The sequence below is a fragment of the Tenggerimyces flavus genome (genome assembly GCF_016907715.1).
Lineage (GTDB): Bacteria > Actinomycetota > Actinomycetes > Propionibacteriales > Actinopolymorphaceae > Tenggerimyces > Tenggerimyces flavus.
The window spans coordinates 2,156,922-2,214,592 of the sequence record NZ_JAFBCM010000001.1 but is presented as its reverse complement, the minus strand read 5'-3'; the positions used below and the strand labels follow the sequence as shown (position 1 = coordinate 2,214,592).

The following is a 57,671-nucleotide window of genomic DNA, read 5'->3' as shown; positions in this document are numbered from 1 at the left end:
CGCTTCCGATCTCGATGGGATCGCACCAGACGGGACCACGCTTCCCATCACGATCTGCCTGCAACCACAGGTGCAGATGTGTCCACGTGCCGGCATCGTCTTCGTCCGTAGCGCCTTCGCCGACGATGAGGTTGACGTAGTGAGCGGCATCCCCGTCCTCGGTGCGATCCGGACGACCTTCGACCTCATACGGAGAGCTCCTGACCTGTCAGAAGCAGTCGCCGCCGTTGACGCGATGCTGCGGCAGACCTTGGTGGGTCGCGACGACGTTGTTGACTACATCGCCGAGCACACTGGATGGCGCGGCGTACGTCGAGCCCGCCGTGCGGTTGCTCTTGCCGACTCGCGTTCCCGATCATGCGCGGAAAGCCGGTTCCGTGTTGCGTGGGCAGTCGACGCCGGCATACCGTTGCCGGAGGTCAACGTGCCGGTCTACGGCTCGAGCGACGGCGTCCTGCTCGGTATACCCGACCTCCTCGACATCGAGTCCGGACTCGTCGGCGAGTACGACGGAGCACAGCACCGAACGCTTGAGCATCACACTGCGGACAACGCTCGCGAGGAGGTCCTCGAGCAGCACGGCCTCACAGTCGTACGAGTCACCGCACCCGACCTCGCACAGTTCCGGCGCCGTACCGTCTATCGCCTCAAGCAGGCTCGCGAACGCGGGTTGGCACGAGATCGTCGACTCGACCGCTGGACTCTCGAGCGTGACCATGTCATCTAGCCACCTTGCCCACCACGCTCGCACCCACGCCCCTACCCGCCCGGGGCCTCACAAACTGTGGGGTTCTGGTAGCGACACGCTGGCGTGTCGCTACCAGAACCCCACAGTTTGTGAGGGAGTAGGGGCTGGGGGCGACCACGGTCTAGGTGGTCTAGGTGTTGGGGAGGATCAGGACCTTGCTGGCGGTGAGGTCGCCCTTGGCGAGCGCGTCGAGGGCGGCGGGCGCTTCGTCAAGGGAGACGCGGCCCTCGATGAGGCGGTCCAGCATGGCCGCGGGCGCGGTGCCGACCCACTCGGCGGTGGCGCGGAACTCGGCGTCGGTGTAGCAGAAACTGCCGACGACCGTACGTTCCTCCACGCTCACCGCATAGGCGGGCACGGTGAGCTGCGGCGTGTGCATGCCGACCAGCACGACACGGCCGCCGAGGTCGGTGGCGGTCAGGGCGTCGGCCAGCGAACGGGAGGAGCCGACGGCGTCGATGACCAGCGTGGGGAGATCCCCGAGGACGGCCTGGAGTACGTCCGGCCACGCGCCGTCGGTGGGGTCGAACGAAGCGATGCCCACCGCGTCGAGCAGCGCGCGGCGGGCGGCAACGGGCTCGGACACGGCCAGCCGCCCCACGCCGGCGCGCGACGCGGCGAGCGCGCAGGCCTGCCCGATCGGCCCGCCGCCCACGACGAGCACGACGTCGTCAGGCGTCGCCTCACCGCGCGCGACCGCGTGGGAGCCGACGGCGAGGGGCTCGACGAGCGCTCCGAGCTCGAGGGGCAGGTCGGGTCGCAACGGGACCAGGTTGGCGGCGGGAGCCACCAGAAGCTCCGCAAAGGCAGCGGAGATGGCCGGATCCACACCAATGACGCGTTTCGTACGGCACCTGGGCTGCTGACCTTCCTTGCAGGCAGCGCATTCGCCGCATGCCAACACCGGGTTGACAGTGACCAGCGCCCCGGCCGCGTAGTCGCCGCTCACGACCCGGCAGACGGTCTCGTGGCCCATCACCTGCTCGGGAAAGCGCCTGCCGTTCTCGCCGGTGAAACCGTGCAGATCCGAGCCACAGATGCCGGTGGCCAGTACCTCGAGCAGGACCTCGCCCGCGCCCGGCACCGGATCCGGGCGCGTCTCCACGCCGATGTCCCACGGCCCCCGATAGACCAGTGCGCGCAACGTCCCGCTCCTCTCACCGACCGCGCGCACCATAGCCCGGCGTTTCTCGGATAGCGAAGAAGCCGTCAGCCGGCCGAACAACCCTTGCCCACGGCAACTGCGTCCGTCCGCGCCCGGCGTTCACATACGAGAACGCGCCAGCACGCCGCCACCGGCCCACGGTTACGTTCCTCTCACTGAAATCGGGGATGCGCTGACGACTCTTATCAACGTTGTACAAGCGCGCCCTCACATCCAACGGGAGGGAACTCATGAGAAAACTGGCATGGGCACCCGTCATTGCTCTGGTCGCAGGACTTCTGACTTTCCTGACACCGACCGCGGCTTCGGCGGACGCCATCGAAGTTCGCAACACCGGCTCCTACGACATTGGCGCGATCCGCTGGTACGACGGCGTTTACAACGTTCCCGGAAAGTACGACGCACTGATTCCAGCCGGGCGTTTCTCGGGCTGGCCGACGACGGCGGGCATCTATGTGGGACCGGGATACTGCGTGAGATTCCGTATCTGGCTCAGGGGAACCGAGCAGAACCCTCCGGGCGCGGGAGACCTCGGGGAGGTCAACTTCTTCCGGGCCGACGCGTTCAACTTCCCCAACGGAAGGCACCTTCTTTTCGGCAACAGCAGCTGGGACGTGAAGGCATTGCCACTCAGCAACAGCGGTTGCTGGAATCCCTGATCGACAACCACTAAGCGCCTTTCCTGTGCGGAGATCCCCGCACAGGAAAGGCGCTTCACCTCAGGTGCGGGTCGCGAGCCAGCCGGCCATCGCGCGGACGCCGTGGCCGATCGCGCGCTCGTCCGGGTCGAACGTCGCGAGATGCGGATAGCTGGTCTCGACTCCAGCGCCGGGTGCCCGGACGCCGAGGTAGGAGTAGGTACCCGGGAGCCGGTCGAAGAACAGCGCGAAGTCCTCGCCGCGGAACGGGATCGAGGCGTACATCGTGCTCACCCGCCCGCGGCCGAGCCGGCCGCGCAGGTAGCGCCGCACGGCCCGACCGTCGCGCTCCGGGACCTTCAAGGCGGGGAACGGGTCATCGGTGAAGGGCGCGGAGGCGCCCGCCGACGCCGCGAGCCGGCGGATGGTGCCGCGGATCCGGACGTACCGTTCCTCCGGCCAGCAGCGGTACGAAACCCGTACCTCGGCCCGGTCGGCGGTGGCGGTGTCGGACACGCCGGCCTGCAGGAAGATGAACTCCGACAGCGGCCCGTTCGGCGTCCCCGCGTCCACCAGGAACTGTTCGAGATCCTCCGGCGTGATGGGCGGCGACACCGTGCCGAGCGCGCTGAGGTCGGCGGCGAGCTGCCGCGCCCGCGGGATCGCGTCGGCGCCGGTGACGGTGATGACGCCGTGGTCCTGGCCCGGATAGCCGTATCCGGGCATGACGGCGAAGTGCCCGACCGGCAACGGCCCGCAGTGCAACGCGTGGATCTCGGCTGGCCGGGCGCCTCGGAACACGCCGTCTCCGAGCATCGCGGCGGCGCCGGTCAGGTTCTCCTCGGCGGGTTGGAAGACGAACACGACCTTGCCACTGAGCCGGCGGCGCAGGCTCGCCAGCACCTCGGCGATGCCCACGCCGATCGTGGTGTGCAGGTCGTGTCCGCACAGGTGGGCAGGTGCGGCGCCGTCGCCTCCGAGCTGGTCGGCCGGCGGGACCGCGTCCATGTCCGCGCGGTACGCGACGGTCCGGCCGGGGCGTACGCCGGTGAGAACGCCAACGACGCCGTGCCCTCCGACGCCCGTGCGTACGTCGAGCCCCGCGGCCCGGAGTCGGCTAGCCACCAGCGCAGCCGTTCGCCGTTCCTGTCCGGCGGTCTCGGGGTGCTCGTGGATATCACGGCGCAGCGCGATCAGGCCACGCTCCCGCTTGCCCACCAGGGCATCGATCGACTCCTCGATCGGATCCATTGGACGGCCAGCGTACGCCGCCCCACCGTGCACGATTCCGGCTCCCGCGACCACGGCCGCGGCGCCACCAAGCAGTACGCGCCGACCGACGGCGCGAGGTTTCGAGTTCGACATGTGTCCTCCCAGGCTCGTTCGGCAAGCCTGTCCCGGGCGGAGGTGAGGGCGCATCGGGGAAAGGCCCCTGCGGGCCTGGGGAATCGCCGTTAGCTGTCTCTGGGTGTATACCGCCGCAGCTCCTGCGTCCTCCGCACGAACTCCCGTCCCTGTTGACGGCTCTCGACGACTCCCGCCGCACGGGCCTGGACCAGGAGGTTGCCCAGCGCCGTCGCCTCCACCGGGCCGGCCAGGACGGGGAGACCGCTCGCGTCGGCCGTGAGCTGGCAGAGCAACGCGTTCTGCGACCCGCCACCCACGATGTGCACCGCGTCGACCGGCTGCCCCGACAGCCGCGACGCCGCTCGCACGTTCCGCGCATGGGCGACAGCCAGGCTGTCCAGGATGCAGCGGGTGATCTCGGCCGCCGTCCGCGGGACCGGCTGGCCCGTCCGCGCGCAGTACGCCTGGATCCGCTCCGGCATGTTCCCCGGCGCGAGGAACTCCTCCGACTCCGCGTCCACCACGAACCGCCCGCCCGGCTCGCGCGCCGCCTGCTCAAGCAGCCACTCCAACGGCGGCGCCCACCAGCGCATGCACTCCTGCAGCAGCCACAGCCCCATCACGTTGCGCAGAAAGCGAATCGTCCCGTCGACGCCCACCTCGTTGGTGAAGTTCGCCGCCAGGCTCTCGGCCGTGAGTACGGGCGACGCCAGCTCCACGCCGACCAACGACCAGGTCCCACAGGAGATGTAGGCGAACCGCTCGCCCTCCGCCGGCACCGCCACCACGGCCGACGCCGTGTCGTGCGACGCCACGGCCGTCACCCTTGCGCCCTGCCACGTTCCGAGTACGTCGCCCGGCTCCCGCAGCGGCGGCAGGATCCCCGTCGGAATCCCCAAGCTGGACGCGAGATCTGTCGCCCAGCTGCGCGTCCCCTGGTCGTAGAGCTGCGTGGTGGACACGTTCGTACGTTCCGCGCCGATCGACCCTGTCAGCTTGTGCCCGATCAGGTCGGGGATCAGGAGCATCGTCCGCGCCCGCTCGAGCAGCTCTGGGTCCTCGGCGAGCAGCTGGTAGATCGTGTTGAACTGCATGAACTGCAGGCCGGTCTGCTCGTACAGCGCCGCGTCCCCGAGCGACGCACGTACACGTTCCATCACGCCGTCGGTCCGGTTGTCCCGGTAGTGCACGGGCGGCGCGATCAAGGCGCCACGCTCGTCGAGCAGGCCGTAGTCCACGCCCCACGAGTCCACGCCGATCGACTGGACCGCGCCGGCCGCCTGGAGACCTTCCTGGATGCCGCCCCAGAGACCGTCCAGATCCCAGGTCAGCCGCGGACCCTCGACCGGCTCGTTCGGGAATCGATGAACGACCTTGGCCGCAAGGACATCCGGCCCGATCTCACCGCGCAGCACCCGCCCGCTCGACGCTCCGAGGTCGACGGCCGCAGCGACGAACGGGCTCACCGGAGGAACGCCGCCGCGACGCCGGAGTCGACCGGAACGTGCAGCCCGGTCGTCTGCGCGAGATCACCCGCCACCAGCGCGAACACCGCTGCCGCCACGTGCGAAGGCAGCACTTCCTTCTTCAGCAACGTGCGTTGCGCGTAGTACTCGCCGAGCTTCTCCTCCGGAACGCCATACACAGCTGCACGTTGCGCGCCCCATCCGCTCGCGAAGATGCCCGAGCCCTTCACCACGCCGTCCGGGTTGATGCCGTTCACCCGTACGCCGAACTGCCCGAGCTCCGCGGCGAGCAGCCGCACCTGGTGCGCCTGGTCCGCCTTCGCCGCGCTGTAGGCGACGTTGTTCGGCCCGGCGAAGACGCTGTTCTTCGACGAGATGTAGACGATGTCGCCGCCGAGCTCCTGCTCGATCAGCACCCGCGCGGCCGCACGCGAGACGAGGAACGAGCCCCGCGCCATCACGTCGTGCTGCAGGTCCCAGTCGGCGAGAGTCGTTTCCAGCAAGGGCTTCGAGATTGACAGCCCGGCGTTGTTGACGATCAGGTCGACGCCGCCGAACGCAACCACGGCTTGACGCAGCGCCTCGTCGATCTGCTCCTCGTTCGTCACGTCGACCGTCACCGGTACGGCGACGTCGGCGTTGCCGATCTCCGCGGCGACCGTCGCCGCCGCCTCCGCGTTCAGGTCCGCGACAACCACACACGCGCCCTCGGCGGCCAGTCGTTCGGCGATCGCGCGGCCGATGCCCGACCCGGCGCCGGTGACGAACGCGATCCGCGTCGCCAGCGGCTTGGGCTTGGGCATCCGCTGCAGCTTGGCCTCTTCGAGCTGCCAGTACTCGATGCGGAACTTCTCGCGTTCCTCGATCGGCTGGTACGTCGAGATCGCCTCGGCGCCGCGCATCACATTGATCGCGTTGGTGTAGAACTCGGCGGCCACGCGGGCGGTCTGCTTGTCCTTGCCGAAGCTGAACATGCCGACGCCGGGCACGAGCACGATCGCCGGATCCGCGCCCCGCATGGCCGGTGAGCTCTCGTCTGCGTAACGCTCGTAGTAGGCGCGGTAGTCGTCGCGGTACGCGGCGTGCAGCTCGCGGAGACGTTCGTACGTCTGGTCCAGCGGCACATCCGGCGGAAGGTCGAGGACGAGCGGGCGAACCTTCGTCCGCAGGAAGTGGTCCGGGCAGGAGGTACCGAGCGCGGCGAGCTCCGGATGCCGTTCCCTGGCGAGGAAATCGAGCACCGGATGGGAGTCGGTGAAGTGCCCGACCTGCGGCTTGTCCGTCGACGCGAGCCCGCGCAGCAACGGGAACAGCGCTGCCGCGCGGCGCCGGCGTTCGACTTCTTCCAACGGCTCATGGACAACCGCGCCGAACGGATCGGGCCGGCCACGTTCGTCAATGTAGGTTTGACACCACCGGATGATCTCCAGCGAGTGCGCCTCGCACTCCTCCGACGTCGCACCCCACGCGGTGATGCCGTGCCCGCCGAGGATCACCCCGATCGCCTCGGGGTGCTCGCGCCGGATCCGCGCGATGTCCAAGCCCAATTGGAATCCTGGCCGCCGCCACGGCACCCAGGCGACCCGTTCCCCGAAGCACTCCTTGGTCAATGCCTCGCCGTCGGCTGCCGTAGCGAACGCGATGCCGGCGTCCGGGTGCAGATGGTCGACATGCGCGGCGTCGACGAGCCCGTGCATCGCGGTGTCGATCGACGGAGCCGCTCCGCCCTTGCCATGCAGGCAGAAGTCGAACGCAGCGACCATGTCGTCCTCGGTGTCGACGCCTTGGTAGACGTCGACGAGGGCCCGCATGCGGTCGAGCCGGAGCGCGGCGAGGCCGCTCTCCTTCAGTGTCCCGAGGTCGCCGCCGGAGCCCTTGACCCAGAGCAGCTCGACGTCGCCGTTCGTCACCGGGTCGGTCGCGGTCGCCTTGCAGGAGGTGTTTCCGCCGGCATAGTTGGTGTTCCGCGGATCGGCGCCGAGCCGATTGCTGCGGTCGAGCAGGTGCTGGACTTCGGGGTGGGTCATGCTCCCCATCCTGCCGCCTGACCGTCCTTGCGTTCCTCGCGGACCCGTTCGGCATGGCCGGAACGCTTGTACGCGGCGAGCGGGTCGGGGTCGAGGCCCAGCTCTTCGCGGACTTCTCGCAGGAGCGGGCGGACGTCGGTGTTGAACGCGTCCATCACCGCGGCGTTCCCGCCCAGGACATCGCCGTCGCGCTGCGCCTCCTCGAGCGCGTCGGCGTCGACGAGCAGCGCCTTCGCGGTGGCCTCCTGCACGTTCATCACCGAACGGATCATCGCGGGGACCTTGGGCTCGAGGTTGTGGCACTGGTCGAGCATGAACGCGACGTTCGCGGCCTTGTCCAGCGCGCCGGCCCGCACGATCTCGTGCATGATCCGGAACAGCTGGAACGGGTCCGCCGCGCCGACCATGAGGTCGTCGTCGGCGTAGAAGCGGCTGTTGAAGTGGAAGCCGCCGAGCTTTCCCTGCCGGAGCAGGAACGCGACGATGAACTCGATGTTGGTGCCGGGCGCGTGATGTCCCGTATCGACGAGTACCTGCGCCTTGTCCCCGAGCGTCGCGCAATGGGCGTACGACGTTCCCCAGTCCGGAATGTCGGTGGCGTAGAACGCGGGCTCGAAGAACTTGTACTCGACCAGCATGCGCTGCTCGTCGCTCAGCCGGTCGTACGCGGCCTGCAGTGCTTCGGCGAGCCGATCTTGCCTTGCCCTGAGGGAATCCTGCCCCGGGTAGTTGATGCCGTCGGCGAACCAGAGGCTGAGGATCTCCGACCCGGTGGCGTCCATGATGTCGACGCACTCTTTGAGGTGGTCGATGGCTTTCGCGCGGATCGCGGGGTCGGGGTTGCAGACGCTGCCGAGCTTGTAGTCGTCCTCCTGGAAGACGTTCGGGTTGATCGCGCCGAGCGTGATGCCCTTGTCGTTCGCGTGCTTGGACAGGTCGGCGTAGTCGTCGACCTTGTCCCAGGGGATGTGCAGCGCGATGCTCGGCGCGACGCCGGTGACCTCGTTGACCAGCGCGGCGTCGTCGACCTTCTCGTATGCGTTGCGCGGGATGCCCTCCTGCGCGAACACCTTGAACCGCGTGCCGGAGTTGCCGTAGGCCCACGACGGCGTCTCGATGTGCTGCGCCTTGAGCGCTGCTTTCACCGCGTCGGTCGATGCCATGGGCCTTCAGCTCCTCTTTGTGCTCGTGGGCCTAGTCGAGGTGGAAGACCTCGTCGAGGGGGCGGATGTCACCGTCGGCGGCGCCGGAATCGAGCTCGACGAAGAACTCCGCCATCTCCGCCTGCCACCTGGCGTTGACGTCCCTGGCCGCCATGCCGGCGAGGGCCTGGTCGAAGTCGTCGGTCTCGAGGTAGCCGACCAGCAGGCCGTCGTCCTTGAGGAACAGCGTGTAGTTGCCCCAGCCCGTCTCGCGGAGCGCCTGACGCATCTCCGGCCAGACGTGGCGGTGCCGTTCGCGGTACTCCTCGAGCCGGTCCGGCTTGACGCGGAGCAGGAAGCAGACCCGTCGCATCGGCTCGTACCCCTCCGCCCCACACCCGGTCGCCCGTCCATGCCCCCTGACAAGGTCATGAATCGTTTCACGAGCATGCGGCACGTCCGCCCACCGGTCAACCGGCTCGTCCAGCCCTGGCAGACCGGTTCCGGAAGCGTCGTTCCACCCGTCGAAACAGCGCGAGACGCCTCCGGCCCGTCGTCCGTGATCGTCAGCGCTTGACCGACCCGTGTCGGTGCGCGGCCCTACGCTCTCGCCATGTCGCACGACGCCTGGGCAGACGAGTCCTTCGCGGAATCAGACCGCGAAGGCGTGTATGTCGTGTCCGCGGCCGTGTTCGACGGTGAGGTCGACGACGCTCGCACCGCGATGCTCGCCCTGCGAGGTCCGCGCATCGGCAAGCTCCATTGGAGCCAGATGGAGTCCGGCGAGCGCCGGAAAGCCGCCGATGTCGTAGCCGGGCTGGGTGGTCTTCACATCGTGACCATCGCGGCACCCGTTCCCCACCGTCGGCAGGAACGAGCCAGAGTGGCCTGTCTGACGCGCCTGGTGCATGAGCTGTCCAACCTTCAGGTCACCTGTCTGCGCGCAGAGTCCCGAGGCCCGCAATTGGACAAGCGCGACGTGCGGACAGTTCAGGGAGCCCGGTACAACCTGCCGAAAGGCGTGGGGTTCCGGATCGAGCACCTGAGGGGCGAGACCGAACCGCTGCTCTGGGTGGCGGACATCGTCGCCGGCGCCTGCCGCGCGCACCGGCTCGGCGTCGAAAGATACGGGCGTGAAGCCCTGGGCGAGGTTGTCTACGACATCGAGATCGATTCGGGTTGCTGACCTCAAGAAACGCGCCGGGCCCGCCTCCCGGTCATGCCCCAGGTCGGTCGGGCCCTACGTCTTGTGAACGCCCACGACGTCCACCTGCGTTCAGAATAGCGCAGAACCCGTGTCCCTGTGTGTCGCCGGGCCTCGCTTGACGCGAGCTGCCCGGCGACATACAGGGACGGGACTGCTACTTCTCGATGGCTGCCGTCTGCGTCTGGGCGGCCCGGATCCGGGCCAGGTCGAACTTGTCCGAACGGTCGAAGCGGTAGACCCCGTTCTGCTCCTGATAGACGTCCGTCAGCTGCGTGTAGCAGTACCCGAACATCTGCGGGTCCTCCAGCAGCACCGCGACCAGGCCTTCGAAGCGGGCGTAGAACTCCTCCAGCGTCCGCGGCCGCTCTCCATAGCCCCACGAGTCCTCGTCCGGGCGCGCGTCCGGGTTCCACCAGATGCCGCCGAACTCCGAGCAGAAGTACGGCTGGCCCGCGTACGGCTGGGAGAACGGCACGTTCGGCCCCGCGTTCGCGTACGGTGCGCCCGCGGCAAGGCCCGACATCGCCTCGGCGAACTTCTCGACGTTCTGCTCGTAGTTGTGCGAGTCGTACACGTCCGTCTCGAGCACCCGGTGCGAGTAGCCCGAGGTGTCCAGCACCGGCCGCGACTGGTCGGCGGCCTTCGTGGCGAGGAACATCGCCCGCGTCACGTCGTCCAGCTGGGTGATCCGGTCGTGCAGGTGCTGGTGCGTCTCGTTCAACGGGCACCAGCCGACGATCGACGGGTGCGAGTAGTCGCGCTCGACCGCCTCCAGCCACTGGGTGACGTACGACGCGGTCGGCTGCTGGTTGTCGCCGGTCTTGCCGACGTTCGAACCCCAGTCGCCGAACTCGCCCCACACCAGGTAGCCGAGCCGGTCGGCGTGGTACAGGAACCGCTCCTCGAACACCTTCTGGTGCAGCCGCGCGCCGTTGAACCCGGCCGCCACCGACAGCTCGATGTCGCGCACCAGAGCCTCGTCCGACGGCGCGGTCAGGATGCCGTCGGGGTAGTAGCCCTGGTCGAGCACCAGCCGCTGGAACACCGGCTGGCCGTTGAGCAGGATCGCCTTGCCCTCGATCGTCACCGACCGCAGGCCGGCGTACGAGGTCACCGAGTCGACCACCGAGCCGTCCGCCGCCACCAGGGAGAGCGTGAGGTCGTACAGGAACGGGTCGTCGATCGACCACTGCCGGCGCCGGTCCTCGGGGATCGCGAGCCGCAGCCGCGGCGCGAGGTCGAGGTCCGCGCGCACCTGCGCTGTCGTGATCTCGCCAGCCTGGTCGGAGAGCGTCGCGCGGACGGAGAGCCCGGCCCGCGGCCCGGACAGCGGCAGGTCGAGCAGGAACTCGCCGTTCGCCAGGTCGGGCGTGACGCGCGGCCGCTTGAGCCGGCTCTTCGGTACGGGCTCCAGCCACACGGTCTGCCAGATGCCGGTCGTCCGCGTGTAGAGGCAGGCGTAGTTGCCGTACTGGTCGGACTGCTTGCCGCGCGCCTGCGATCCCGACTTCGGGTCGCGCGCCCGGACGACAATCGTGACGTCCTCACCGGCCGAGGCGACCCCGGTCAGGTCGGCGGTGAACGGCGTCCAGCCGCCGCGGTGCCGGACGATCTCCTTGCCGTTCGCCCAGATCGTCGCGTCGTGGTCGACCGCCTGGAAGTGCAGCAGGACGTCGCGGCCCGCCCAGTCCGCGGGGATCGTCACCGTACGGCGGTACCAAACGGCTTCCATCCAGTCGACGTCGCCGATTCCGGACAGCTCGGACTCGGGGCAGAACGGGACGAGGATCTCGCCCTTCAGCTCCGCCTCGACGAGTCCGCGCTCGAACCCGGAGTCGGCTCGGTCGATCTCGAACTGCCACTGGCCGTTGAGATTCAGCCAGTCCGGCCGGACGAACTGAGGACGCGGGTATTCGGGCCGTGGCGCGTCGGCGTGGGTCACGTGCAGCTCCTCGAGAGCGTGATGTACATCGATGTAAACCTATCCTGCACACAATCTGGCCAGGATCGAAAGAGGGAGATCTAGCCCACGTCAGCGCCGTCGGTGACACGGACCAGAGTACGGAATGCGCTTTCAGCCCACCCGTTCGACCGTACGCCCGTGCCGGGCTCGCTCCGAAGCGAACACCGCGAGGTGCGTCTCCAGCGACTCGGCCGGTCCGGACAGGATGTGCCGGCGGTCGCCGGTGGCGAGTGCCCTGGTGAAAGCGTCCATCAGCCCGGCGTCGCCGCCGCCGTGCCCGGACGCCGCGTCCATGCCGGACGACTCGACGGTCAGCGTGTCGAGCTCCTCGGTCCGGAAGTCGTGGACGGTCACAGTCTCGCCGTCGCAGTCGACCCGGCCGTGGGTGCCGAAGATCTGCGTCTGCCGGTGTCCGGCCTGCGTGAACGCGGTCATCGTGAACGTCGCGGCGACGTCGCCGCCGAACCGCAGCGCGACGACCTGGTGGTCGACGACGTCGTTGTCGCAGCGGTAGACGCAGCGTCCGTACGGCCCCTCGCGGAGCGCCTTGGTGACGCCCGCCTCGGTGAGGTCGTCGGTGACCACGTGCAGCGGCCAGCCGGTGTAGCCGCTCTGGACGGCGCGCAGGTAGAGGCGTTTGGCCGAGTACGGGCAGTCCGGCTCGACGGCGCAGTCGAGGCAGCGGTCGGCGGAGTTCGCCGGCGCGTTCTCCGCCTTGAAGTGCTTGAGAGAGCCGAAGCTGCTGACCTCCTCGATCGGTGCGCCGACGACGTAGCGCAGCCAGTCGATGTCGTGGCAGGACTTGGCGAGCAGGGCCGGGGAGGACTGGTCCTCGCGCCGCCAGTTGCCGCGGACGTAGGAGTGCGCCTGGTGCCAGTAGCCGACGGGCTCGAGGTGCTGCACGTTGACGATCTCGCCGATGCGGCCCTCGTCGAGCACGCGCTTGAGGAGCTGGGTGTACGGCGTGGAGCGGAGTACGTGGCAGACGGCGAGCATGACACCGGCTCGTTCGACCGCTTCGATGATCGTTCGACAGTCCTGCTCGCTCGGGGCGAGCGGCTTCTCGATCATCAGGTGGTAGCCCAGGTCGGCCAGCGCGAGGGCGGGCGCGACGTGTTCCTTGTCCTGGGTCGCGACGATGACGGCGTCGGCGACCTTGGGTCCGGCGACGAGGTCCTTCCAGTGGCTGAACGTCCGCTCCGGCGGGATGCCGTGCGCCTCGGCGAGCCGCGTGCGCTGGTACTCGCGCGGCTCCGCGACGGCGACGACCTTGGCCCGGTCCGGGTGGGCCTTCGCCCAGCTGGCGTAGACACTGCCTCGGTTGCCGGCTCCAACGACCGCGAGCGTGACCGGCTGCGTGCTCTGCATGCTGCTCCCTGCGTGGGTGGTTCGGCTCGCCGACCAGACTAATCCGGACGGAGCTGGTCGCCGGATGCCACGTGAACGTGCAGGTGCTTGGAGTCCTGGTAGGTGCCGAGGTTGGTCAGGACGCGGCAGGCGCCGTGTTCGGCCTCCACCTGAGCGGCGACCTGGCGTACGACGGCGAGCAGCGCGTGCAGGAGCACCTCGTCCGCGTCGCCGAGGTTCGTCAAGGAGGGCACGTGCCGCTTCGGCACGACCACGATGTGCACCGGCCAGAACGGGCGGGTGTGGTGGAACGCGAGCACCTCGTCGGTCTCGGCCACCACCTCGACCGGTGTCCGCCCGTTCAACGCCTCGTCACAGTAGAAGTCACTCACGGTCCCTGAGGCTAGACGGTGACCAGGTGCGGACGACCGGCTGCCAGGCCCAGCGAGCTGGGTACGTTGAACGGGTGATCGAGTTCCTCGCCCGTGCCGTCGACTCGTACGCCCCGTACCTGCAGGAGGACGGCGAGCTGCACGATCCCGTCTTCGGGGAGCCGACGCAGTACGGGACGGCGTATCACGCGTACTGCAACGCGGTTCTCGCCCGCCTCGGGATCGATCGCGACGCCCACACCGACCGGGCGGCCCGCGGGTTGGCGGCGGCGCTCGCGCACACCGGGGACCCGACGCGCACACCCGCGGCCTCGGGATTCGACCGCGCGACGGGCAAGGTCACGCGCGGGAACCACCGGGACTTCACCTGGCCGCCGATCCTCAAGACCTTCCTCCTGCTCCGCGCTATGCGGCACCCAAGGACGGACGAGTTCGCCAAGCAGATCGCGGAAGTCGACGTCCCCGACACCTTCCGCGCACGCCCGCCGAGCAACTGGGCGGCCGTCTGGCTCAGCGGCGAATGGCTGCGCATCCGCGAAGGACTCTCCCCGCACACCGTCGACGACCTCGACGCCTGGCTCGGCGTCTTCTTCGAGGAGCTCGTCGATGTCGAACGCGGCTTCTACCTCGAGCCCGGCAAGCCGAACTCCTACGACCTGTTCACCAGGTTTCACCTTGCGGACCTGGTGATCGAGGGCTACGACGGCCGCTTCCGCACCCACCTCCACCGGCTCTTCGAAACCGGCCTCGACAGGTCGCGAGCCGTCCAGCTGTCCGACGGCTCCCTCGCCTCGGCGCACCGCAGCGCCGGGCAGACGTGGACGCTCGGCGCGCAGGTCGTGTACTTCACGCTTGCGGCCACGCACTTCGCCGGCGCCGACGACACACCGCGGTACGAGCAGGCGCGCGAGGGCGCGAGCCGCGCCTGGGCGGCGTTCCAGCAGAACGAGCGGCCGGAAGGCCCGTTCTCGCCGGTCGAGAACGTGCTCCCGCCGGCGTACCGGGTCGGGTACGAGCGCTACACCGCCGACGCGCATTACGCCAACCTGGCTTTGGCATTCGTCGCCGGCGCCATCGTCAACGGCTTCGAGGAAACCCCGCTCGAGCAGCGCGCGAGCACCGTACAGACCGAGGACGCACCGATCTTCCGCGGCGTCGCGCACCACGGCAGCTACAGCATCGCGCTGAACGGAGACCCAGCCGAGACGTACGACGCGTTCGGCATCACCGACGTGACATTCGGACCCGGCCGCGTCCTTCAGTTCGCCTCGAGCGCACGCCACCAGGAGACCGGCGCGTTCGTCAACCTCGGCTTGGCACTGCGCACCGACCCAGGCCGAGCCGAGCTCGACATCCTCTGCCAGCGCAAGACGACCCCCATCACACCGACGGCCACCGAGAGCGGAATCCGCCTCGACACCATCCAGGCAACCCTCGAGAACGACGGCATCGAGATCGAAGAATCGGTACCGGGCCACCAGGGCTACCGGACGCTCCTCGTCCCGTACCTCCGCGACCGCGGCACCAGCACCCACACCAGGGTCGAGCGCACAGACCAAGGCATCGACCTCATCCACGGCGACGAGCGGATCGGCATCGAGGTCGAAGGAGAGCTCGAGTACGTCCTCGACCTCCCGCACGGCTGGGAGAATCGCCGCGGCCTCTGCGGCCTGGTCCGCATCGACCTCAAAGGCAGGGGCGACTCAGTCCGCTACCGGCTTACCGCGCGAACGTAGCGGCCCCAGCCGCCCGGTGAAGGCGAAGAACGCGAGCGACAGACAAGGATCCCCTCCAGAAGCCCCGCCAGACCAGGAGCGCGGTGAACGCCCTGCACCGGCCTGGCGACGACAACAGACGACTCGCCCCAACAAGGATCCCCTCCATCAGCCCATGGTGCCAGGTCACTTCAGGGGAATCCCCGAGGCGGTAAGCCCCCGGATCGGGCATGGTAGAACTCGACAGGGAGGTTCCATGAGTTTGATCAAGCAGATCATGATCGCCATCTCCGCGATAGCCGCGTCACTCGCGGTGATCGCGGGCACGCTCAAGCTGCTGGCCTGGCTCGGCGTCGGCGTGATCGCGCTGCTCGTCGCGGTGATCATCTTGATCTGGGTCCTGCGCAAGCGCAAGAAGGACAAGAAGAGCTACTACCAGCACTCGACCAAGCTCTAGCAACGCCAGCGGCGACGCGTAGCTAGCCACGCGCCGCCGCCTTCGTACGCCCAAAACCTCCCCGACCTCAGTCACGCAGGTCGAGCCAGCGAACCTCCTCCGGCGACAGCGTGAGTGTCAGGGCATCCATCGAGCTGCGCGTCTCCGAGATCTGCCGCGGCCCGATCAGGGGATAAGTCGGGAACGACTGGTGCAGAACGTACGCCAGCGCCACCGCCGTCGGGGCCACGTTGCGCTTCGCCGCCAGCGACTGAGCCCGCGCCAGCCGCTCGAAGTTCTCGTCGGAGTACCAACAGCGCACCAGCTCCTCGTCCGACCGGTCCTCCGGCTTCGCCCGCCCGGTGAAGAAGCCGCGCGCCTGGCTCGACCACGGCATCAGCACCATGCCCGTCGACTCCAGCCACTCCCGCGACGCGTCGTCAGACGACGAGACACAGCCCGCCCACGGCACGTCCAAGGCCCGCGCGAGGCTGAAGTTGTTCGACACCGCCACGAACGGCTGCTTGCCCGCCTTCGCCGCGTACTCGTTCGCCGCCGCGACCCGCTCCGGCGACCAGTTCGAGCCGCCGTACGCCCGGATCTGCCCGGCCTTCAGGTGGGAGTCGAGTACGTCGACGAACTCGCCCACCGGGATCTCCGGATTGTCCCGGTGCATGAAGTAGACGTCGATATAGTCGGTCTGCAGCCGGTCCAGGCTCTCCGCGAACTGCCGCGACAGCGACTCCGGGTCGCAGTGCGGCGTGTGCGCGCCCTTGTCGATGACGACGACGTCCTCACGGTTGCCGCGGTTGCGAATCCACTGGCCGAGCATCCGCTCGCAGATCCCGCGCCCATAGATGTAGGCCGTGTCGAACGTATTGCCGCCGCGCTCGAAGAAGTCGTCGAACATCGCGCTCGCGAACGGCAATGTCGTCTGGTTGTCGACGCCCAGCACGAGCCGCGAGACCGACTTCGTCACGCCTGGGATCGAGCCGTAGATCATCTTCGAGTCCGACCGCCGCGCCAGCGGACGGCCATGCACGGTGGGGATCTGGGCGTCCGCGCGTTCCGACGGGTAGACCAGCCCGAGCCCGTCGCGCCACGCGTCCAGCGCGGCCATGTTGCCCAACGTGTCCGCCCAGCTCATCTGCGGCGCCTCGCGGTCCGCCAGGTGCGCTGCCACCGCGTCGGCCTCGGCCGCGTACAGCGGCGTCGTGTCGACCGTGATCTCCTCCACCGGCTCGCCGACCCGGAACACCTGGATGCCGGACGAGCTCTCGTCCCGCCCGGGCAACCACGGGTTGCGTACGACGATGTAGCCGCCGCTGCCGAAGATGCGGACGTCGTTCTCGCCCGAAACCCGAACGCCCGTGGCGACCTGAGCGTGCAGGCCGGACGCGAACTCCAGGTCGGCGACAGCCCACTCGTCCACCTCGGTCGTGCCGAGCGTGCCCGTGGCGGTCAGCGACACCGGGTTCGCGAACAGCTCGCCGGTCGCCGCGCCGGCGATCAGCCGGGCCAGCGAGATCGGGTAGCAGCCGACGTCGAGGATCCCGCCGCCGCCGAGCTCGGGCTCGAACGCCCGCGAGCCGGGACGAATCTGGGCATGGAACGCGAACGCCGCCTGCACCTGGCGTACCTCGCCGATCGCCCCGGACCGCACGAGCTCGGCGAGCTTCAGCGTCTGCGGCACACACTTGTACATGAACGCTTCCATCAGGAAGACGTCGTGCTCGCGCGCCGCCTCGATCACGGCCATCGCCTGGGCGTGGTTCATCGCGATCGGCTTCTCGCACAGGATGTGCTTGCCTGCCTCGGCCGCCTTGATCGACCACTCCGCGTGCTGCGGGTGCGGCGTCGCGATGTAGACGGCGTCCACGTCGGGGTCGGCGAGCAACTCCTCGTACGACCCATAACTGCGCTCGGCGCCGAACTCGTCGGCGAACGCACGCGCCCTGCCGGCATCACGGCTGCCCACGGCCACCAGCTGCCCGGTCTTCGACGCGGGCAGATCGCCGGCGAACCGCCGCGCGATGCCGCCTGGGCCGAGGACTCCCCAACGCAGCTTGCCCACTACTTCGGAGTGCTCATCTACCATGTGTTCTAGCCTTCCAGCCCGTACGCCCGTTGGGTGACCCGACCCGGGCCAGTCGCGGCCATGACCGAAGGCGGACAGTGTTTCCGGCCAAAACAGGCGTGCTGTTCTTCATGGTGATCGGGTCTTGCCAAATCGTTTCAACGCTGGGATGTTCAGGCCTTCCCAGAACGGGCGTGCCCTTGTGCGCGCCGATCAGGAGGAGGTTCGATGGCCTCTCCCCAGCCACGACGAGGTTCGGCCCTGAGCCGGCGATCCGCGCTGAAGCTGCTCGGCGGCATCAGCGCGGCGGGCCTCCTCGGGTCAGGTTGCACGATTACCAGGGGCTCACCGCCTATCGACGAGCATGGGTTGGACAAGAAGCCAGCGCCCGGGCGCAAGGTCAACATCGAGCTGTACAGCGTCTGGGGAGGCACTGGCGGCGTCGGAATGGTCAACCTGGCCAAGCGGTTCGAGGAAGCCCAGGACGACATCGGTGTCCGCGTCGTCTACGCCCCAGCGGGCGTGGGAGGCGGCAGCGTTCAGCAGAAGCTGTTCGTCGCCATCGCCGGTGAGAACCCGCCCGACATCGCCCAACTGGTCCCCTCGCAGACTCCACAGTGGGCGGACCTCGGGATCATGACCGACCTCACCGATCGGTTCAAGGCCGCGGGACTGACCCAGGACGACTTCTTCCCGCCGATCTGGGAGAGCATCAGCTACGAGGACAAGATCTTCCAGCTGCACTGGGACGCGGACCCGAACTTCCCGTTCTTCTGGAACAAGAAGGTGTTCGAGGAAGCCGGTCTGGACCCGGAGAAGCCGCCGCAGACCATCGAAGAGGTCGACGAGTACTCCGCGAAGATCCTCAAGAAGAACGGCCCGAACATCGCCCGCATCGGCATGGTGCCGTGGGACTCGTACGGTGCGTCCAACTCGATGTTCACGTGGGGTTGGGCGTTCGGCGGCTCGTTCTTCGACAAGGACACCGGTCAGATCACGCCGGACAACGAGTACGTCGTCAAGGCGTTGGAGTGGATCGTCGACTACGCCAAGCGTGCCGGCGGACCGGACCGGCTGGCGATCACGCCGCCCGGTCTGCAGATTCACGTGTTCGGCACCGGCAACGTCGGTATGGCGCCGCTCGTCGCGCCGAACTACCGGGACATCCTCGCGAACGTCAAGGACATGGAGATCGGCACCGGGCAGCTCCCGTACGCCGCCCCGGGTGCGGATCGGATCGGCGCCGGCGCGTGGATCGGTGGTTGGGGAATGTTCATCCCCACCAGCGCGAAGTACAAGGACGAGGCGTTCGAGTTCATGCGCTGGGTGACCGCGTCGGACGAGGGCACGATGGCGCAGTGGGAGACGACCGGCTACCCGCCCGCGTACAACAAGTCGCCGGTGCTTGATCTGCTGAAGAACGACGAGGTCTTCAAGCCGTACTACGACGTTCTCACCACGGCGACGAACATCCGTCCGCCCTTCCCTGTCTCGGACTTCTTCTTCCAGAAGCTCGACATGGAGGTCAACGCGGCGCTGTTCGGACAGAAGACGCCGCTGCAGGCCATGCGTACGGTGCGGTCCGAGACGGAAACCGAGCTGGAGAGGTTCCGGAAGGAGGTCAAGGCGGTATGACCACCACCGCATCGAACCCGTCGCAGACAGCACCCGCTACCGGCGTTCCGCGCAAGCGTTCCCGTGCGACACCAGCACAACGCCGCAATCTCTTCTGGGGATTGGTGTTCACGTCGCCCGGCATCATCGGGCTGCTGTGGTTCACCGCGTACCCGGTGCTCGCCTCGATCTACTACAGCTTCACCTCGGCGACGATGGTCCGCTCGCCGAAGTGGATCGGCTTCACCAACTACGCCGCGCTGATGAAGGATCCGACCTGGTGGCAGTCGCTCTACAACACGTTCTACTACGTGGTGCTGAGCGTCCCGATCGGGATCGTCGTCGCGCTCATCCTTGCCCTGTTGCTGAATCTCAACATCCGTGGCAAGTCCATCTATCGGGTGATCTTCTATCTGCCTGCGATCGTGCCGCTGGTGGCGTCAGCAGTCGTCTGGCTGTACGTGTTCAACCCGCAGTTCGGCGTGTTCAACACGATCCTCGGCTGGTTCGGCATCACCGGGCCTGGTTGGCTCGCCGACCCGTTGTGGGCGATGCCGGCGATCATCATCTTCAGCACGTGGGGCGCGGGGAACCTGATGATCATCCTGCTTGCCGGTCTGCAGGACGTACCGCAGGATCTGCACGACCAGGCGAAGGTCGACGGCGCCGGTGCTCTCCGCCGGTTCCGCCATGTGAGCCTGCCGTTCCTCAGTCCGCACCTGTTGTTCGCGTTGGTGACCGGTCTGATCGCGGGGTTCCAGTTCTTCACGCCGATCTTCGTGCTCAGCAACGGAACGGGCGGCCCGGCCGGGTCGACGACGGTCTCCGGCCTCTACCTGTTCCAGAACGCCTTCCAGTTCTTCAAGGTGGGCTACGCGAGCGCGATCGCGTGGGTGCTGTTCATCATCGTCGCCCTGGCCACCCTGCTGGTGTTCCGGCTGGTGGGCCGACGGGTCTACTACGCCGGGTCCTAGGGAGGCGTCCACATGGCTGTCGCTACGAGCACCGGAACGGCGGGAGTGCGGGCACCGAACTGGTGGCTGAAGCTCGTCGAGAAGATCGTCACGCACGCCGCGTTGATCGTGCTGAGCGTGATGTTCCTCATCCCGTTCTTCTGGATGGTGTCGGGTTCGCTGAAGACCGGTGAGGATCTGAACGCGTTCCCGGTCGTGTGGTTCCCCGACACGTTGACGTTGGAGAACTACGTCGCGGGGCTGCAGGTCTTCCCGTTCGGGCGGTACCTGTTCAACACGTTGATCATCTGCGTGTTCTCGATGATCGGCGCGGTGCTGTCGTCGTCGTTCGTCGCGTACGGGCTGTCGCGGATCGAGTGGCGGTGGCGGACGCCTCTGTTCGTCATCCTGCTGTCGACGCTGATGGTGCCGTTCTACGTGACGATGGTGCCGCTGTTCACGATGTTCCGCGGGCTGGGCTGGACGAACACGTACCTGCCGCTGATCGTGCCGCACTTCTTCGGCGTGCCGTTCTTCATCTTCCTGCTGCGGCAGTTCTTCCTGTCGATTCCCAGGGAGATGTCGGAATCGGCGCGGCTGGATGGCGCGAACGAGCTGGTGATCTACTGGCGGATCATCCTGCCGCTGGCCAAGCCGGCGCTGGCCGCCGTGGCGCTGTTCCAGTTCCTGGCGTCGTGGAACGACCTGCTGGGGCCGCTGATCTACCTGTCGGACGCGGACTCGTACACGCTGTCGCTGGGTCTGACGTTCTTCCGCGGCGAGTACGCGACCCAGTTCGGCCCGCTGATGGCGGCGTCGACCGTGGTGGTGATCCCGGTGATCGTGGTGTTCTTCTTCGCACAGCGGACGTTCATCCAGGGCATCACGCTGACAGGTGTGAAGGGCTAGCTGTCCGGCTTGTCATCGAAAGGGTCCCGCTCGTCGTCTACTAGGAGAGATGACTGACGAGCGGGACTTCACCATCGCGTTCCAGGACCTGTATCCCCGGGCGGTGCGGCTGGCGGCGCGGATCGTGGGGTCCGCTGCCGCGGAGGACGTGGCTTCGGAAGCACTGGCGCGGGCTTACGCGCAATGGGACCGGATCGGCTCGTCCTCGTACCGGACGGGGTGGGTCCTGCGCGTGGCGACGAACCTCGCCATCGATGCCGTGCGGTCTCGCGACCGTGCCGTGGAGCTCGACTCCGACTTCTCGGCGCTGTCCGACGAACAGGACGCGGCCACGCTCCGGGTCGCCCTGATCGCTGCACTGCGAGCACTGCCGCTCCGGCAGCGGGAGGCCATCGCGCTGCGCTACCTGGGCGGCCTGAGCCAGGCCGCCGTCGCCGGAGCGCTCGGCATCTCGCCCGGATCTGTCGCTCAGCACATCCACCGCGGGCTGCGCGTCTTGCGCGGCCAGTTCACTGAACCCCTCTTGGAGGAACCGTTGCGTCTTCACTCATGGAGCGAGGCCGTTGCCCTCGCTGGCACTGACCGGTTGGTCTCGGCTCGGGTGCTGGAGGTGTGGAAGATCGGCTGGAACGTCGACATCGGCATCCCCGCGTTGCTCGTCGTTCGCGGCCAGTCGCGGGGGCATTCCCCGGATCCGGAGCTTCTCGTCGGGCAGACGCTCGAGGTGTTGGTGTCAGAGGTCGACGAGGCCCGTTCCCGGGTGGTGGTGACCCTGCCCGTCGCCGCGGACGAAGCCGCCGCCTTCGCGCGCCGTCGTGCTCTCATCGCGGCCCTGCAGGTCGGCGAGGTCCGTACGGGTCGGGTGCACTCGATCCTCCCGTTCGGCGCCTTCGTCGACATCGGCGACGTCCACGGCCTGGTCCACACGTCAGACCAGCACGGCGCGGCATTGAAGGTGGGGCAGGAGCTCGAGGTGGAGATCGCCGAGACCAAGCCCGACTTCCTCCGCGTCGCCCTCACCCTCCACTAACCCCAGCGAAGGATGCCCTCGACGAACGTGGTGAGTGCGTCAAGTCGATCGGCCAGGGTCCCGTTCCACATCTGGCGCTCGGCGTCGACCAGCGCGGGGTCGAGCGAGAGTCGGATGGCCCACGACCGCAGGTGTTTGGGGAACGGGCAGTAGCGATGCTGCGCCGCGAGCCAGGCGACGTACGCGACCCGCACGAGTGGGCCGGACAGCTGGTGGAAGAGCCAGCCGTCCGAACGTTCGACGCAGCGAGCCAGCTCGGGCCGCAGAGCTTCCCAGTCCTGCGCGAGCCGTTCGGCGCTCTTGGTGACGAGGAGTGGAGGAAACGACGCGAGCGCGGACTGAGCACGCGCCCCGACGTTGCTGGGATCGGCCAGGATCTGCCCGTACGCGAAGCCTGCCACGCTGTGCAGCGGTTGGGGCCACTCTTCCACCTGCCAGCCGTCGCCCTCGTGCACCTCGCTGAGCCACCGTTCGAACGAAGCGAGCGCGCAGTGGCTGACGTCGACCTCCCAGCCGTCCACCTGCAGCTTGTCCAGCCCGCCGAACGACCCGTCGAACTGCTTGGGCTCCGACCCCGCGGCGGCGAGCGCGTGGATCGGCCGCCCCGCGGCGGCCGGAACGCCGTCCACCCACACCATCACCAGATCCAGGTCCGACGACTCACTGAACCCCATGACAGCCGAGCCCTGCCCGAAGCACAGCACCAGACCCTGGAGCTCCCCGTACCTGTCGACGACGCGGTCGGTCACCGCTCCCATGCTGTGAACCATCCCGCGATCATGCCAACCGCCCGCTTCCCTCACGCCACCTCCTCCACGCGGAGAGCGCCGTGATCATGTACGTGATCATGAAGCCCAACCATGCGCATATGACGTTCTGGCTTCATGATCACGTACATGATCACGGCGCGGATCGGACCTCATCACACACCGTGCCTTAATCTACATAGGTCGGTTACGTGCGCCGCTCACAATAGATCAGATGAATCGGCCGTCCACGAGTTCGATGGCAACTCTTGGCAAGCGCTTGCCCAGCTGCAGGTTCAACGCTGAGAATGCGAAGATCCGCCCCCGTCGCCGGAGGTCTTCGTATGCGCAGACATCGGATCATTGCCACGCTCGCCACCGCGGTCGCCGTCCTCGGCGCCACGCTCGCCGCCAACCCAGCGAGTGCGGCTGACAGCGGGTTCGTGCATCCGGGCGTCCTCGTCAGCCGCCCGCAGCTCGACCACGTCCGGGCCAAGCTCGCCCAGGGCGCCGAGCCGTGGACGACCGCGTACCAGGCCATGACGGCCAGCACGCTCGCCAGCCTCGACTACCAGCCCAAGCCGCGCGAGCTCGTCGAGTGCGGCCCGTACTCCACGCCCAACCTCGGCTGCAGCGAGGAACGCAACGACGCGCTCGCCGCCTACACGCACGCGCTGAACTGGTACCTCACCAAGGATCCCCGCTACGCCGACAAGGCGATCGCGATCATGGACGCCTGGGCACGAACGATCAAGGGCCACACCAACCACAACGCTCCGCTGCAGACCGGCTGGTCCGGCGCCTCCTGGTCACGTGCCGGCGAGCTGATCAAACACACCTACAACGGCTGGGCGCCGCAGAGCCTGGACCGGTTCGCCACCATGCTCCGCACCGTCTACCTCCCGGGCATCACCGGCGCCAACGCCAGGCCGAGCTACAACGGCAACTGGGAACTGATCATGACCGACGCCGCGATCGGCATCGCCGTCTTCCTCGACGATCGCCAGGCGTTCAACGACGCCGTCGCCACCTGGCGCGGCCGCGTTCCCGCCTACATCTACCTGCGAAGCGACGGCCGCCTCCCCAAGCCCCCACCCAACGGCGGCAAGGAGGAAGAGGCGGCGCTGATCAAGTACTGGCAGAACCAGACCACGTTCGTCGACGGCCTCGCCCAGGAGACCTGCCGCGACTTCGGCCACACCGCTTGGGGATTCAACGCCGCCGCCCACGTCGCCGAGACCGCCAGAATCCAGGGCCTCGACCTCTACGCCGAGGCGCGCGAGCGGCTGGTCAAGGCGTACGAGTTCCACGCCAAGTACGACCTCGGCGTTCCCGCGGAGAGCTGGCTCTGCAACGGCACGATCAAGAAGGGCCTCGGCCCGAACGTCGAGATCGCCTACAACCACTACCACAACCGCCTGCACATCCCGATGCCCCGCACGGGCCGCCTCGCCCAGCAGCTCCGCCCGTACGGCACCAGCCACTTCTTCGGCTGGGAGACGCTCACCCACGCCTCCAACCCGTAGGCCCGTAGGCCGGCAACCGCTTGCCGGGCAACCGCTTGCCCAAAGGAGACCAGATGCACAGAAGGTGGATCCTCGCGCTCACGACCACGATCGCCCTCAGCGCCAGCGCCCTAGTGGGCACCGCGACAGCGGAAGTCACGTTCACCCATCCCGGCGTCCTCGTCAGCCGGCCGCAGCTCGATCTCGTCAGGACCAAGCTCGCCCAGGGCGCCGAGCCGTGGAAGTCCGCGTACGAGCAGCTGACGGCGAGTACGTACGCCAGCCTCGACTGGCAGCCCAAGCCACGCGAGATCGTCGAGTGCGGCTCGAGCTCCAACCCGAACTTCGGCTGCACCGACGAACGCAACGACGCCCTCGCGGCGTACACGCACGCGCTGAACTGGTACCTCACGAAGGATCGCCGCTACGCCGACAAGGCGATCGCGATCATGGACGCCTGGTCCGGGACGATCAAGGACCACACCAACAGCAACGCGCCACTGCAAACGGGCTGGTCAGGCGCCTCCTGGTCACGCGCTGCGGAGCTGATCAAACACACCTACGACGGCTGGGCGCCGGAAGGCCAGGACCGGTTCGCCACCATGCTCCGCACCGTCTACCTGCCCGTCGTCCTCGAGGGCGCGCCGGACAAGAACGGCAACTGGGAGCTGATCATGACCGACGCGGCGATCGGCATCGCCGTCTTCCTCGACGACCACGAGGCGTTCGCCGCCGCGGTCGCGCGATGGCGCGCCCGCGTTCCCGCCTACATCTATCTGGAGGAGGATGGCCCGCTCCCGTACCCGCCTCCGCGCGGCACGAAGAACACACCCGAGCTGTTGATCAAGTACTGGCAGAACCAGACGACCTTCGTCGACGGCCTTGCCCAGGAGACCTGCAGGGACTTTGGCCATACAGGTTGGGGATTCGAGGCCGCGGTCCACGTCGCGGAGACCGCGAGGCTCCAAGGTTGGGACCTCTACGCTGAGGCCGAGGAACGCATCACCAAGGCCTTGGAATTCCACGCCAAGTACGAACTCGGCGTTCCGGCCCCGCAATGGCTGTGCGGCGGAACGGTCAAGCCCGGCCTCGGGCCGACCTTGGAGATCGCCTACAACCACTACCACAACCGCAAGCACCGGCCCCTTCCGAAGACCGGTCGCCTGCTGGAGAAGAAGCTGCGCCCGACTGGGGCGAACTACTTCCTCGCGTGGGAGACCCTGACCCACGCGAACAATCCGTGAAACGACTCTAGGCTGCGCGGGCCGGGCCACGTTGTCCGGCCCCCGTCATACCGTTAGTGACGGGACCAATACGCCCCGAAGTCACCCTTAAGCCAAATGTCCGAATTTCCTGGAATTGCGGGAACTTCGGGTGGAGATTAAATCAGACCATTCCGTGCGGCCCACGCAACTACCTGGATCGGCGCACGAGCTCCCAAACGGTCACACAATGCGCGCGAACGGCGACGCACAGTGCGGTCGGAAAGCGCTAGCCGGCGGGCAATTGCTTCGACCGGAAGACCGTCCGCAAGCAGAGCCAGGAGCCTGATTTCGTCGTCGGACACCCGACGCCTCAAGTCACTCGTCGTCGCGACGTGATTGACAGGGCTGTGGTTTGGCTCATGTACTACGGCCGGTCTCAGTGCTCGTACGACGCCGTGGCTGAGTTCTGACATTCGACATCCGCCTTCGCGTTGACCCCGTGACCTTCGGGAAAACCCCGTGAACAAAAGCGTGGCCTGAGTCGTTTCAACGCGCACTAAGTTACGGGGCTCGTCAGTCTCGCGTCAATGGTCAGACCAAGCCCACAGCGCGAGAAATTCAGTTTCTGTTCAACGCTGTGGGCATCGGCCGCCGATCGACTGAAAGCCCTTGCAGTAGATGCAAGCTTCCAGCTTGTTCCACGTCACCCCTGGTCGGGCGTCGCCCCCAGTGGTACGGCATCTGGACGTTCCACAGTGCTTTCCACATTGACGGCCTTTTCCTGCATTGCGGAATCGAGCAGCGACTCCATCACGTCGAGGACGTGGAATGCGAGCGCACCACTCGCGCGGTGCTTGCCGTCGGTACGGATCGCGCGCGCCATGTCGGCGAGGCCGAAGCCGCGGCCCGACTCGGCGTAGCCGCCGGCCGTCTCCGCGACGGACCACTCGTGCGACGACGGCGAGTAGACCTCGACGTCGCCGGCGAACGTGTTCGGGTCGGGCACCGAGAGCGTGCCGTCACTGCCGTAGATCTCGATCCGCGGCAGCCGCGCGCCCCACACGTCGAAGCTCGTGATCACGGTCGTGAGCACCCCGGACTCGTGCTCGAGCACGCCGGTGATGTGCGTCTCGACGTCGACGGTGAACGACGTGCCCTGCTTCGGGCCGCTGCCGACCGTACGTTCGAGCTTCGCCCGGGTGGACCGTCCGGTCACCGTCTTCACCGGGCCGAGCAGCGTGACGAGCGCCGACAGGTAGTACGGCCCCATGTCGAGCAGCGGGCCGCCGCCGGGCTTGTAGTAGAACTCCGGGTCCGGGTGCCACGGCTCCGGGCCGGGGCTGGTGAAGAACGCCGTCGCGGCCGTCGGCTGGCCGATGTCACCGCGGTCGAGCAGCACCCGCGCGGTCTGCGTTCCCGTACCGAGCACGGTGTCCGGCGCACAGCCGACCCGCAGGCCGGTCGCGTCGGCCGCCTCGAGAATCGGGCGCGCCTCCTGCCGCGTGACGGCGAGCGGCTTCTCCCCGTACACGTGCTTGCCGGCGCCGAGCGCGGCGAGCGACACCGACGCGTGCGCGGCCGGGATCGTGAGGTTCAGGACCGCGTCGACGTCGGGGTCGGCGTAGAGCTCGTCCGGCGTCAGCGCGCGGATGCCGCGTTCCTCCGCGACCTTCTTGACGCGCGCCGCGTCGAGGTCGGCCGCCGCGACGACCTCCACGCCGTTCAGCTTCGCGAGGTGATCGAAGTACGTGGCGCTGATCGTTCCGGTGCCGACGAATCCGATCCTCAGCGAGTCGCCCATAGCAAGCCTCTTTCGATGATCGTGCGAACTTCGGGGGTGTCGAGGTCGTCCAACTTGTGGCCGACGGTGGTGACGAAGACGCGGCCATCGCCCCAGGTGCGGGTCCAGACGGCCGGCATCACGACCCCTTCGATCCAGGGGTAGTTCTCGTGTGCGGGAAACGTCGTCGTCGCCAGCACGTCGTTGCTCGGGTCGGCGTGGATGTAGTACTGCTCCGTGTGCACGTGGAACTTCTCGATGCCCTTGACGATCGGGTGATCTGCCTTGTCGGGCAGAACGTTCACGTCGTAGTCGACGAAGCCGTGCGGGTGGGAGATGAACTGTCCACCGACGATGAAGTTGTACTCGAGGTCGGCGCGGAACGCGTCAGCGACTCCGCCATGCCAACCGGCGAACCCGGTGCCGGCCCGGATCGCCTTGTCCAGCCCCTCGCGCTGCTCCTTGGTGATCTCGCCCATGGTCCAGATCTGCAGGATGAGATCGGTTCCAGACAGGCTCTCGGCATCGAGGTAGGAGTCGAGGGTGTCGGAGACTTCGACGCTGAAGCCGTTCTCCTCGATGAACGGGATGAACCGATCGGTGCATTCGACGGGAACGTGTCCGTCCCAGCCTCCGCGCACGACGAGCGCTCGACGCGCTTGGGTGTCCACTGTGTCGCAACCTCCGGACGACTCGTTCTCGGACGACTCGTCTGACGACCGTAGGCGCCCATTCTGGAGCAGGCAACGCCGGGGTATGGCCAGATTGCGCCGCGCGGTATGGTCTTAACGGTTAATTCAGCAGGTGGAGAGTTAGGGGCACACCGCGATGGTCCTGCCGATGCGGTTGGCGAGGTTCAACCGGCACGTGACGAATCGCCTTACCGGGCTGATCGCGCCGTGGATGCCCTGGTTCGGCGTGCTGTGGCACACCGGCCGGCGGTCCGGCCGCGCCCTGCGGACGCCGCTGAACGTGTTTCCCGCGCCCGGCGGCTTCGTCATCGCGCTCACGTACGGGCCGGACACCGACTGGGTGAAGAACGTCATCGCCGCCGGCGGGTGCTCGCTCACGTACCGCCGGAAGCTCTACCAGCTGACCGCGCCGGAGCTCTACCGCGACCCGTCGCGGCGGGCGATGCCCGGGATCGTCCGGCTGGCGCTGGGCCGGATCGGCGTGACGGACTTCCTGCGGCTGCGGAACGTCTGACCGTTGCCCGTATCGTGGACAGCATGTCCACGAACGCGTTCGAGCTCGTCTGTGAGATCGAGCCTCCCACCCGTCCGGACCTCGCGCGGATTCGGCGGCAGATCGAGGTGATGACGCCGTTCGCCGACACGTTCCTCGCGCCGGACAACCACATCGGCCGCGCCACGATCTCCTCGGTGGCGGTCGCGCACGAGATCCAGGCGGCCGGCGCGAAGGGCATCGCGTGCCTGAACGCCCGGGACCGCAACCTGCTCGGGTTTCGACGCGACCTGCTCACCGCGGCGGCGTACGACGTCGAGCGGTTCCTGTTCGTGTACGGCGACAAGCCGACCGTCGGCGATCGCGGCGGCGACCTCACCGTGCGGTCGATGCTCTCGCACGTCCGCGAGTGGGACGGGCCGGCGTTCACCGTGGGAGTGGCCGCTTCGACGCGTTCGCCCTTGCCGGCCTGGAAGCGCTCGGCCGACTTCGTGTTCGCCCAGGTGGACTTCTCGGTCTCCTCGGCGGTCGCATGGCGTGAACGGCAAGCGCTCTCCTGCCCGGTGTACGCGGGTGTGATGGTGCTCGCGAGTGAGCGCATGGCTCGGTCGCTCGCGGCCACGATCCCGGACATCTCGATCCCGCCGGAGCTGATCTCGCGCGTCTCGGTGGACCCGATGGCAGGCGTGGAGGCGGCCTGCGCGCAGATCGAGGCCTTGCGCTCGAGCGGCGCGTTCGACGGCGTCCACCTGATCACCGCGAGCCGCTACCGCGACGTCGCGGCGCGCCTCGTTCGTTAGAACACGACCGGCAGTGCGCGCAGGCCGCGCAGCGTGGGGACGTCCTGGTAGCGGTGGTCGTTGTCGGCGAGCTCGAGGTACGGGAGCCGCCGCAGCAAAGTTTGCAACGCGATCTCGGCCTGCAGCCTGACGAGCGGCGCGCCGAGGCGGTCGAGCCCGCCGAGGCCGAAGGTGAGATGGCGGTTGTCCGTACGCATGAGGTCGAGCTCGTCCGGCGCGCTGAACACCGCGGGGTCGCGGTTTGCGGCGGCGAGTCCGAGCATGACGAGCTGCCCCTCGGCGACCTGCGCGCCGGCGACCACCATCGTGGAGGGAGCGCGGCGCGGGGTCAGCCGCACCGGGCCGCAGTAGCGCAGCAGCTCCTCGACCGCGGCGGGCGCGAGGTCCGGGCTGCCGCGGAGCAGGTGGAACTGCTCGGGACTCTCCAGCAGGGCCAGCACACCGAGGCCGAGCAGGTCCGTGGTCGTCTCGGTGCCCGCGATCGCGAGCGACACGACGCAGTCGACGATGTCGTCAGTCCCCGAGTCCCCCGCCGCGGCGACGAGCGCGCCGAGGAGGTCGTCGCGGGGCTCGGTACGGCGGTCGGCGATCAGCCGGAGCAGGTAGTCGGCGAGCTCGCGGGCCGCCTCGGCGCCGACCCGTTCGATGCTCCTCGTGCCGTCGATCTGCTGTCGGGTGCGGTGAATCGCCTTGCACCATTGGAGAAACCGCTCGCGGTCGGGGAGGGAGATGCCGAAGAGCTCCGGCACCACCGTCGAGGTCACGGCCGCGGCGTAGTCGCGTACGACGTCCAGCCGGTGCTCGTTGCGTACGCGCTCGAGGGCGTGCTCGCAGGCGTGCCGGACCCGGTTGCGCAAGGCCGCGGTGTCGAACCGGACGAACGCCTGCGCGGCAAGGTCGCTGGAGAGGTGTTGCGTCCGGAAGGCGCGGAGACCGGCGACCACGTCGGCGTACCGACTGAAGAACCAGGCGTCGTGCGACGGGACGTACGTCGGCCCGTCATGGCTCGACAGCTGAGTGATCGCGAAAGCGACATCGGCGGGCATCAGGGGCCGGTTCCCTCCCGGTGAAGCGCAGCCTGAACTGCGCGCTGGCCAGACGGCAAGCCCTGATCCCGCACACACTGTAGCCGGTCCGGGCCGCTACGGCCGCCAGTCCGCGGAACTGCCATTAGCGAGGGATTCGACGGATGTAGGCGTGCTGGGCGCGGACCTAGCGTCGGGGACCATGAACGAGATCAACGTCAGAGCGGCCCTGTCGAAGCGACGCACGCCGATCGCCCTGGCGGTCGGCGGAGTGGTCACCGCGCTGGCCTTCACCGTGGGCCCGACCCTCGTACCGGACCCACCGATCAGCCCGATGGCCTCGACGGGCGGCAGCGCCGGCAAGAGCACCGCGTCGTACCCGCTGCCGGACACCCGCCCGGGCGACATCTTCCGCCGCACCGAGCTCTACTTCGGCTCCGCCCGCGCCGACGGCAAGCCGCCGGTGACGCCGGCGCAGTTCGACAAGTTCGTCGACAAGTACGTCACGCCGCGGTTTCCGGACGGGCTGACCCAGCTCACTGGCGAGGGTCAGTGGAACGGGTCGACGGGGCCGGTGGAGGAGCAGTCGTTCGTGGTGATCTTGTTGTATCCGTTGGACGATCGCGGTGCGAACAAGGAGATCGAGGCGATTCGCAAGGACTACAAGAAGGCGTTCGGACAGGAGTCCGTGCTGCGTGCCGACAGCCTGGATCGAGTGTCCTTCTAGGCCTGGCCATACCCGGCGGGGGTACGGTTGGCGCCATCAGCGCGTCTTGGTCCACAGCAGCCACTCCAGCTGACGAGCAGCCTCTGAGGGGACTTGTTGGACAGATCTCGGCCTAGAAGCCGACATCTGTCCAACAACTCGACAGCTGCTGGGGGGTGGGCGGGGTTGTTAGAGGCTAGCCGGCGTCCACGGGCAGCAGGACGCGGAAGGTCGCGCCCATTCCGGGGCGGGTGGTCAGCTCGATCCGCCCGCCATGCGCTTCAACCAGCGCCGACGTGATGGCCAGACCCAAGCCAGCGCCGCCGCGGTCGCGGGAGCGCCCTGAGTCCACGCGATAGAACCGATCGAACACCCGTTGAGCCTGGTCGAGCGGCACACCAGGCCCAGAGTCCTCCACCTCCAGCACAGCCACCCGCGTACCAGGAGCGAGCTCAGCCCCGGCAGCGGCAGCAAGCGTCGAGGGCTCGCCAGCCCGAGCCCAGCCCACCCCGACGACGATCGGCGTCAGCGCAGGCGTGTGGCGCACAGCGTTCGCCAGCAGGTTCGCGAGCACCTGCCGTAGCCGGTCCGAGTCGGCGATGATCCGCACCGGCTCCAACGACGCACGAAGCCGCACCGATCGGTCAGGCGAAGAAGCCCCGGCGTCGTGCACAGCGTCGGCGGCCAGCGCCACCAGGTCCACCTCGGCCAGGTCGAGCGGGCGCTCATGGTCCAACCGCGCCAGTAGCAGAAGGTCCTCGACCAAAGAACTCATCCGGATCGCCTCGCTCTCGATCCGCTCCATCATCCGGTCGACATCCTGACGAGACGACGCCCCACCCGACCTATACAGCTCAGCAAACCCGCGAATAGACGTCAAAGGCGTCCGCAGCTCATGCGAAGCGTCGCCGACGAACCGGCGCAACCGATCCTCCGACACCTGCCGCTGCCGCAGCGCCGACGTGATCCGGCCGAGCATCGTGTTCAACGCCGCCCCAAGCCGACCGGTCTCGGTGTGCCGGTCGGTGCTCTCGATGCGCCGCTCCAGGTTGCCGGCCGCGATCGCCTCGGCGGTCTCCTCGATCCGGCTGAGCGGCCGCATCCCCACCCGGACGACGCCGGTCGACACCACCCCGACCAGCAGCAGGACGCCCAGCCCGACGGCCGTCTCGATGCCGAGCAGCCGCGAGACCGTCGCGTCGGTGGTCGCGAGCGAGATCGAGACCACGACGACGTTCCTGTCGACTCCGATCCCGGACAGCGAGCGCCACCCGCTGCCGTCGCCGACATCCGCGACGTCGAACGGTTCGCCCGCGTGCTGGAGCACGGTCGATGCAGAGAACGTCGGCAGGTCGGGGCCACCGGAATCGCCCTCCGGCCCGTTGAAACCGCCAGGCAGGCGAGCGCCGGAGGCCGCGTACCGCGCTATCCGGAAGTCGCCAGGCGCACCGCGCGGCGGGCCTGGTCGCCCCTCGCCTCGGGACGGGTTGTCGAGCATGGGCTGGAGGCTGGACGCGAGCTGAGTGTCGATGCGGTCGATCAGCGACTGCCGGAGCAGCACCAGGCTCACGCCGCCGACGGCCGTCATGCCCACCGCCGCGACCGCGAGCAGCGCGACGACCAGCCGCATCCGCAGCGTCCACGGCCGGCGTACGACGCTGGTCTTGGGCTGGTTAGCCCGCCTGAGCACGGCTCCGCACCGCCCCGCGCGGGCGGCGCAGGCTGTAGCCGACCCCGCGGATCGTGTGGATCAACGGCGGGTCCTCGGTGTCGATCTTGCGGCGCAGGTAGCTGATGTACGACTCGACGATGCGACTGTCGCCACCGAACTGGTAGTTCCACACGCGGTCGAGGATCTGCGACTTGCTGACGACCTTCTCGGAGTTGATCAGCAGGTAGCGCAGCAGGTTGAACTCGGTCGGCGAGAGTTGGATCGAACGGCCGTTTCGCCATACCTCGTGGGCATCCTCGTCCAGTTCGAGGTCGGCGTACCGCAGTCGCCCATCGTCGTCAAGGTCAGGTTGACGATGCGTACGGCGCAGAATCGCTCGCAGCCGAAGGACGAGCTCCTCCAGCGAGAACGGCTTCGTCACGTAGTCGTCGCCGCCGACGGTGAGCCCGGCGATGCGATCCTCCAGCGCGTCGCGCGCGGTGAGGAAGAGGACCGGCAGGCGCTGGTGGTCCTTGCGCAGCCGTTGGGCCAGCTGGAACCCGTCGTAGTCGGGCAGCATCACGTCGATGACGACGATGTCGAGCTTGTGGTCGGCGGCGAGCTTCAACGCCGCGGCACCGTTGTCGGCGGCATGGACCTCGAAGCCGGACAGGCGGAGGGCGGCCGACAGGAGCTCGAGGATGTTCGGCTCGTCGTCCACGACGAGCACCGTTCCCGAGCTGGGCTGGGTGGGAGCAGTCACCTTCGCAGCGTCGCCGTCCAAGCTGAGAGAATCCTGGGAGCATCCTGAAGCTTCGTCAAATATGGAGCGGTTCGGCTCGCAAAGCAGCCCCGACCGCACATCCGCCAGACTTTCGCCAGACGCAGTGAAACTGCAGCGAGCCGGATCCGTGACCATCAAGACTCCGCGCTTTTGAACACCCAGGTACGCAGCGCGACGAAGCGGCCGACCGTACCGATCGCCGATGCGGCGGTGAGCACTCCGAGCTCGAGCCAGCGGGTGGGCGCCGCGACGGCGGCGTGCAGGGCGAGCAGCGCGCCGGACGTGAACGCGTAGTACAGCCCGAAGACCACGAAGCCCTGCAGGTGGATCCTGGCCGGGTTCGCGCGGGTGCGGCCCGTGCGCCCGAGGAACGTGAGCCGCCTGTTCGCCTCGGTGTTGAACAGCGTGCTGACGATCAACGCGATGAGGTTCGCCGCGAGAACGGGGAACCAGCTGCGCAGAATCGCGTACAGGACAAGGGTCATCGCGGTCGAGATCGCGCCGATCGTCGCGAACGAGACCAGCTGCCACGACAGTCCGCCCTCGCGGCGTTCGGCCGTCGACCCGTTCGGATGGGCGATGACGGGATCCGGGCGCTGTTTGAGATTCGGCAAGCGGGCTGAGCCGTTCGCCTTCGCGCGGGCGACGCGTACGAGGCCGCGGATGTCCTCCCACGCGGTGCTCATCAGCGCGACCCGGCTGTCGGTGTCCTCGACCCAGTCGACCGGGACCTCGTGGATGCGCAGGCCATTGTGCTCGGCGATCAGCAGCAGCTCGGTGTCGAAGAACCAGCCGTCGTCCTCGATCCGGTCGAGCAGCGGGCGGATCGCCTCCGTACGCGCGGCCTTGAACCCGCACTGGGCATCGGTGAACTTGCTGCCATGCACCCAGCGGATCAGCTGGTTGTAGCCGCGGGAGATCAGCTCGCGCCTTGGGCCACGGATGGTCCGTGCGCCTGGAGCGAGGCGGGTGCCGATCGCGAGGTCGGAGTGGCCGTTGACGAGCGGCGCGACCAACGGGAGCAAACCGTCAAGCCCAGTTGAGAGATCGACGTCCATGTACGCGACGACGTCGGCGTCGCTCCAGCCCCAGGCCGTCTTGAGCGCGTGGCCGCGGCCCTTGCGGTCGAGGTGGATGACGCGAACGTTCGGGAACCGGTCGGCCAGGCCCTCGGCGACGCCGAGCGTCTCGTCGGTGCTGGCGTTGTCGACGACGGTGATCGTCCAGGAGAACGGCAGCTTCGTCCGCAGGTACTGCTCGAGCACCTCGACGCAGCCCGGGAGCGAGCGTTCCTCGTTGTAGACCGGGACGATCACCTCGATCGTCGCGGTCACCACATCCGGCGTCGGCGCCTCGCCCGGCCGGGTCACTGTCTCTGTCATGGCTCAGGTATCGCGCACTGGTGTGCGAGCAGGTTCAAAGCCTGCTGGGAGTTGCCTGCTTGTAGGCGTCCACGAGCTGGAACATGCCACCGACGCGTTGGCGTACGTCGGTGATCCCGCGGGCCTTCAGGGCGGCCGGCAGCTCGCGCGGGTCGAACATCGCGACGCCGCCGACCGAGGCGAGGACCGAGCTCACGATCCGGAACGGCCCGCGACCGCGGCAGGGCGTGAAGAGCACGAGCTGTCCGCCGGGCCGCAGCACGCGGAGGAGCTCGTCGAGGGCGGCGAACGGGTCCTCGAACAGCTGCAGCGCCGCCGAGGAGAACACCGCGTCGAACGTCTCGTCCTCGAACGGCGGCAGCGAGGCGTCGACGCGGACGTACGCGACGTTCTCGCTGCCGGTCGCGTGCACCGCGCGGGTGAGCATCGGCTCGGAGACGTCGAGGCCGACGACCAGGCCGGACGGCTGGACGAGCTCGCCAATGCGCGCGGTGAGCGTGCCGGGGCCGCAGCCGACGTCGAGCACCGTACTGCCGTCGACGGCTTCGAGCAGCTCGAGGCTGGCGCGGTACTCGTCGGTGAGTCTCGACCAGAACGGGAGCGCGTTGGCGTAGAAGGCCGAGCCGATCGGGCCGAGCCACAGCGACTGGATCGCGCCGGTGCTCGCGACCGGTTGGCCGCCGATCAGGTCGAGGTAGCCGCGACTCCAGTCCGGCTCGGCCGGCGGGTCGGACAGCAGCTCCAGAACGCGATCACGCACGGTTCTGAGCCTAGCCACGCCCGTGTCCGGTTCGGTACTGTCCGTGATTGGGAGCGCTCCCAATCGTCCACCTGGGTTTGAATGAAGGGCACCTTCATTCAATAGGTTCGTATGAAGGTGCCCTTCATTCAATAGCTCGGCCCATCCACCATGTCCCATCAAACTGTGGGGTTCTGGTCGCGACACGGCAGCGTGTCGCAACCAGAACCCCACACTTTCGCGAAGGGCGGAGGGTCCCCTCGCTCGAGGAGGTTCGAATGAAGGTGCCCTTCATTCAAAACCTCCGACTCGAGCCGGACGCCGGTGGCGCAGCTCGACTGGCTGGTCGAAGACCGCTAGGCAGAGTCGCGAATCACCAAGCTGGTCGGGAGAATCAGCGACTGGACCTCTTCGCCGCGCATCAGGCCGAGCAACGTCCGGGCGAGTTCAGCCCCCAGCCCGCGCACCTCCTGACGCACCGTCGTCATCGGCGGCGAGGTCAGCGCGGCGCGGGGCAGGTCGTCGAAGCCGACCACCGCGACGTCGCCAGGCACCGAATGCCCCCGGGCGCGCAGAACGCCCAGCGCGCCCACGGCCATCGAGTCGCCCGCGACGAACACCGCGTCCAGGTCCGGGTGCGCGTCCAGCAACGAGGCCATCGCCGCAGCACCGCTCGCCTCGGAGAAGTTCCCTTCCGCCACCAGGGAAGGCGAAAGTCCAGCCGCGAGTAGCCCGTCGGCAAACCCCGCATGCCTGTCAACCCCGACTTGCTTGTCCAGACTCCCCGTAATGGTGGCGATCCGCCGCCGCCCCAGACCGACCAGATGTTCGGCAGCCAGCCGCGCACCGCCCCGGTTGTCCGAGTCCACGTAGTGCGCCGGCGTCGCACCCAACGGCCGGCCGCAGAACACCGCCGGCACACCACTGGCCAGCACCAACGAGTGCAGCAGCTCAACCCCGTGCAGGGACAGCAACATCAGCCCGTCATACGCCCGCGCACGCAGCCGCGAAGCGAAGCGTTCGCGCTGCCGTTCGGTCGTCCCCACCACCAACACCAGGTCGAGATCCGACTCTGCCAAGGCGGAGTTGACACCGAGCACGACCTCGGCGAAGAACGGGTCGTAGAACAGCCGTTCGTCCCACTCCGACGCCACCAGAGCCACCGCGTCGTGCCGCCGCGTGACGAGCGAACGGGCGGCCTGGTTCGGCACGTAGCCGAGCTCCTTGACCGCCCGCTGCACAGCCGCCCGCGCCGCGGCCGAGACGTACGGCGCGTCGTTGATCACCCGCGAAGCCGTCCCCCGGGACACGCCAGCCAACGCCGCGACCTCCTCGATCGTCGGCTGCTTGGCCATCGACGTGTCCCTTCCCGAGAGTGGGAGCGCTCCCTTACACAGATTCTGGCACGGGCGGCTCGTCCGCGACGGTACGACGCTGCCGCCGCAGCGCGATGCCGTACAGCGCGATCGCCGGCACGACGAACAGCCCGGCCGCACCGAGCGCCCACCGGATCGAGAACCGCGTCCCGATCCAACCCACCGGCGGCCCACCGAGGACCTGCCCCGCCGCGTTCGCCTGCCCCACCAGCGAGAACACCGTCGCCCGAGTCCGGGACTCCGACTGCGACACCACCCAGGTCGTGAACAGCGGACCGGCCACCCCACCGAGCAGCCCGGCGACCAGCGAGCACGCCACCGCGAGCCAGAACTGCCCAGCCAGAGCGAACGCGAGCACCGCCGCGCACGACCCGGCTTGCAGCACGATCAGCAGCTGCCCGACGCGCCGCGGCTGCAGGACGTCGACCCGCCGCCGCACGACCTCGGTCAGCACGACCGAGCCGAGCATCGCCACGATCCCCATCGCCCCGAACCAGATCTCGGGCGTTCCGAGAGACGGGAACGTGAAGGACTCCAACAGGTGCGCCTGCGACAACCGGTCGATGCCCTCACTGCTGAGCCCGAGGAACAGCATCGCTCCGATCAGGCTGAGCAGGACCGGGCGCATACGAACGGCGCGGCCGCCCTCGACGAGCTGGTCGCGCATCGCGTGGAACGTCGTGCGGTCCTCCGCCGGAGCCCGGTGGAAGTGCCGCTCCGGCATCACCGCGATCAGCACCAGCCCGAGCAGAACGGGGATGGCACCGCCCACGATCAGCGGCAGGTTCAGCTGGATACTCGCCAACCCCACGGACGCGCCGATGCCGAGCACGGTCGCCAGCTGGCCGATCTGAGCACCGCGGGTGAAGACGTGGCCGGCACGTTCTGCACCGATCTCGTCGGTGGCCCACGCCTCCTCGGCGCCCTCGATGCAGGTAATGCCGATGCCCCACACGACGTTCCCGAGCAGGATCACGGCGAACTCGGGGATCGCCTGGATCATGACGCCGACGCCGACGAGCACGTACCCGACGATGATCGACAGCCGCCGGCTGTAGAGGTCGGCGATGATGCCGGTCGGCACCTGCGCGAGGAAACAGGTGATCTCCATGACCGTGCCGACGAGCACGAGCTGGAACGGGTTCAGACCGGCCGATTGAATCTGATAGAGGATCACGAGCGTCCACGCCGTCGAACCGGCGAACGCGGCCGCGCCCCGAATGGTCAGATAGAGCGGATACGGAGGCAAGAGGTCTCCACGAGAAGTAGGGACGGGATCCCTACGGCGCCGGAGACGGCGGGATCAGCGGATGCGACAGGTCGCCACGGCACCGTAGAGCGGAGTGCGGTGACTGGCTGGCATCGATACCTCCTGAAAGAAAACGCCCGGGTGCCGTCGCATCGTAGCGACAACACCCGGGCGCGTGCTTCGGAATTACCTACGGGCTAGGGCAGATCGATCCGGTCCGTCGGCCCCGGCGTGTACGGGTTGTGCGCGGCTAGGTACGTCGCCAGCGAGTCGATGTCGAGCCCGCCGAAGAACTTGTTCGTCCCCTCCGCGAGTACCGCGAAGCCGTCGCCGCCGTCGGAGAGGAAGCTGTTCACAACCACCCGGTACGTCCGCGCCGGGTCGAGCGCCGCACCGTTCACCTGGACCGAGCCCGCCACGACCTTCGAGCCCTCGGGCGCGTCCTTGTTCCAGGTGTAGGTGATGCCGGAGACCTGCAGCACCTTCCAGTTGCCCGGCGCGCCGCCGTTCCGCCCCGACCACTGCTGTTCCAGCAAAGTCGCAAGCTGGGCGCCGGTGAGGTCCATCGAGACCACGTAGTTGTTGAACGGCTGCACGGTGAACGCCGCGCCGTACGTGATCGAGCCGTCCGCGGCGGCGAGCAGATCGGCGCGGATGCCGCCCGGGTTCATGAACGCGATCTCCGGCACCTTGCCGTCGGTCACCGCCGACGGGTCGGCCTTCTGCGAGTCCGCGATCAGGTTGCCCAGTGGCGACTCGAGCGAGTCGTCGTTCGTCCGGGAGATCGTCCCGCTGGTCGCGCCGATCACCTTGTTCTGGATCGGCGCGACGTACGTCGTGTACTTGTCGACCAGCGCCGTCAGGTCGGCCGCCTTCGGCACGTCGCGGGTCACGATCCGGTTCGTCGCGGAGGACTTGGTCCGTACGACGTCGCGCGACCGCTTGTCGATCGTCAGCGTCACCTCGGTGGTGAGCCGGCCGAACGACGACGCGCTCGTGACGAGCCGCGGCTTGCCGGCCGGGTCGTTCAGCGTGCAGTTGTAGCCCTGGTGCGTGTGCCCGGTGACGATCGCGTCGATCTCCGGGTCCAGGTGCGAGGCGATGTCGACGATCGGACCGGAGATGCCCGGGCAGGCGTTGAACTGGGAGGCGTCGACGGGGAAGCCGCCCTCGTGCAGCAGCACGACGATCGACTCGACGCCCTTGCGCTTGAGGCCGCGGACGAGCGCGTTCGCGGTCTCCACCTCGTCGGTGAAGTCGAGGCCCTCGACGCCGGCCTTCGTGACGATGTTCGGCGTGTCCTCGAGCGTCATGCCGATGAACGCGACGCGCGTACTGCCGAACTTCTCGATCTCGTACGACGGGAAGATCGTCCGGCCGGACTTCTCGTTGAACACGTTCGCCGACAGGTACTGGAACTTCGCGCCCCTGAACTTGGCCTTCGGGTCGGGGCAGGAGTTCTGGTTGTTCGCGCCGTCGCCGTCGGGCAGGCAGCCGCCCTTCTGCATGCGGAGCAGCTCGCGCCAGCCCTCGTCGAACTCGTGGTTGCCGACCGACGCGACCTCGAGGCCCATCTTGTTCATCGCCTCGATGGTCGGCTCGTCGTGGAACGCGGCCGACAGCAGCGGTGAGGCGCCGATGAGGTCACCGGCGGCGACCGTCGTCGTGTACTGCTTCTTCGCCGCGGCCTGCGCCCGGAGGTTGCGCAGGTGCGTCGCGAGGTACTCCGCGCCGCCTGCGGGCGTGCCGTTCACCACGCCGGACGAGCCGGACGGCGGCGCGAGGTTGCCGTGGAAGTCGTTGATCGCGAGGACCTGGACCTCGATGGCTCGCGGGTCGCGCTTGGGCGAGCTGGCGGCAGATGTGCCCGCCGCCGTGGCGATCGCCAACAGAGCCGCGCCCACGAGCGCGACAATCCGGACAGTCCTCATGTGGCCTCCCAGCAGGTCCCTGACTCGGGGCAACCTACCTGGGAAGGCCCAACCTGTCAGCCGAAGGTGTATTCACCCGAGCCGATTCGCACCGGTTCCTGTCCTGGTAGCCAGACTTCTCCAGTCGTGTTGGCCGGCAGCGAGACCTGCAGGGCGAACTCGCCGCCCGCGGTGCTCCAGTTGACCGAGACCGGACCGTACGGCGTCTCCAGCGAGGTCTTGGACCAGCTGATGCTCGCCGTGAGCCGTGGCCGGATCACCACGTGCCGGTATCCGGGCGAGCCGGGGGCGAGACCACCGAGCTCGCGGTAGATCCACTCCCCCACGGCGCCGTACGCGTAGTGGTTGAACGAGGTCATGCCCGGATCCTGGAAGCCGTGCGAGTCGCTCCAGGAGTCCCAGCGCTCCCACATCGTCGTCGCCTCGCCGTGCACGACCGGATAGAGCCAGGACGGCATCGTGTCCTGCAGCAGCAGGCGGTACGCGATGTCCTCGCGGCCGAATCTCGTCAACACCTGCAGCAGATACGGCGTGCCGAGGAAGCCGGTCGACAGGTGCCAGTTCCGCGCCGCGATGTTGTCGACGAGGGCCTGGACGGCGCGCGGCTGCTCGTGCTCGTCGAGCAGGTCGAAGTGCAGCGCGAGAACGTACGCCGTCTGCGTGCCCGACACGACCTTGCCGCCACCTCGGACGAAGCGCGCCCGGAATGCCGCACGTACGTTGGCGTACTGCGTCTCGAACCGCTGGGCATCCTCGGTTCGCCCGATTTCGCGGGCGAGCTCAGCGGCGCACCGGGCGGCGAAGGCGGAGAACGCCGTCGCCACGAGGTTCTTCGGGGTCTGGGTGAACGCGAGCCAGTCGGCGAATCCCGCGTCTGGGCGGATGAATCCCTCGCTGTTCTCCACCAGGAAGCCGAGCCACTTGTCGACCGCGTCGAGCGACTCCTCGACGACTCGGCGGTCGCCGTACGCGCGGTACAGCTCCAGCGGAACGATCGCGATCGCGTCGGCCCAGCCGGCCGCACCCGCTTCGTTCGCGCGGCCATCCCTGGTGAGCACGTCGGGCGCGACGTGCGGGACCGAGCCGTCCTCGTACTGCGAGTCGCGCAGGTCGTACATCCACTTGCCCAGGAAGCCGCGCACGTCGTAGTTGAACGCGGCGGTCGACGCGAACACCTGCGCATCCCCAGTCCAGCCGAGGCGTTCGTCGCGCTGCGGGCAGTCGGTCGGTACGGCGAGGAAGTTGCCGCGCTGACCCCAGACGATGTTCTGCTGCAGCTTGGTGAGGTGCTCGTGGGAGTTGCTGTGCTCGCCGATCGGCTCCATCGCCGCGTGCGCGACGCGGGCGGTGATGTCCTGCAGGCGAAGCTCTCCGGGATGGTTGACGATCTCGCAGAACCTGAAGCCATGCACGGTGAAACGGGGTTCGAACGTCTCGCCGCCGGCTTCGCCGCGCAGGACGTACTCGTCGGTGGCGCGGGCACCACGCAGCGCCTCGATGTAGAGCTCGCCGTTGTGGTCGAGGGCCTCGGCGTGCCGCAGCATGACGCGATGGCCGGCCTCGCCGCGCAGGTCGAGCTTGACCCAACCGACGAGGTTCTGGCCGAAGTCGACGAGGATGCGGCCGTCCTCGCGTACGTGCATCGCCTCCGCGGGGAGCTCGTGCTCGACCCGGATGGGCGGTGCCTTCTGTGCTTCGAGGGGGCCGTGGCTCGGGGTGTCAACTCGAGCTTGCGCCCACGCGCCGGCGTCGAAGCCGGGCTCGTCCCAGCCCAGTGGTTCGGCTCGGGCGTCGACGACCTCGCCGTTCTGCAGGTCCGCGTACCGCGTCGCGCCCTCGCCGACGTGCCACGAGCCGTCGGAGTTGACGACGGTACGGCCGCCGTCCTCGTCCTCGATCTCCAGCCGGGCGAGCAAGGCGCGCTTGTCGCCGTACTGGAACGTGCCGAACCAGCAGACATTGCCCGCGTACCAGCCGTCGGCGAGCACCGCGCCGACGACGTTGCCGCCCTCGTGCAGGAGGTCGGTGACGTCGTAGGTCTGGTACGGCAACCGCGAGGCGTAGTCGGTCCAGCTCGGCGTGAGGTGGTCGTCGCCGACCCGATGGCCGTTGACGCGGGCCTCGTACACGCCGAGCGCTGTCACGTACAGCCTCGCACTCCGCACGCCCGCGTCGAGCGCGAATTCCCTGCGGAGATAGGGACTTGGCCGGTACGTCAGCGGAGAGCGACCATGCGGCGCCGTGCCGTGGTGGCCGAACGACTCGGCGAGCTTCCAGTCCGCCTCGTTGTCGCTGTCGGCGGACGACGCGAGCCAGGTGCCGTCGGTGACGAGGCCGGCCTTCGTGCCGTCGGCCAACGTGATGTCGAGCGACGCGGCGAGCGCGGCAGGCGTGTCGCCGGGCGTGACCGCGAACGAGACGACGTTGTCGCCCTCGGTGAGCGCGGCGGTGACGCGGTCGTCGGCAGTGCCGTCGGCGGGAAGCTCGGTACCGTTGACGAACGCGCGCAGCTCAGCGTCAGCGTCGGCCAGCAGCCGTGCCCTGGTGGGCTGCTGCTCGACCTTCACGTGGCCGCGGAAGAAGACCTGTTCGACGGTGGAATCGACGGCCTCGAGGAAGTCTCCCGCGGGCAGCCAGATGCGTTCGACATGGCGGCCGCCGACCCAGTCGAGGTTGTGCTCGCCCTCGGTACCCGGCTCGTTCGGCGCCACGATCCACTCGGCGCCCTGCCAGTCGGAGGCGTCGTACAACGCGGTCTCGAAACACGCGGGCTCGGCCCAGTCGGAGTCCGTGCCGGACTCGTCGGTGACGCGGACCGACCAGCTGTAGCGCGTGCGCGACGACAGCGCGTCGCCCGCGTACGCGATGTCGACGGACTCGTTGCTCTCGACGACGCCGGAATCCCAGACCGCGTTCGACGAATCGACGCGCGGATCGCCTTCGGCCACGACGCGAACGCGGTAAGTGCGCTGGCTTCGGTCGCGGCCAGTACCGGCCAGCTTCCAGCCAAACAGTGGAATTCGTACGTCCAATCCCAGTGGATTGCGCTCACGTTCGGTACGCAGATCGTACGGTCGGAGAGGTTCCCATGACTGAGGAAGATCGGCGGGGATCGACACCTCGGCTCCCGTTCTCCTGTTTGGTCGAAAGACGCTTGCGACCGCATCCGGACAAGGCAAAACGGACAGCCTCGATCCGGGGTGACAATGGCGGCGGTGAAACCTTTCAAGGGTGGCGCCGTTCGAAGCTATGGTCCGGGAAATATGGTGTCAAGAGATCTATCCTGATGCGAACTCGGTGGGGCGGGTAGGGGAGGTACCGCGTGTCGGCGACAGTCGAAAGGAACGCCACTCCTATGGAGGCAGCCCAGCGCCGCCGCAGTATTCGCGACGTCGCTGAGTTGGCCGGCGTTTCCGTGGGAACGGTGTCGAACGTTCTCAACAAGCCCTCGCTCGTGGCGGAGGGCACCAGAACGCGCGTCGAGGACGCGATCCGCTCGCTCGGATTCGTCCGGAACGGGTCAGCGCGACAGCTGCGAGCGGGCACGAGTCAGGCGATCGGCGCGATTGTGCTCGACATCTCGAACCCGTTCTTCACCGACGTGGCTCGCGGCGTGGAGGACCGCCTCGCCGAGGACGATCGGATCCTGATCCTGGCGAGCTCGGATGAGCAACGCTCCAAGGAAGAACGTTATCTGCGGCTGCTGGAGGAGCAGGGCGTTCAAGGCGTGCTCGTGAGCCCTGCTGAGGCCGACCTGTCGTGGTTGGACGCGACGCGTGCGCGTGGGACCGCCGTGGTGTTGATCGATCGGACGAGTCCGAGTACGGACATGTGCTCGGTGTCGGTCGACGACGTCAAGGGCGGCGAGCTGGCGGCGACACACCTGGTGGAGATGGGTCATCAGCGGATCGCGTTCGTCAACGGACCCAGCAAGATCAGGCAGTGCTCGGATCGGCGCAAGGGCGTTCGGAAAGCGCTGCGTACCGCGGGATTGCCCGCCACATCGTCGTTGGTCGAGATCGTCGTCGAGACGCAGAACGCCGACGGTGGCGAACGTGCGTTGGAAGAACTGCTCGAACTGCCGGATCCGGTCACCGCGATCGCGTGCGTGAACGACCTCACCGCACTGGGTGTGCTGCGTGGCCTGATGCGGCACGGCATCCGGGTGCCGGAGGACGTGGCGGTGGTGGGGTACGACGACGTGGAGTTCGCCGCCGTGTTGGCGACGCCGCTGACGTCCGTACGGCAGCCGCGCTACCAGATCGGTCGCGCCGCCGCCGAGCTGTTGCTGGACGAGACGCGGCGGGACGGGACGCATCGGCACCGGCAGATCCAGTTCCAGCCGGAACTGATTGTGCGGTCGTCGAGCCAGCCTCGCGTCGCTCGACCCCGGCGTACCCGACGGGCCGCTGTCTCGTCCTAGCCTCGGTCGCCTTACCCGGCCAGCAACCCCTCTACCTGGCGTCTACCCGGCGTAGAGCGGCCAATGATCAGGTTTACATGATCATTGGCCCTCAGGCCCCCGGGTGCCGAACGAACGGTCGGGGGCTTAGGCGCGGCGCATCGCGGTGATGCGGCGGATCGGGATCGCCACGTCGACGCCGTTCCTGCTCTGGCCCTGCTCGGCCAGCCATCGGGCCGCGGCGTCGCGGCGATCCTCGGTGGTGTCGGGGAGGTAGAGGCTGCCCAGCAGGAGGTCGGCGTCCTCGGCCGTCCTGACAGTGAACGCGAACCGTTCGCGGCCGTCCTCGAGCACGTCGAAGCCAGCCTCGGTGAGCGCGGTGCCGATCCCGCCCAGCTCGCCGCCGGCGGGGAACCGCGGGGTCGTGCGCAGCTTCGCGGTGAGCCTCCCCAGCAGCATGAGGTCGGCCCGCCGGAGCGGGAGCGGGCTGGCGACGGTCGCGACGAGGAGACCGTTCTCGCGAGTGACGCGGGCGACCTCGGCGAGGATCTCTGGCAGCGGCTGCACGACCATCAGGCCCATCGAGCAGACGACGGCGTCGAACGCCTGGTCGGCGAACGGGAGGCGCTGGACGTCGGCCTGGAGGAGCGGGACCGGGTGGCGTTCGCTGCCCACCGCGAGTTCGGCCGCGGAATTATCGACGCCGATGACGAAAGTTCCGGTCTTCGCGGACTCGCTGGCCAGTAGCCCGGCGGCCGCGGCGCTGCCGCAGGCGAGGTCGAGGACGCGGCGGGCTCGGCCGATGACCGGGCGGATCAACCAGCTGTACGGCGTGAGGTCGCCGGCATGGCAACGGCTGAGCACGTCCTCGGTCTGGCCGGCGGTGCGGGCGTGGAAGCTCTCGAGATACTCGGCCCAGGTCATCGACCGAGCTCTTGGGCGATCGCGTCGCGGATGCCGGCGAGGGTCGTACCTGCTTCGACCGGCCGCCCGGCGACGGCGGTGACCAGGGCTTTCATGCCGGGGAGAGCCTCTTGGTACGTGGCGTGGGTGGCCGCGATGAGGGGGTTGCGGTCGCCGGACCAGGGGCGGATCAGCCGTTCCCAGCTGCGCTTCCAGGTGTCGGCGATCTCGTTCGGCGCCGGGACGCCGAAGAAGTGGCCGACGGGCGCGTGGTGGCGGAGCGCGACGGCGGGGCTCTCCGCGTACATCCGGGCGAGGTGCACCCGCGCGGACAGGTCGTGGCGCACGGGCTCGTCGAGCTGGGTCCACAGCGTGCACGGCCGGCGGCAGACGCCCTCGAGCGTGGGCCGGCCGCCGTCGGGATGGGAGGCGCACCTGCCGAGGGCTTCGGAGACGCGGCTGTGGAAGCGGTCGAGGTAGACGGTCCAGCTCTCGACGTCGCCTCTGGACGCGTGGACGACCCTCGCCGCGGCGCTGCGCTGGTTAGAGGTGTGGTCGCACGTCCGGTCGTCGGCGCCCCACTTGCTGCCGGTCACCTTGGCGAACGCGGCCAGCTTCGGCGGGTCACCGGCGTTGCCGAGCTGCTTTTCCCAAGCCAGCAAGGGCAGATACTCGGCAATGAGATGGAGGAGTACGACCACGTGGATCGGCTCGCGGCGGCGCCAGCGGACGTCGAGGGCTTCGAGCATGAGCTGGTAGAGCGGGGTGAGGGACCGCAGGGAGCCGCGCTGCTTGGCGTTCGGCGTGCGGGGGAACTGGGCGTTCCGTACGTTCTCGACGATGCCGTGCGGGAGGACGCCGCTCGCGGCGATGACGTCGAAGTCCTCGGCGTCCAGGTCGAGCAGCCGTTCGCCGGCCTCGGCGAGCGCGTGGATCCTGCGTTCGCTCTGGGGGTCGAGGCCGAGCACGCGGACGACGGCCGCCACGCCGGAGAAGCGAAAGTCCGCGAGCAGGGCGTCAACGACCTCGCCCGTCCGGCCGCCGTCGATCACGCAGGGACCCTAGCGGGTCTCCTCTCACCCGCTGCGTGATGCTCCGCACTTTGTGACTTCGGCCATGGCGGCATGGTGGCTGACTGCCTACCGTGCGCGCATGTCTGACACCGTGCAGGTCGCCGTCACCGGAGCGGCCGGGAACGTGGCTGGTGCCCTCCTCTTCCGCCTCGCGTCCGGTGAGGTCTTCGGGCCTTCCACGCGGGTGGTGCTCCGGCTGCTCGAGGTGCCCGCCGCTCTGCCCGCGCTGTCGGGGGTGGCGATGGAGCTGCTCGACTCGGCGTTCCCGTTGCTGGCCGATGTGGTCGTGACGTCCTCGCCTTCGGTGGCGTTCGACGGCGCTTCGTGGGCTCTGATGCTGGGGTCGTCGCCGCGTCGTGCCGGGCAGTCGCGCGCTGATCTGCTGGAGGCGAACGCGTCGGTCTTCGTGCCGCAGGGCCGTGCGTTGGCGGCGCACGCCGCTTCTGACGTTCGCGTTCTGGTCGTCGGGAACCCATGCAACACGAACTGCCTGATCGCTCGGGCGCAGGCGCCGGAGATCCCGTCCGCTCGGTGGTTCGCGATGACGCGGCTGGACGAGAACCGGGCGAAGGCCCAGCTCGCGCTCCGAGTGGGGCTGCCGGTGCGGGAGGTGACGCGGCTGGCGATCTGGGGGAACCACTCGTCGACGCAGTACCCGGACGCGTGGAACGCCCTGATCAGCGGCCGCCCGGCGCCGGTCGTGGTGGGGGACGACGAGTGGCTGCGGTCCTCGTTCATCCCGCTGGTGCAGGAGCGCGGCGCGGCGATCATCGCGGCCCGCGGGCACTCGTCGGTGGGCTCGGCCGCCTCGGCCGTGGTGGACTCCGTGCGAGCGCTGTCGTACGGCACCTCGGCTGGCGACTGGACCTCGCTGGGCGTGGTGAGCCAGGGCGAGTACGGGGTGCCGGAGGGGCTGGTGTTCAGCTACCCGGTCGCTGTGTCGGCTTCCGGAACCTGGTCGGTCGTTTCGGACGTGCCGCACTCGGCCGACGCGCTGGAGCGCCTGCGCGTGACCACCGACGAACTGGTCGCCGAACGAGACCAGGTGGCGAAGCTCCTGGGGTGACTGACGGCAACCGGATGGCAACGGGTGGAAAGCGGTTGCCGGGAAGGCTAGCCTCGGGGCCATGGTTGATGCTCCGCGCCCGTCCGTGCTGCTCTCGATGGAACGCCGCCACCTGCCGCGGCTGTTCGACGACGCCGCGAGGGCGCGGCTCCGGCAGGTCGCGAAGGTCGACCTCGCCGACGAGGCGATCGTCGCCGACTTCCAAGCGCCGGGCGTCGCCGAACGGCTGAAGGACACCGAGATCCTCCTCACCGGTTGGGGAAGCCAGCCCGTCGACGAGGCCGTCCTCGCGCATGCTCCGAACCTCGAGGCGATCGTGCACTCCGCGGGTTCGGTCAAGGCCATCGTCACCGACGCGTGCTGGCAACGTGGCCTCGCGGTCTCGAACGCCGTCGCCGCCAACGCCGTACCGGTCGCGGAGTACACGGTCGCGATGATTGTCCTTGCGAACAAGCACGTTCTCCCGATCCGCGACGCCTACCGGACCCAGAACGCCAAGCAGGACTGGGCGATTACCTACCCGACCATCGGCAACTACGGTCAGGTCATCGGCATCGTCGGCGCGAGCCACGTCGGCCGCGAGGTGCTCCGGCTGCTCGCGAGCTACGACTTCGAGCTGCTGCTCTCCGACCCGACGCTCACCGCGGCCGAGGCGGAACGGCTGGGCGCCGAGCTCGTCGACCTCGACGAGCTGGTCACCCGTTCCGACGTCGTCAGCATCCACGCACCCGACCTCCCCGCGACATACCACCTGTTCGACCAGCGACGCCTCGCCAGGCTCAAGGACCAAGCCACGCTGATCAACACCGCGCGCGGCAGGCTGATCGACACCGCCGCGCTCACCGAGGAAGCGGCCACCGGGCGGCTGGACGTGATCCTCGACGTCACCGACCCCGAGCCGCTGCCGCCGGACTCGAAGCTGTTCCAGCTCCCGAACGTGTTCCTCACCCCCCACCTTGCCGGCTCCACCGGCGTGGAGGTACGCCGGATGGGCGAGCTCGCCGTCGCCGAGATCGAGCGATACGCCCGCGGCGAGCCGTTCGCCCACCCCGTCGACGGAAGCCGAATCGGCCAGCTCGCCTAGGAGGTACGGATGATCCGTGCAGTGCTCGTAGCTCTCGCGCTCGTTCTGTTCATCCCCACTCCCGCCCAGGCCGGCGGCCCGGTGCGGGTCGACTCGCTCGCCGAGCTCCAGCAGGCGATCGACGCCGCCCAGCCGGGCACCCGGATCGAGCTGGCCGACGGTACGTACGTTGCCGAAAGTCCGATCGCGATTTCCGGAAAGTCCGGCCTCACGATCACCGCCGCGAAGGTCGGGAAGGCGGAGATCACCGGGCCGCGCGGGTTCACGTTCAGCGGCTCGCACCACATCGTCCTGCGCGGCTTCAAGCTCACGACCACGCAGACGTTGCGCGTCCCGAGCACCTCCACGCACATCCGGATCACCCGCAACCACTTCGAGCTGACGACCGCGGCCGACGGCGACCACTGGCTCGGCGTGGACGGCGACGACGCGGAGATCGACCACAACACGTTCGCGAACAAGACCAACCTCGGCGTCTACCTGCCGATCTCGGGGCCGGACGGCAAGATCGCGCAGCGTACGTGGATCCACCACAACTACTTCTTCAACCACCAGTTCACCGGCGACAACGGCGGCGAGCCGATCCGGCTCGGGCTCAGCTCCAAGCAGCTGCTGACGGCGAACGCGGTCGTCGAGTACAACCTGTTCGACAAGGTCGACGGCGATCCCGAGGCGATCTCGGTGAAGTCGTCGGACAACGTGATCCGCTACAACACGATCATCCGGAGCGAGGGCTCGATCGTGCTGCGGCACGGCAACCGGAACCGCGTCGAGGGCAACCTGATGTTCGGCGGCCGGTCTGGCATCCGCTTCTACGGCAACGACCACGTGATCGTGAACAACCAGGTCTCGGGCAGCGCCGGCAGCGGGATCGTGATCGGCAGCGGCAGCGTGATCGACGACACGACGAGTACGGGCAACGACCGCCCGGACCGGGTGCTGATCGCGTTCAACACGCTGGTCGGCAACGCCGTTTCCATCACCGGCGAGGGCAACCGGCCGTTCGAGCCGCACGACTGCGTGGTCGCGAACAACGCGGTGGTGGGGTCCGGGGCTCAGCTCGTGACGATGCCTCGGGGTGAGGTCGGCTTCCGTTGGGAGGGCAACCTGCTGTCCGGCGCACCGGGCGGAGACCTGCCCGCGTCGGGCTTCCGGGCGTTGGATCCGAAACTTTCGGCTGATTCGTCCGGTATTTACCGGCCGAGCGGTCGCAGCCCGGCCGTGGACGCGGCGGTGGGCTCGTACCCGACGGTGACGCTGGACGTGGACCGGCTGGCGCGTACCGGCGCCAAGGACGTCAGCGCGGACGAGCGCCGGCCGGGTGGACCGCGGCGACACCCCCTGACGACGGCCGACGTCGGACCGCTCGCCCCTTAACCAGCGATTCCTGCGTAGTCTCGGGAGATGGGTAGAGGAGATCGACGCCGCGTGCGGTGGGTAAAGGAGCGGACCAAGGCCAAGCGACTTCGGGACCGTCGCAAGGCCGACGAGCGCGGCGCGACGCGTAAGGGTGACAGCAAGGCCTGACCTCTTACGCCGAGCGCGTAGAGCAGCGTGCCTGCGTTGTCGGTGGGTACGCGTATCCTGGTGCCCCAGAGCGGGCTTCGACACCAGGGGAGCGCAGCGGCGTGAGCGTAAGCGATCTCATCGACACCACCGAGATGTACCTCAAGACCGTCTTCGAGCTTGAGGAAGAGGGCATCGTCCCTCTGCGCGCACGCATCGCCGAGCGCCTGCACCAGTCGGGACCGACGGTGTCGCAGACGGTTGCGCGCATGGAGCGCGACGGACTGCTGACCGTCGAGGGCGACCGGCACCTCGAGCTGTCGCCCGAGGGGCGGACGCTGGCGATGCGCGTGATGCGGAAGCACCGGTTGGCCGAGCGGTTGCTGGTCGACGTGATCGGGTTGGACTGGGAGTTGGTGCACGCCGAGGCCTGTCGGTGGGAGCACGTGATCTCCGAGGACGTCGAGCGTCGGCTGGTCCAGGTGCTGGGGCATCCGACCGAGTCGCCGTACGGGGATCCGATCCCCGGGCTGGACGAGCTCGGCGAGGCTCAGGCCGAGAGTTTCATGGACGGCGTCGAACGGCTGGACAAGGTGCTGATCGACGTGGGGCGCGACGAGGCGAAGGTCGTGATCCGGCGGATCTCCGAGCCGTTGCAGACCGAGCCTGAGCTGCTCGAGGTGTTCCGGCTGGCTGGGGTTCTGCCTGGTCGTACGGTCACCGTGTCGTCGTCCGCCGGGCGGGTGACGCTGGCCGGGGGCGAGGGCAGCAACGCGGAGATCTCCGAGACCGACGCGGCACACGTGTTCGTCAAGCTGCCCTAGGGCAGCAGGCGGTACTCGTTGCTGATCCGGGCCAGTTCGCGGCGGCCCTCGTTCCCGAAGCTCGCCAGGGTCTCGAGCTCGGCGAACAGTTCCTCGTACGCCGACACGTCCACCTGCTCGGTGAACGGGACCGGCGTCGGCTTGGTCTCGACGACGACCGCGGACGTGTCGTACAGGCGGAACGCGTGCGAGCAGAACACCTCTGCCGCGCGCGTCCACGGGATCACGCCGACGCGGACGTTGGGGCGGCGCGAGGTCTCGATGATCCAGTCCAGCTGCTCGAACATCACCGTCGGGCTGCTCACCTGCCAGCGCAGCGCGCCCTCGGTCATGATCAGCACGAAGCTCTTGGCGGGCGACAATGAGCTCGACCCGGCCGCCTCCGACGAAGAGACGTCGGCCGGGTCGAGCCCGCCTGTGGTGAGGGCCTGCGCGTACGCGGCCGTCTGCAGTACATCCACCACCATGCCCGGCTGGAAGTCCCGCAGCAAGGTCGCGGCCGACTCCCATCTCCCGAGCCGCTGGCGCAGCTTGCCCGCGGCGCGCGGCAGAACGACCCGCGCCCGCTGGCTGTCCTCCCGTACCTCCGTGGCGGCCGCGACCAGCGCGACGCGCTCCGGCTCCGGCGCCGCGTAGACCTCGCACAGCTTGCGGACGTCGTCGACGGTCGGGAGGAGTTGGCAGGTCTCGATCTTGGACAACTTCGACTGGGACATGCCGGCCCGGCGGCCGGCCTCCGTCCCACCGAGGCCCGACCGGGTGCGTAGTCCGCGCAGCGTCTGGCTGAGGCGAACGTGCTCCTGGGCGGTGCGCGTGATCACCGGAACGCTTGACACCGCCCCTCAGCCTGCATCCGCACCGGCCGCTGCCGCGGGTGCAGGCGCGCGGCCCAGCGAGCCCCTTGGCGCTCGCCTTCGGAGCGCAGTCCGTTGTCGCCGTCGTCGTCGCGGAACGTCCAGCGCTCCGTCTCGTCCCTGAGCCCTGGGCAGAACCGGTCCTCCGGATACCCGCCACCGACCGCAGTGAGCATGTGCCACTTCCCCGTTGTTTCTCTGCTTACTGACCGCGATGATCATGACACGATTCGTAGTCGAATGGAATTCACGACACGCTTGTCATGATCAATTCCACTCAACCTGGAATCCGCTGAGGCGCGCGACTTCACCCACCAGAACGGGGTTCGGAGCGCGGTTTCCACGTCGCACAACCCCGCCCCAGTCGGTGAAGTCCGGCCAACTGGCGATGGGCGATGGGCGGCGGGCCGAGTGGTAGCGGGTGACCTGCGGGTGCCAGGTGGCGTGCGGGGCCCGGTGGCGCGCGGGGCCCGGTGGCGCGCGGGGCCCGGTGGCGCGCGGGTGCCCGGTGGCGCGCGGTGCCCGGTGGCGCGCGGTGCCCGGTGGCGCGCGGTGCCCGGTGGCGTGCGGGGCCAGGCGGCGACGGGCCTGTCCACAGGAGGCGCGACTTCACCCACCGGAACGGGGTTGGGAGCGCCATTGCCACGTTGCACAACCCCGGCCCAGTGGGTGAAGTGCGGCCAGCTGGGGATGGGCGGCGCGCGGCAGGGCGGCCAGAACGCCCGCGCCGCCTGTCCACAGGGGATGCGACTTCACCCACCGGAACGGGGCTCGGGGCACGGTTGCCACGCCGCACAACCCCGGCCCAGTAGGTGAAGTGCGGACAGCTGGGGATGGTGGTCGCGGAGGCGGGCGGAGGCGGGTGGCGGGTGGTCGCGACGGTGGCAGGTGGCGGGCCGCGGGGCGGCCGGAACGCCTGTGCTGCCTGCCCACAGGAGGTGCGACTTCACCCACCGGAACAGGGCTCGGGGCACGGTTGCCACGTTGCACAACCCCGGCTCGGTGGGTGAAGTGCGGACAGCTGGGGATGGGTGAGAGTGAGCATCGACCACACAGTTCCCTTAAGGAACGCACCGTGCTAGCGTCGAGGTCGACCAGTTCCCCTCAACGAAGTGGAGTGGAGCGATGAACCGCCCGCCTGTGGTGTCGCAAGAGGAATGGCAGACGGCCCGTGACTCCCTGCTGGTGAAGGAGAAGGAGCTCACTCACGCCCTGGATGCGCTGGCGGCAGAGCGGCGCCGGCTGCCGATGGTGCGGGTGCGAAGCGACTACCGGTTCACCGCGCCCGACGGGACGGACGTCGGCTGGGACGGGCTGTTCGCGGGCCGGCGGCAGCTGGTCGTCTACCACTTCATGCAGCACCCCGGCCAGGACTGGCTGTGCGGCGGCTGCACCTCGTTCACCGACAACCTCAGCACCTACACCCAGCCGCACCTCGAGGCCCGCGACACGCGCCTGATCCTACTGTCGCCCGCCCCGCGGAACGAGCTCGAGGCGGTCCGGCAGCGGATGGGCTGGACGGTGCCGTGGTACTCCGCGTACGGCAACGACCTCTACGCCGACCTCGGCCTGGGCGAGGGCTTCGGCCTGAGCGTCCTGCTGCGCGACGACTCGAGCGGGACCGAGGAGATCTTCCGGACCTACTACACGACCGGCCGCGGCGTCGACCGCCTCCGCCTCGACTTCAACCTCCTGGACCTGACCCCGTACGGCCGCCAGGAGGAGTGGGAGGACTCCCCCGCCGGCTGGCCGCAGGACCCGACCATGAGCAAGGTGGTCTCGCGGGAGGAGCTCGCGAACGCTTGAGGCCGTCAGCGCTGGCGGTCGGCCAGCACGGTCTCGGCGAGTACGGCGGCGTCGTACTGGACGAAGCCCAGCAGGCTCGACCCGATGTTCCGCTGCCACGGCCGGCCGATCGTGTAGAGGCCGGGTACGCCGTCGACCACGCCGTGTCGCTGGCGGAGCACGCCGCGGGCGTCCAGGGCCTCGGGTACGGCGACGAACGAGTCGTCGTGCCGGAACCCGGTCGCCCACACCACCGCGTCGACCTCGGCCGACGCGCCGTCCTCGAACTGGACCGCCGCCCCCTCCGCCGACACCAGGCGCGGGCGGAAGACGACGCCGCGGCTGACGAGGTCCTTCCGGCGGGTGCCGATCACCGTTCCATCGCCCGCCTTCATCCGCTGCCCCAGCCGCCCCTCGACCGGCGCGCGCATCACGCCGACCCGGGTCAGCCACCAGAAGATGTCGCGGCCGAGCAGCCGTTGCGGGATCGCGCGGTTCTGATGCCCTTCCGCGAGCGTGACCCGCCGGCCGGCGAGCGCCAGCTCGTCGGCGATCTGCATGCCGGAGTTCCCGCCGCCGACGATCAGCACCCGGTCGCCGGGCAGCTGCGACGGCTCGCGATAGGCGGAGGTGTGGACGGACGGGACGCCAACGGCCAGATCAGCGGGGACGTACGGGATCGCGTACGCACCGGTCGCGACCACCACCTGCGTCGCCGGCAGCCGTTCGCCGTCCGAAAGTTCCGCCGAGAAGCCGCCGTCCAGTCGGTTCAGCGACGTCACTCGGGCGTCGAAGCGGATCGGCAGCTCGGCGTGCTTGGCGTACTGCCCGAGATAGTCCGCCACCTCGGCCCGCCCGACATGCGTGTCGTCCGGCGCGGGGAACGGGAGCCCGGGCAGGCCGGAGTACTGGGCGGGCGTGAACAGCCGCAGCGAGTTCCACCGCGACCGCCACACGTGCCCGACCTCGGAGCCGGCGTCGACCAGCTGCGCGTCGAGCCCAAGCCGACGCAGGTGATATCCGACGGCCAACCCGGCCTGACCAGCACCAACAACGAGAACGTCCACCCCAACTCCTAGCTCCCCCGTGACGAAACAGCCATCACCGCGCACCAAGCATGCTGTCAGCCGGTGGCGCCGCGATGGCGCCGGATCACTCGAAATCCAGGGCGATCGCCGCGACCGTCCGATTGCCCTTGACGACCGCCGCGCCGCCCGCGAACTTCACCTTCGGGTCGACCAGCATCCGGCGGTGGGGCGGGCTGTCGAACCAGGTGTCGAGCATCGTCTTCACACTCCACCGCTTGCTGCCCGTGCCGGCGAACAGCGCCTCGTAGCCGCAGTGCTCGAACGTGCCCTCCCGGAGGTTCTTCGTCGCGCAGGCTTCGGCCTTGTCCGCCGTGGAGGCCCGGAACGTCACCGGCTTGAGGTCCAGGGCGGCACGGCGCTCGTTCAACTCGACGATCAGCTCCGACCGCCCGTAGACGGCAATGTCGGAACTAGGCTCGGGCTCCGGTTCGGGATCGGGCTCCGGCGGCTCCGGTGGAGGTGGCGGCTTCCGCGTCGGCGTCGGCGAAGGCTTGCGGGGCTTCTCCGGCGGCTTGGTGGTCGGAGCACTCCTGGTCTTCGTGGGAGTGGGGGTCACCGTACGAACGGGCGTCGCCGACGGAACGACCGACGGTATCGCTGACGCCGTCGGCGACAGGGAAGGACTCGCCTCCGGACTCTCGACCGACATCACCGGGCCGAGCGCACCCGAGTCGTCGGCGCCCCCGCAACCAGCCAGGAGAACGAGCGCGGCAACCGCCACAACAGCAAGCGGGCGTACGCACATGCGCCGCAACCTAGGCCCTGCGCGGGGGCCGGGCAACAGCCCGTTCTAGCCGCGAGAACGGATCTTTCGGGTGCTCTCCCGCAAAACGACCTCACCGCGGATCCGGATCAACCGGTCGCGGTCCGGCGGCTCGAGGTCCAGCGCCAGCTCCGCCGCCCGCATGCCCATCTCCTCCAACGGCAACCGCACCGTCGTCAACGGAGGAACGAGGTCGCGCAACGTCTCGATGTCGTCGAACCCCGCCATCGACAGATCCCCGGGAACGGACACACCCAACTCGCGACAAGCCGCCATCGCACCGACTGCCATCACGTCGTTCACCGCGAACACGCACGTCACGCCCAGCTTGCGCTCCAGCAGCTCGCGCGCCGCCTGATAGCCGCCGTCGCGCGTGAACGGACCCTCGATCACCGCTTCCGGATCCAGCGGCAGCCCCGCGTCGGAGAGCCCCGCCCGGAACCCCGACAGCCGGTCGCGCGCGGTAAGTATGGTGCGCGGTCCGGCCAGCACCCCGAAGCGACGATGCCCGAGCTCCGCCAACCGGGTCGCCAGTTCCCGCGCCCCGGCCCGGTTCTCCGGCAACACCGTGTCGGTCGGCAGCTTCTGCTGCGACACCGCCGCGACCCGTCCGCCACCGCGCCGGAACGCGGTGACCTCGGCCGACAGCCGTTCGGTCTGCTCTCGATCGGCGACCCGCGACCCGGCGAGGATCACCGCGCGAGCCCGCTGTGCGCGCATCATCGCGACGTACTGCACCTCGCGATTCGGATTGCGCGAGGTCGTCCCCAACGTGACGATCAGCCCTCGATCGTCCGCTACGCGCATGACGCCCGAGGCGATCGCGGAGAAGTACGGGTCGCCGATGTCGTGCACGATCAGCCCGACCGTGGAAGAGGTGCCTCGGGCCACGGCCTGCGCATGCAGGTTCGGCGTATAGCCGAGTGCCGAGGCGGCGTCGTGAACGAGCGTCCGCAACTCCTCGTTCACGCGTCGCGTACTGCCGTTCAGGACCCGGGACGCGGTTGCCAGCGAGACTCCCGCCCGGCGCGCGACATCGCCCAGCGTCACTACCTCGGGAGCGCTCATCGCGACCTCCCCTTCTCGTCGCGCGGTAAATTCTGGACCAACAGCGGACAGGGCGGTAAGTTTCCAACGGCTTGGTTGGCCGACCTCTATCGTGTCAAGCATGCCGTATAGGCAGCCGCAGCAGGGCCTAACGACGTCAGGAGGCGAGGCGTGTCACGCCTCGGTTAAGACTGCGCGATCCTGCGTGAACGGGCCTTGTTACGACCAACATCTCGCATTACGCTACGCCCACTCCGCACGCTGCGGACCACTCGAAGGCTCTCGGCACGGCGTCACGGGGTCAGCACGACGGATCTCGGGAGGACGTACCGACGGCCCAGTCCATCTTCACGACCCGTGACTGGGAATCGCGTATGGAGGCACGCCAATGAGCAGTATCGAACGCCGAGACTTCCTTCGCAGAGCGGCAATCCTCGGAGCCGCTGCGGGAGCACCGGCGACGCTGGCCGCATGTGCGACCGGTGGAGGCACCCCGCCGGCCTCGAACAACAACCCCACGCCGGCGGTCTCGGCGGATGAGAAGAACCCGTTCGGCGTCGACCCCAAGGCAGCACTCGACGTCGTCATCTTCAAGGGTGGCTTCTCCGACGAGTACGCGAAGTTCCACGAGTCCATGTACAAGAAGGCGTACCCGGACTCCGACGTCAAGCACACGGGCACCCAGGACATCACGCCGCAGCTGCAGCCGCGGTTCGTCCAGGGCAGCCCGCCGGACGTCATCGACAACTCCGGCGCGCAGGCGATGGACTACACGACGCTCGCCACACAGGGGCAGCTGACGGAGATCGGCGAGAGCTTCACCAGCGCTCCCTCGTTCGACTTCGAGGGCAAGACCATCGGCGACACGCTGATCGACGGCGCGCTCGTCCCGGCCGAGATCGAGGGCAAGGCGTACGGACTGCCGTACGCGCTGAACATCAACGGCCTCTGGCACGACGCCGCGCTGTTCGAGAAGAACGGCTGGGAACCGGCGAAGACCTGGGACGACCTGATGGCGCTCGGCGAGAAGACCAAG

General features: G+C 68.5%; 51 protein-coding genes (2 of these 51 cut by a window edge). 21 read left to right on the top strand and 30 right to left on the bottom strand.

The annotated features are described in order from the left end of the window. Positions 1 to 727: the 3' portion of a type IV toxin-antitoxin system AbiEi family antitoxin gene (locus tag JOD67_RS42635; RefSeq protein ID WP_504970650.1), read on the top strand. Its footprint begins 239 nt before the window's first position; 727 of the gene's 966 nt are visible here — the last part of the coding sequence; its start codon lies off the left edge, out of view; its stop codon occupies positions 725 to 727. A gap of 151 nt (positions 728 to 878) precedes the next feature. Here the strand turns inward: JOD67_RS42635 and JOD67_RS10185 are convergent, their stop codons facing one another. Next, a complete protein-coding gene (locus JOD67_RS10185) occupies positions 879 to 1,892 on the bottom strand; it encodes a zinc-dependent alcohol dehydrogenase (RefSeq protein WP_205117187.1) in 1,014 nt (337 codons plus the stop codon). 251 nt (positions 1,893 to 2,143) lie between these two features. Between JOD67_RS10185 and JOD67_RS10180 the strand changes: the two genes are divergently transcribed. Beyond that, positions 2,144 to 2,572: a hypothetical protein gene (locus tag JOD67_RS10180; protein ID WP_205117186.1), complete on the top strand. Its 429-nt coding sequence runs from the start codon at positions 2,144 to 2,146 to the stop codon at positions 2,570 to 2,572. A 60-nt stretch (positions 2,573 to 2,632) separates the two neighbouring features. Here the strand turns inward: JOD67_RS10180 and JOD67_RS10175 are convergent, their stop codons facing one another. The 5 genes from JOD67_RS10175 to JOD67_RS10155 all read right to left on the bottom strand — a co-directional run bounded on the left by JOD67_RS10175 (position 2,633) and on the right by JOD67_RS10155 (position 8,906). Further along, positions 2,633 to 3,802, bottom strand: a complete 1,170-nt coding sequence (locus tag JOD67_RS10175) for a M20/M25/M40 family metallo-hydrolase (RefSeq protein ID WP_205117185.1) — start codon at positions 3,800 to 3,802, stop codon at positions 2,633 to 2,635. Between the two features lie 203 nt (positions 3,803 to 4,005). After that, positions 4,006 to 5,364: a rhamnulokinase gene (locus tag JOD67_RS41825; protein ID WP_205117184.1), complete on the bottom strand. Its 1,359-nt coding sequence runs from the start codon at positions 5,362 to 5,364 to the stop codon at positions 4,006 to 4,008. Then, positions 5,361 to 7,391, bottom strand: a complete 2,031-nt coding sequence (locus JOD67_RS10165) for a bifunctional aldolase/short-chain dehydrogenase (RefSeq protein ID WP_205117183.1) — start codon at positions 7,389 to 7,391, stop codon at positions 5,361 to 5,363. Before JOD67_RS10165 ends, JOD67_RS41825 begins: the two co-directional genes overlap by 4 nt. Beyond that, entirely contained in the window at positions 7,388 to 8,554 is a 1,167-nt protein-coding gene (gene rhaI, locus JOD67_RS10160) for an L-rhamnose isomerase (protein WP_205117182.1), read from the bottom strand. Before rhaI ends, JOD67_RS10165 begins: the two co-directional genes overlap by 4 nt. 31 nt (positions 8,555 to 8,585) lie before the next feature. After that, on the bottom strand, positions 8,586 to 8,906 hold the full coding sequence (locus tag JOD67_RS10155; protein ID WP_205117181.1) for an L-rhamnose mutarotase: 321 nt from the start codon (positions 8,904 to 8,906) through the stop codon (positions 8,586 to 8,588). A gap of 240 nt (positions 8,907 to 9,146) precedes the next feature. Between JOD67_RS10155 and JOD67_RS10150 the strand changes: the two genes are divergently transcribed. Beyond that, entirely contained in the window at positions 9,147 to 9,719 is a 573-nt protein-coding gene (locus tag JOD67_RS10150; RefSeq protein WP_205117180.1) for a hypothetical protein, read from the top strand. A gap of 175 nt (positions 9,720 to 9,894) precedes the next feature. On the opposite strand, the gene JOD67_RS10145 is transcribed toward JOD67_RS10150, so the two are convergent. The 3 genes from JOD67_RS10145 to JOD67_RS10135 all read right to left on the bottom strand — a co-directional run bounded on the left by JOD67_RS10145 (position 9,895) and on the right by JOD67_RS10135 (position 13,442). Then, on the bottom strand, positions 9,895 to 11,682 hold the full coding sequence (locus JOD67_RS10145; protein ID WP_205117179.1) for a glycoside hydrolase family 2 protein: 1,788 nt from the start codon (positions 11,680 to 11,682) through the stop codon (positions 9,895 to 9,897). Between the two features lie 132 nt (positions 11,683 to 11,814). Continuing rightward, complete coding sequence (locus JOD67_RS10140; RefSeq protein WP_205117178.1) at positions 11,815 to 13,071, bottom strand: Gfo/Idh/MocA family protein; 1,257 nt, start codon at positions 13,069 to 13,071, stop codon at positions 11,815 to 11,817. Between the two features lie 38 nt (positions 13,072 to 13,109). Further along, positions 13,110 to 13,442 (bottom strand): HIT domain-containing protein, encoded by a 333-nt coding sequence (locus JOD67_RS10135; protein WP_205117177.1) that lies wholly within the window; start codon positions 13,440 to 13,442, stop codon positions 13,110 to 13,112. Positions 13,443 to 13,516: 74 nt separating this feature from the next. Between JOD67_RS10135 and JOD67_RS10130 the strand changes: the two genes are divergently transcribed. After that, entirely contained in the window at positions 13,517 to 15,178 is a 1,662-nt protein-coding gene (locus JOD67_RS10130) for a hypothetical protein (RefSeq protein WP_205117176.1), read from the top strand. A 235-nt stretch (positions 15,179 to 15,413) separates the two neighbouring features. Then, on the top strand, positions 15,414 to 15,614 hold the full coding sequence (locus JOD67_RS10125) for a hypothetical protein (protein WP_205117175.1): 201 nt from the start codon (positions 15,414 to 15,416) through the stop codon (positions 15,612 to 15,614). Between the two features lie 67 nt (positions 15,615 to 15,681). Here JOD67_RS10125 and JOD67_RS10120 read toward each other — a convergent pair whose 3' ends face one another. Further along, entirely contained in the window at positions 15,682 to 17,691 is a 2,010-nt protein-coding gene (locus JOD67_RS10120) for an aldo/keto reductase (RefSeq protein WP_205117174.1), read from the bottom strand. 348 nt (positions 17,692 to 18,039) lie between these two features. On the opposite strand from JOD67_RS10120, the gene JOD67_RS10115 reads away from it, so the two are divergent. The 4 genes from JOD67_RS10115 to JOD67_RS10100 are packed head-to-tail and all read left to right on the top strand — an operon-like array spanning position 18,040 to position 22,176. After that, on the top strand, positions 18,040 to 19,305 hold the full coding sequence (locus tag JOD67_RS10115) for an ABC transporter substrate-binding protein (protein ID WP_239553795.1): 1,266 nt from the start codon (positions 18,040 to 18,042) through the stop codon (positions 19,303 to 19,305). Continuing rightward, entirely contained in the window at positions 19,302 to 20,258 is a 957-nt protein-coding gene (locus JOD67_RS10110) for a carbohydrate ABC transporter permease (protein WP_205117172.1), read from the top strand. Before JOD67_RS10115 ends, JOD67_RS10110 begins: the two co-directional genes overlap by 4 nt. Positions 20,259 to 20,270: 12 nt before the next feature. Then, positions 20,271 to 21,146 carry a carbohydrate ABC transporter permease gene (locus tag JOD67_RS10105; protein ID WP_205117171.1) on the top strand — a complete coding sequence of 292 codons (876 nt, stop codon included), beginning with the start codon at positions 20,271 to 20,273 and terminating at the stop codon, positions 21,144 to 21,146. A 49-nt stretch (positions 21,147 to 21,195) separates the two neighbouring features. Further along, positions 21,196 to 22,176, top strand: coding sequence for a sigma-70 family RNA polymerase sigma factor (locus tag JOD67_RS10100; RefSeq protein WP_205117170.1), 981 nt, complete (start codon positions 21,196 to 21,198; stop codon positions 22,174 to 22,176). Here the strand turns inward: JOD67_RS10100 and JOD67_RS10095 are convergent. Further along, entirely contained in the window at positions 22,173 to 22,925 is a 753-nt protein-coding gene (locus JOD67_RS10095; protein ID WP_205117169.1) for a hypothetical protein, read from the bottom strand. The genes JOD67_RS10100 and JOD67_RS10095 overlap by 4 nt on opposite strands. 341 nt (positions 22,926 to 23,266) lie before the next feature. Here JOD67_RS10095 and JOD67_RS10090 point away from each other — a divergent pair, with 341 nt between their 5' ends. Next, positions 23,267 to 24,448 (top strand): alginate lyase family protein, encoded by a 1,182-nt coding sequence (locus tag JOD67_RS10090; RefSeq protein WP_205117168.1) that lies wholly within the window; start codon positions 23,267 to 23,269, stop codon positions 24,446 to 24,448. A 53-nt stretch (positions 24,449 to 24,501) separates the two neighbouring features. Beyond that, positions 24,502 to 25,671, top strand: coding sequence for an alginate lyase family protein (locus tag JOD67_RS10085; RefSeq protein WP_205117167.1), 1,170 nt, complete (start codon positions 24,502 to 24,504; stop codon positions 25,669 to 25,671). A gap of 137 nt (positions 25,672 to 25,808) precedes the next feature. Here JOD67_RS10085 and JOD67_RS10080 read toward each other — a convergent pair whose 3' ends face one another. The 3 genes from JOD67_RS10080 to JOD67_RS10070 form a co-directional block, all read right to left on the bottom strand. After that, positions 25,809 to 26,105 carry a LuxR C-terminal-related transcriptional regulator gene (locus tag JOD67_RS10080; protein ID WP_205117166.1) on the bottom strand — a complete coding sequence of 99 codons (297 nt, stop codon included), beginning with the start codon at positions 26,103 to 26,105 and terminating at the stop codon, positions 25,809 to 25,811. A 230-nt stretch (positions 26,106 to 26,335) separates the two neighbouring features. Next, on the bottom strand, positions 26,336 to 27,433 hold the full coding sequence (locus tag JOD67_RS10075; RefSeq protein WP_205117165.1) for a Gfo/Idh/MocA family protein: 1,098 nt from the start codon (positions 27,431 to 27,433) through the stop codon (positions 26,336 to 26,338). Continuing rightward, entirely contained in the window at positions 27,418 to 28,083 is a 666-nt protein-coding gene (locus JOD67_RS10070; protein WP_205117164.1) for a ThuA domain-containing protein, read from the bottom strand. Before JOD67_RS10070 ends, JOD67_RS10075 begins: the two co-directional genes overlap by 16 nt. Before the next feature lie 169 nt (positions 28,084 to 28,252). On the opposite strand from JOD67_RS10070, the gene JOD67_RS10065 reads away from it, so the two are divergent. Together JOD67_RS10065 and JOD67_RS10060 are read left to right on the top strand one after the other, a co-directional pair. Continuing rightward, positions 28,253 to 28,618, top strand: a complete 366-nt coding sequence (locus JOD67_RS10065; protein WP_239553794.1) for a nitroreductase family deazaflavin-dependent oxidoreductase — start codon at positions 28,253 to 28,255, stop codon at positions 28,616 to 28,618. A gap of 23 nt (positions 28,619 to 28,641) precedes the next feature. Continuing rightward, the gene (locus tag JOD67_RS10060) at positions 28,642 to 29,397 is read left to right on the top strand and encodes a methylenetetrahydrofolate reductase (RefSeq protein ID WP_205117162.1); all 756 of its coding nucleotides are present in this window, start codon (positions 28,642 to 28,644) and stop codon (positions 29,395 to 29,397) included. Here the strand turns inward: JOD67_RS10060 and JOD67_RS10055 are convergent. Beyond that, on the bottom strand, positions 29,394 to 30,443 hold the full coding sequence (locus JOD67_RS10055; RefSeq protein WP_205117161.1) for a cytochrome P450: 1,050 nt from the start codon (positions 30,441 to 30,443) through the stop codon (positions 29,394 to 29,396). The two genes, JOD67_RS10060 and JOD67_RS10055, sit on opposite strands and share 4 nt — an antisense overlap. Before the next feature lie 181 nt (positions 30,444 to 30,624). Between JOD67_RS10055 and JOD67_RS10050 the strand changes: the two genes are divergently transcribed. Beyond that, a complete protein-coding gene (locus JOD67_RS10050) occupies positions 30,625 to 31,149 on the top strand; it encodes a DUF3574 domain-containing protein (protein ID WP_205117160.1) in 525 nt (174 codons plus the stop codon). Between the two features lie 175 nt (positions 31,150 to 31,324). On the opposite strand, the gene JOD67_RS10045 is transcribed toward JOD67_RS10050, so the two are convergent. The 8 genes from JOD67_RS10045 to JOD67_RS10010 form a co-directional block, all read right to left on the bottom strand. Then, positions 31,325 to 32,818, bottom strand: a complete 1,494-nt coding sequence (locus JOD67_RS10045; protein ID WP_307782341.1) for a sensor histidine kinase — start codon at positions 32,816 to 32,818, stop codon at positions 31,325 to 31,327. Next, positions 32,802 to 33,542 carry a response regulator transcription factor gene (locus JOD67_RS10040; protein WP_307782340.1) on the bottom strand — a complete coding sequence of 247 codons (741 nt, stop codon included), beginning with the start codon at positions 33,540 to 33,542 and terminating at the stop codon, positions 32,802 to 32,804. Before JOD67_RS10040 ends, JOD67_RS10045 begins: the two co-directional genes overlap by 17 nt. Before the next feature lie 155 nt (positions 33,543 to 33,697). Continuing rightward, entirely contained in the window at positions 33,698 to 34,945 is a 1,248-nt protein-coding gene (locus tag JOD67_RS10035) for a bifunctional glycosyltransferase family 2/GtrA family protein (protein WP_205117158.1), read from the bottom strand. A gap of 34 nt (positions 34,946 to 34,979) precedes the next feature. Further along, positions 34,980 to 35,705 (bottom strand): class I SAM-dependent methyltransferase, encoded by a 726-nt coding sequence (locus tag JOD67_RS10030; protein ID WP_205117157.1) that lies wholly within the window; start codon positions 35,703 to 35,705, stop codon positions 34,980 to 34,982. Positions 35,706 to 36,040: 335 nt separating this feature from the next. Next, on the bottom strand, positions 36,041 to 37,039 hold the full coding sequence (locus JOD67_RS10025) for a LacI family DNA-binding transcriptional regulator (RefSeq protein WP_205117156.1): 999 nt from the start codon (positions 37,037 to 37,039) through the stop codon (positions 36,041 to 36,043). A gap of 34 nt (positions 37,040 to 37,073) precedes the next feature. Beyond that, positions 37,074 to 38,309 carry an MFS transporter gene (locus JOD67_RS10020; RefSeq protein ID WP_205117155.1) on the bottom strand — a complete coding sequence of 412 codons (1,236 nt, stop codon included), beginning with the start codon at positions 38,307 to 38,309 and terminating at the stop codon, positions 37,074 to 37,076. A 197-nt stretch (positions 38,310 to 38,506) separates the two neighbouring features. Further along, entirely contained in the window at positions 38,507 to 40,240 is a 1,734-nt protein-coding gene (locus tag JOD67_RS10015) for a bifunctional metallophosphatase/5'-nucleotidase (protein ID WP_205117154.1), read from the bottom strand. Positions 40,241 to 40,296: 56 nt separating this feature from the next. Next, on the bottom strand, positions 40,297 to 43,359 hold the full coding sequence (locus tag JOD67_RS10010) for a glycoside hydrolase family 78 protein (RefSeq protein WP_443734354.1): 3,063 nt from the start codon (positions 43,357 to 43,359) through the stop codon (positions 40,297 to 40,299). Positions 43,360 to 43,664: 305 nt separating this feature from the next. On the opposite strand from JOD67_RS10010, the gene JOD67_RS10005 reads away from it, so the two are divergent. Continuing rightward, positions 43,665 to 44,663: a LacI family DNA-binding transcriptional regulator gene (locus JOD67_RS10005; RefSeq protein ID WP_372442324.1), complete on the top strand. Its 999-nt coding sequence runs from the start codon at positions 43,665 to 43,667 to the stop codon at positions 44,661 to 44,663. 126 nt (positions 44,664 to 44,789) lie between these two features. Here the strand turns inward: JOD67_RS10005 and JOD67_RS10000 are convergent, their stop codons facing one another. Further along, a complete protein-coding gene (locus tag JOD67_RS10000; protein WP_205117152.1) occupies positions 44,790 to 45,566 on the bottom strand; it encodes a class I SAM-dependent methyltransferase in 777 nt (258 codons plus the stop codon). Further along, positions 45,563 to 46,597, bottom strand: coding sequence for a hypothetical protein (locus JOD67_RS09995; protein ID WP_205117151.1), 1,035 nt, complete (start codon positions 46,595 to 46,597; stop codon positions 45,563 to 45,565). Before JOD67_RS09995 ends, JOD67_RS10000 begins: the two co-directional genes overlap by 4 nt. Positions 46,598 to 46,697: 100 nt before the next feature. Between JOD67_RS09995 and JOD67_RS09990 the strand changes: the two genes are divergently transcribed. From JOD67_RS09990 to JOD67_RS09975, 4 genes are all read left to right on the top strand, one after another. After that, the gene (locus JOD67_RS09990; RefSeq protein ID WP_205117150.1) at positions 46,698 to 47,684 is read left to right on the top strand and encodes a malate dehydrogenase; all 987 of its coding nucleotides are present in this window, start codon (positions 46,698 to 46,700) and stop codon (positions 47,682 to 47,684) included. A gap of 61 nt (positions 47,685 to 47,745) precedes the next feature. After that, positions 47,746 to 48,768, top strand: coding sequence for a hydroxyacid dehydrogenase (locus tag JOD67_RS09985; RefSeq protein ID WP_205117149.1), 1,023 nt, complete (start codon positions 47,746 to 47,748; stop codon positions 48,766 to 48,768). A 9-nt stretch (positions 48,769 to 48,777) separates the two neighbouring features. Beyond that, a complete protein-coding gene (locus JOD67_RS09980) occupies positions 48,778 to 50,145 on the top strand; it encodes a polysaccharide lyase 6 family protein (RefSeq protein ID WP_205117148.1) in 1,368 nt (455 codons plus the stop codon). A 251-nt stretch (positions 50,146 to 50,396) separates the two neighbouring features. Further along, positions 50,397 to 51,098, top strand: a complete 702-nt coding sequence (locus tag JOD67_RS09975) for an iron-dependent transcriptional repressor DtxR (protein WP_205117147.1) — start codon at positions 50,397 to 50,399, stop codon at positions 51,096 to 51,098. On the opposite strand, the gene JOD67_RS41820 is transcribed toward JOD67_RS09975, so the two are convergent. Together JOD67_RS41820 and JOD67_RS09965 are read right to left on the bottom strand one after the other, a co-directional pair. After that, positions 51,095 to 51,934 (bottom strand): helix-turn-helix domain-containing protein, encoded by an 840-nt coding sequence (locus JOD67_RS41820; protein ID WP_205117146.1) that lies wholly within the window; start codon positions 51,932 to 51,934, stop codon positions 51,095 to 51,097. The two genes, JOD67_RS09975 and JOD67_RS41820, sit on opposite strands and share 4 nt — an antisense overlap. After that, complete coding sequence (locus JOD67_RS09965; protein WP_205117145.1) at positions 51,916 to 52,128, bottom strand: hypothetical protein; 213 nt, start codon at positions 52,126 to 52,128, stop codon at positions 51,916 to 51,918. The genes JOD67_RS41820 and JOD67_RS09965 overlap by 19 nt, the downstream gene beginning before the upstream one ends. 949 nt (positions 52,129 to 53,077) lie before the next feature. Here JOD67_RS09965 and JOD67_RS09960 point away from each other — a divergent pair. Beyond that, entirely contained in the window at positions 53,078 to 53,758 is a 681-nt protein-coding gene (locus tag JOD67_RS09960) for a DUF899 domain-containing protein (protein WP_205117144.1), read from the top strand. A gap of 5 nt (positions 53,759 to 53,763) precedes the next feature. On the opposite strand, the gene JOD67_RS09955 is transcribed toward JOD67_RS09960, so the two are convergent. The 3 genes from JOD67_RS09955 to JOD67_RS09945 form a co-directional block, all read right to left on the bottom strand. Then, positions 53,764 to 54,804, bottom strand: coding sequence for a flavin-containing monooxygenase (locus tag JOD67_RS09955; protein WP_205117143.1), 1,041 nt, complete (start codon positions 54,802 to 54,804; stop codon positions 53,764 to 53,766). A gap of 85 nt (positions 54,805 to 54,889) precedes the next feature. Continuing rightward, positions 54,890 to 55,570, bottom strand: a complete 681-nt coding sequence (locus JOD67_RS09950; protein ID WP_205117142.1) for a CAP domain-containing protein — start codon at positions 55,568 to 55,570, stop codon at positions 54,890 to 54,892. A gap of 45 nt (positions 55,571 to 55,615) precedes the next feature. Continuing rightward, positions 55,616 to 56,656: a LacI family DNA-binding transcriptional regulator gene (locus JOD67_RS09945; RefSeq protein ID WP_239553792.1), complete on the bottom strand. Its 1,041-nt coding sequence runs from the start codon at positions 56,654 to 56,656 to the stop codon at positions 55,616 to 55,618. A gap of 367 nt (positions 56,657 to 57,023) precedes the next feature. Here JOD67_RS09945 and ngcE point away from each other — a divergent pair, with 367 nt between their 5' ends. Beyond that, a protein-coding gene (ngcE, locus tag JOD67_RS09940) for an N-acetylglucosamine/diacetylchitobiose ABC transporter substrate-binding protein (RefSeq protein ID WP_205117141.1) crosses the window boundary here: on the top strand, positions 57,024 to 57,671 show its beginning. 780 nt of this gene lie beyond the right edge of the window; 648 of the gene's 1,428 nt are visible here — the first part of the coding sequence; it begins with the start codon at positions 57,024 to 57,026; the stop codon falls past the right edge of the window.

Coding starts and splice junctions, on each gene's coding strand:
- JOD67_RS10180 (WP_205117186.1), top strand. CDS start 2,144: ATGAGAAAACTGGCATGGGCACCCGTCATTGCTCTGGTCGCAGGACTT.
- JOD67_RS10175 (WP_205117185.1), bottom strand. CDS start 3,802: ATGGATCCGATCGAGGAGTCGATCGATGCCCTGGTGGGCAAGCGGGAG.
- JOD67_RS10165 (WP_205117183.1), bottom strand. CDS start 7,391: ATGACCCACCCCGAAGTCCAGCACCTGCTCGACCGCAGCAATCGGCTC.
- rhaI (WP_205117182.1), bottom strand. CDS start 8,554: ATGGCATCGACCGACGCGGTGAAAGCAGCGCTCAAGGCGCAGCACATC.
- JOD67_RS10155 (WP_205117181.1), bottom strand. CDS start 8,906: ATGCGACGGGTCTGCTTCCTGCTCCGCGTCAAGCCGGACCGGCTCGAG.
- JOD67_RS10150 (WP_205117180.1), top strand. CDS start 9,147: ATGTCGCACGACGCCTGGGCAGACGAGTCCTTCGCGGAATCAGACCGC.
- JOD67_RS10140 (WP_205117178.1), bottom strand. CDS start 13,071: ATGCAGAGCACGCAGCCGGTCACGCTCGCGGTCGTTGGAGCCGGCAAC.
- JOD67_RS10125 (WP_205117175.1), top strand. CDS start 15,414: ATGAGTTTGATCAAGCAGATCATGATCGCCATCTCCGCGATAGCCGCG.
- JOD67_RS10120 (WP_205117174.1), bottom strand. CDS start 17,691: ATGGTAGATGAGCACTCCGAAGTAGTGGGCAAGCTGCGTTGGGGAGTC.
- JOD67_RS10110 (WP_205117172.1), top strand. CDS start 19,302: ATGACCACCACCGCATCGAACCCGTCGCAGACAGCACCCGCTACCGGC.
- JOD67_RS10105 (WP_205117171.1), top strand. CDS start 20,271: ATGGCTGTCGCTACGAGCACCGGAACGGCGGGAGTGCGGGCACCGAAC.
- JOD67_RS10100 (WP_205117170.1), top strand. CDS start 21,196: ATGACTGACGAGCGGGACTTCACCATCGCGTTCCAGGACCTGTATCCC.
- JOD67_RS10090 (WP_205117168.1), top strand. CDS start 23,267: ATGCGCAGACATCGGATCATTGCCACGCTCGCCACCGCGGTCGCCGTC.
- JOD67_RS10085 (WP_205117167.1), top strand. CDS start 24,502: ATGCACAGAAGGTGGATCCTCGCGCTCACGACCACGATCGCCCTCAGC.
- JOD67_RS10080 (WP_205117166.1), bottom strand. CDS start 26,105: ATGTCAGAACTCAGCCACGGCGTCGTACGAGCACTGAGACCGGCCGTA.
- JOD67_RS10075 (WP_205117165.1), bottom strand. CDS start 27,433: ATGGGCGACTCGCTGAGGATCGGATTCGTCGGCACCGGAACGATCAGC.
- JOD67_RS10065 (WP_239553794.1), top strand. CDS start 28,253: ATGCGGTTGGCGAGGTTCAACCGGCACGTGACGAATCGCCTTACCGGG.
- JOD67_RS10060 (WP_205117162.1), top strand. CDS start 28,642: ATGTCCACGAACGCGTTCGAGCTCGTCTGTGAGATCGAGCCTCCCACC.
- JOD67_RS10055 (WP_205117161.1), bottom strand. CDS start 30,443: ATGCCCGCCGATGTCGCTTTCGCGATCACTCAGCTGTCGAGCCATGAC.
- JOD67_RS10050 (WP_205117160.1), top strand. CDS start 30,625: ATGAACGAGATCAACGTCAGAGCGGCCCTGTCGAAGCGACGCACGCCG.
- JOD67_RS10035 (WP_205117158.1), bottom strand. CDS start 34,945: ATGACAGAGACAGTGACCCGGCCGGGCGAGGCGCCGACGCCGGATGTG.
- JOD67_RS10025 (WP_205117156.1), bottom strand. CDS start 37,039: ATGGCCAAGCAGCCGACGATCGAGGAGGTCGCGGCGTTGGCTGGCGTG.
- JOD67_RS10015 (WP_205117154.1), bottom strand. CDS start 40,240: ATGAGGACTGTCCGGATTGTCGCGCTCGTGGGCGCGGCTCTGTTGGCG.
- JOD67_RS10000 (WP_205117152.1), bottom strand. CDS start 45,566: ATGACCTGGGCCGAGTATCTCGAGAGCTTCCACGCCCGCACCGCCGGC.
- JOD67_RS09990 (WP_205117150.1), top strand. CDS start 46,698: ATGTCTGACACCGTGCAGGTCGCCGTCACCGGAGCGGCCGGGAACGTG.
- JOD67_RS09985 (WP_205117149.1), top strand. CDS start 47,746: ATGGTTGATGCTCCGCGCCCGTCCGTGCTGCTCTCGATGGAACGCCGC.
- JOD67_RS09980 (WP_205117148.1), top strand. CDS start 48,778: ATGATCCGTGCAGTGCTCGTAGCTCTCGCGCTCGTTCTGTTCATCCCC.
- JOD67_RS09965 (WP_205117145.1), bottom strand. CDS start 52,128: ATGCTCACTGCGGTCGGTGGCGGGTATCCGGAGGACCGGTTCTGCCCA.
- JOD67_RS09960 (WP_205117144.1), top strand. CDS start 53,078: ATGAACCGCCCGCCTGTGGTGTCGCAAGAGGAATGGCAGACGGCCCGT.
- JOD67_RS09950 (WP_205117142.1), bottom strand. CDS start 55,570: ATGTGCGTACGCCCGCTTGCTGTTGTGGCGGTTGCCGCGCTCGTTCTC.
- JOD67_RS09945 (WP_239553792.1), bottom strand. CDS start 56,656: ATGAGCGCTCCCGAGGTAGTGACGCTGGGCGATGTCGCGCGCCGGGCG.